This is a genomic window from Rhodococcus sp. KBS0724 (assembly GCF_005938745.2).
Taxonomy (GTDB): Bacteria; Actinomycetota; Actinomycetes; order Mycobacteriales; family Mycobacteriaceae; genus Rhodococcus_F.
Map to the genome: position 1 here is coordinate 5,920,147 of NZ_VCBX02000001.1, position 56,173 is coordinate 5,976,319.

Consider the following 56,173-nt stretch of genomic DNA (forward strand, 5'->3'; position numbering starts at 1 on the left):
CTTCGAGCGCTTCCACACCGTTTTCGGCGACCATCTTCTCGAGTGCCTGCGCCAGATCCGGCTCGTCCTCGACATCCGCCTGCCACACCGTCAGCTCACCGTCTTCGACGGCAACCGCGACCAGATCCCCAGCCGTAAAGTTTGCCAATGCCCCGCGGGGCAAGACAACAACACGGCGACTGAGAACAGCATCAATCCCACGCTCTCGCAACAAGTCTTGTTCGAACTCCGCTTCGAAAACTCGAGCTTCGCCGCCGATGCTCGACGCGAAACGCAGCACCGGTTCGAGGTCGGGCGTCGCCTCGAGCACCTCCGACGCGATCTCGACATCGCTGAGTCGGTGTGTGAACACCAACCCTTCGAGCAGTCCGTCGAGAGCGACGTACTGACCGCCGGGAAGGTACCCGATAATCGGATCATCAAGGTACTCGAGCACTTCCGCGATGTCTGACGGAGAGCCGAACTCACTGACGCACTGCGCCCATTCTTCGAGACCGAGCGGACCGCGCTCACGCAGAGCGGTCATCGCAGCAGTAGCGAGGGCATTGTCGTCGACTTCGTTCACCACCCAATAGTAGGCGAGCGCGGAGGCTCGCCCGCCTGCCCCGACTAGCCGAGGCCGCTGACCCCTTCACCCAGAACCATCGCGCCGAGCAGAGCCAAGATCACCGTCATCATGACGGCGTTGTTGGCAGCCATCCACGACTTTGCCGAGTCCAGCATCGACGCGGCGCGCTCGCCGAATACAAGGTTGACCACAACCGGTGCAGCTACGGCGATGCTCGCAACAATCGTGAACACAACGGCGGCGATGGCTTGCTCTGCCACGACGTAGGTTCCGGCGGCAATGGCCGCGCCTCCCGCGACGGCAAGGGCAGCATTCTTGGGATTGGCCGCTGAGAGCAACGCGATTCCCAGGGATTTCAGCGGGCTGAGCGAGCCGACACTCGTCATCCACTTCGGTTGCGTCGGTTCTTCGCCGTCTCGCGGTCGCGATCGCCATTGCCTGAATGCGAGAGCGAAGAGGACTAACCCCAGCACTATCCGAACGATACTTGCCCATCGTGTGGTCTCTGTTTCGGGCACAGCCGTGTCGACGAAAGCGATAGTCAGCGCCACCACGGTTCCGATGCCCACAACCCAGCCGAGAATGAATGCCGCAACCGAGCGTCGAGCACCCGCAGTGACCAGCATGAGAACCACAACTGCCATCGGCACGGACACAACCGCCAAGCCGACTGCAACGGGCAATGATTGACCTAGCGCATGCAGCACGTGGGTCCTCTCGGTTAGTTAGCGCTCATAGCCCTTGCGCATATCATCTACTATCCGAGGCTGGTCGAGCGTCGACGGTTCCATGTCGCGGCGTGGACGGTCCCGCGGGAAGACGGAAGCCGACGCCAATGTGGGTTCGTCGAGAAAGCGCAATTCCGGAGCGCCGTCAGGCAAACGCAATTCCGGTGGCGCTCCGCCCACTTGGGCGAGTACGTATCCCCAGTCACCAAAACTGGGAACAAACACGTGGTACGGGGAGACCCCGAGACCGACGGCGGACACTGTCGACACTGTTCGCCAGTAGGCATCGGGCGTCGAATACGGACTGCCGGACTGGACGACCATCAATCCGCCCGGATTGAGTACGGCCGCGGCCAGACCGTAGAACTCCATCGAATAGAGCCTGCCCAATGCCGGGGTGTCAGGATCGGGGAGATCGACGATCACGGAGTCGAAGCCGGGTTGATGCGTCTCACGCAACCACCGAAATGCGTCGTCGAGGACAACGTGCACTCGTGAGTCTTCGAGTGCGCCGCCGTTCAACGATCGCAGTCGAGTGTTCGCCAGTTCGATAACGGCAGGATCGAGCTCCACCTGCACAATTTCCGCAACGCTGTGCATCCGCAACACTTCCCGTGCTGCAAGTCCGTCTCCCCCACCCAAGATCAACACCCGTTGTGGGTTGTTCGTGAGCGCCGGATACACCAGGGACTCCGTGTAGCGATGTTCGTCGACACTCGAGAATTGGAGATCTCCGTCGAGGAAGAGCCGGACGTCGTTCTTACGTTCCGTGACAACAATTTCTTGATACTGCGATCGCGATGCCGCAACCACGGGGTCCGTATACAGACGCTGACGGGCCGTGATTTCGATGTCGGAGGCGGCGATCAACAACCATCCGATCAGGCTCGCGGCCAACAGCATTGCCGCAACAGCAATCAGTCGGGCGCGCAGGCTGAGCTGCCACCGCAGCAGAATCAAGGCAACCACAGCCGCGGCGACGCGGTTGATCATTCCGGTAATTGCTGCGCCCCGGATCATCCCGACCCACGGCAACAAGACAAACGGCCAGAGCAACCCGCCGATCAGCGCACCCAAGTAGTCCGCTGCATTCAGATTGGCGAGCACTTTTCCGGCACTTTGTGCGTCGTTGTCGGTGCGTCCGGATTGCAGCAACGTCATCAGCAGTGGCACTTCCGCACCCACGAGAATGCCGATCAGTGCCGTGGCAGCAACAAGAACTGCCCCGCTGGAACCAAAGAACGTGAAGGTGACGTAGAGCGTGACCGCGCTGAATCCACCGATGATGCCGAGCAGAATCTCCACTGTCACAAAGGAAATAGCCGCGTGCCCCAACAACGGTTTGGCGGCAAGGGCCCCGATGCCGAGCGCCGCAACAAATCCGGCCACGATCAGTGACGTCTGCGTGATTCCGCCGCCAGTGAGACTGACGGACAGAGTGAGCAGTGCCAACTCGTAGATCAGTCCGCAGGCAGCACAGGCAGCGACGGCGGCGAGGAGCAGCACCCGCGCCCGGGCAGTGAGCACAGTCCGTGAATCGGTGACAATCATCAGGTGAGAGCAGCGGCGTTCACCAAGCCGATGGACAGCAGGGTCACGCCCACCGCCCAGGCCGCACCGCACATCTTCGGATCCTGCACCAGCGCAACCAACTTACCCGGCAGAAACGCGTTCATCAGTCGCAGTGCAATGGCCTGAAGAACAATTGCGAACAGACCGTACACAGCTGAATCCGCAAGCCCCTGGGCAAATCCGTCGGAACTGGTGAGAATGGCGGTCACGACGATGATGGCAAGCGCAAGATGGTTGGCGCCCAGAAGAATTGCCGCATTCGGATTCTTGTCGACGTACACCTGGTGGCGGAGATTGCCCGGCGTCATGAGATCGAGAACCAGAAATCCGGTGGCCAGAACAGCAACTCCGACTACGAAGTACGCCAGCGTCCCCAGAACACCACCGACCAGCAGAGCTGGGTCAACAGTGCCGATTTCCACAGTTTCAGAAGCAAGGTTGGCGTTCAAGAAGTTCTCCTGAGTTCAGTCCGATTGTCACTCGATATGGTCATTTGGCGCTGCCCGATCCACCGCTGCCGCTGCCGCCACCGGCCGGTGATCCGGGATTGAATCCCGGTCCCAAATAGGCATATCCGCCACTGCGGTATGTGCCGTTGATGTCTTCGACCCTGATGGTGCTTCCCCCGGCGGCCGCGCTGACGGTCACGATATCGTCGTCGTAACGCAGGTACTCATTGCCGCCGTCGGCACTGCGGGCCGCAGGTTCTTCCGCATCGACGATCCGCGACACCGTCGTACCGACAGGATCTTTCGACGAATACACAGCGACGTCGCCGGTTTGCGAACTCTTGGAATAATTGTCCGCAATGAAGTCCTTGACCGCGTTGCCGCACGAGGACAGCACACATGCCATGGCGATCATGACGGGAACAACCCATTTCCTACCGATCACGGATGCCACCTACTTCTGGTCTTCACAATCACTCCAGTCCCCTCCCCTGGGTACAAATGCCAACTCTGCCAAGCCCATCCATGCCCCAGGCTGCTGCCGAACAACACCGTGACAGCGGTGTCGTCGCCGGGAAACGAACCGCAAATCCAACCATCGGCCGCTGCCTGCACTTTCAAGCGGGAGGCCTCGGCAACGAACTCTGTTCGGTCGAGAGTCTGCGTGGAAGATTCGAAACGATACGGTCCGAGAACTTCAGCACCCGGCAGTGGATCGCCACCAGCTGCGACCGCATCGCAGGACACCTGCTCGGTCAATGTTTCACCACCCGAGCGCGCGGTGACTACGTGCGATGCCCCCAGCACCCCCAAAGTCAAAGCACCGTCATCTGTTTCGATAACAAGCTGGGCCAAGGCCGGTGGCGCCGGTGCGTCCACCACAAGGCCGAGCGCAGACGCATCCACATCAGTGGGCTCCACGTCGAGGAGATGAACACTCACTGCGGCGGGCCGGAATGTATGACGGTCAACTCTGCACGGGTGACTGCGCGACCGGTGGAAACCTCCCACGACTGGCCGCGAGCCCACTTCTCGAATGCAATGAGCCCGGTCTTGTCGGCAGTTGCATAGTCGGCGTAGTCCATCACACCCGACGGTGCGGTGCCTGTGGTGCCCTCGGCAGTGAACCGTGCGGTTCCACTTTCGATCCTGCGGTGCACCTTGTCGTCGAGAATGACGTCGCCATTCGGTTCGAGGTTGGTGCCCTCGCGCCGCATCCACAGCGTCATCTCGAGTTCACCCTCGTCATCTTCGACGGTCAGCCAGCGGCGGCCGGTCGAACCGTCGAGAAGGTGCTCGCGCCAGATGTACCCTTCCTCGTCGAGGATGATGGTCCCGCGAACCACGTGGTCGATCCCCGCGTAGGTGATGATGTCTCCGACACCGATCTTGTGGGGGTCGTATACCTCCGGATAGTCCGCAAGCGGGTCTACACGCCCCACCGGAGCGCTCTTACGGCCGCGCAGAACCACGAAGGCCACTGCCGCGATCACAACAAGTATCAGTACAACTATCAGCACGTTCGTCAACGGTCACTCCGTAATCGTCGGGCTCGGCAAGGGCGCCGGGGCAATACCCTACCGATCGCTACTCGCCCGAGCGCCCGTACGTCGCTGCGCCCGATCCCGTTCGATGCCATTTCGGACAAAAGGCCGTGTATACCCGGTCGACATTGCCCTGAAACCCGTTGAACGGATTCACTTTCGATATGGATATCTCGGAATCCTCGAGCGTCCTCGCGCGTTGAACAACTATGGCCAATTACAAAACAGTCAATCCCGCGACAGGTGAAACCGTCAGGGAATTCGATACTTTGGATGACGCCGGAGTGGAAGCCGCACTGGAGAAGGTTCACAACGGCTATCTGAACTGGAGAAAGAGTGCGCCGACACAACGGGCACAGATACTGACCAGAACCGCCGAACTGTACAACGAACGCGCCGACGAACTGGCGCGCATGATCGCCCTGGAAATGGGAAAACCCGTTCGCGAAGCCAAGGGCGAGGTACAACTGTCCGCCGCGATCTACCAGTGGTACGCCGATCACGGACCGTCATTGCTCGCTGAAGAACGACTCGACGTTCCCGGCGCCGAAGAATCGGTGGTGTACCGACGTCCGATCGGCGCGCTCGTCGGCGTGATGCCGTGGAACTATCCCTACTACCAGGTCGCACGGTTTGCGGCGCCCAATCTCATGCTCGGAAACACTGTCATCCTCAAGCACGCGTCCAACTGTCCTCAATCTGCGCTGCTGATGGAAGAGATCCTGCAGCAGGCCGGCCTGCCGGAGGATGCGTACGTGAACGTTTTTGCGACCAACGAGCAGATTGCCGACATGATCGCAGACCCCCGCGTGCAAGGTGTCTCGTTGACCGGAAGCGAACGCGCCGGAACCAGCGTCGCGGAAACTGCGGGGCGCAACCTCAAGAAGGTGGTACTCGAACTCGGCGGCTCGGACGTGTTCATCGTCCTCGACTCCGACGACATGGACGCCACCGTCAAGGCCGCAGCCAAGGCTCGCTTGTCCAACGCCGGTCAGGCGTGCAACGCGGCCAAACGATTCATCGTGGTCGAGGACTTCTACGACGATTTCACGCAGAAACTGACCGCGTCGTTCCAATCTGTCACGGCCGGTGATCCGTTGGAAGCGGATACGGTTCTCGGGCCGCTCTCGTCCCAGAGCGCGGCAGATACATTGCTCGAGCAGATCCAAGACGCCGTCGACAAGGGAGCAACCCTCCTGACGGGCGGCGCGAAGATCGACCGCCCCGGCGCCTACGTTCAACCGACATTGCTCACCGATGTCACCCCGGACATGCGCGCCTACAGCGAGGAACTCTTCGGGCCGGCCGGGGTGGTGTACAAGGTCAAGTCAGCGAATGACGCCGTCGACCTTGCCAATTCGTCGGTCTACGGGCTGAGCGGATCCGTCTGGAGTAGCGACCTGGATGCTGCGCGTGCAGTCGCCGCAGATCTCGACGTCGGAATGGCCTTTGTCAACGAACACGGCACAACGCTGCCCGGTCTTCCCTTCGGCGGAGTCAAGCGCTCGGGAGTCGGACGTGAGCTCGGTCCTTGGGGTATGGACGAATTCGCCAACAAGAAGTTGATCCGCGTGTCCAAGAAATAAGTTCGCTTACGTTCGACCAGACAACCTTTCGACGGCGGCCGGATAGTCGGCCAGAATATGATCGCGCGCGTCGTAGAGATACCGCTGCAGCAATTCGACCGCCGTCGCATTGTCGCCGGCTTTCAACGCACTGTGTATCTCGTGATTGCGAGCGAGGTACGGCGAGTGGAATCGGTGTGCGTCGTCCATGACGTGAAAGACCAGACGCAGTTCGTTCCACACACCGCCCATCAGTTCGTCGATCCTGCTGCTGTTGCTCAAACCCGCGATCGCGCGATGGAAATGAATGTCGGCTGTTCCGACGCCGGTCCAGTCGTCGGCGGCCAGACGTTCTTCGGCGAGATCGAGGGCGGCGGAGACGTCATCGAGATTGCCTGTTTCCGGATCGAAGTCTCGCACTCCCGCCGACTCGACTACCCGACGGCAGATGTACAACTCGGCGATGTCCTCAGCAGACGGGACTCGCACAAATACGCCACGGTTGAGTTCGTGTGAAACCAACCGGTCTTCGATCAGGATCTGGAACGCCTCGCGCACGGTGTTTCGGGAGACGTCCAGTGCTGCGCAGATGTCGGGCTCGGACAGTCGTGCGCCGGGACGGAAGCTTCCGTCGATGATCAGCTCGCGCAGAATCCCGGCGACCCGAGCCGTCCGGCTGGTGCGCTCGAGAAGCCCTCGATGGGCGGCCAACGCGGCGTGTGCATCCTCTTTCGGAGGATTCAGGCTGGTCAAGTGCACTCCTAGTCGTTTGTCGCTGCCCTCATCATAGTGAGAGCGGGGCGTCCGGACCGCTTGCGACTGCCCCCAAAAGTTTCCGTCAGATTAATTATCCCTTCATGGTATTGCAGGATCGTTGAACGATTTTGTACGTTAAGGGTCCTGACATTCCATCTTCACGCGAGGTACCGATGACCGTTCCGATTCAAACCGAAGGTGCCCCTCCGCGCCCGTTCGACTGGTTCCGCACGCTTGGACCGAAGGGCAAGAAGGCATTCGTCGGCGCTTTCGGCGGCTACGGCCTCGACTCGTACGACTTCCAGGTGCTCCCTCTCGGGTTGGCCGCGATTGCCGCGTACTTCTCGATCACGACGGGACAGGCCGGTCTGCTGACCACTGTCACGCTGGTGGTCTCCGCGCTCGGCGGTGTCCTCGCCGGCATCCTGGTGGACCGCATCGGACGCGTCCGCACCTTGCAGGTAACGGTCGCGACCTACACGATCTTCACGGTCCTGTGCGGTTTTGCACCCAACTTCGAGACGCTGCTCATCTTCCGCGCGTTCCAGGGTCTGGGCTTCGGCGGTGAATGGGCTGCCGGCGCAATTCTGGTAGCCGAATACGCAAAGCCCGAGTACCGCGGCCGAGCAGTCGCCTTCGTTCAGAGCGCCTGGGCGGTGGGCTGGGGCTTGTCGGTCATCATCTACACAATCGTCTTCCAGCTCTTCGATCCCGACATCGCGTGGCGCGTTCTGTTCTGGACCGGAGTGATCCCCGCGTTCCTCATCATCTGGGTACGTCGCAACCTCAAGGACCCGGAAGAAATCACCGAGAAGCGTGAGAAGAAATCCGACCGGGGTTCCTTCCTCGCCATCTTCCGTGGCCCGATGCTCAAGACCACCGTCTTTGCCTCACTGCTCGCCACCGGCGTCCAGGGCGGTTACTACACACTCGCGTCGTGGCTTCCGACTTACCTGAAGAACTCACGCGGCCTCGACGTCGTGGGCACCGGCGGCTATCTCGCGATCCTCATCAGCGGCGCATTCCTCGGATACGTCAGCGGCGGAATCCTCACCGACAAGCTCGGCCGTAAGCGAACCATGCAGTTGTTCGCCACCTTGTCTGCCATCTTCATGGTGCTTTACACCCAGGTTCCCGACGGGGCCAACACCCTCATCATGATTCTCGGATTCCCCCTGGGCTTCTGCACGTCGGCGATCTTCAGCGGATTCGGTTCGTTCCTCTCGGAGCTCTACCCGACCGCGCACCGCGGTACGGGACAGGGATTCACGTACAACTTCGGTCGCGCAGTCGGTGCCGTGTTCCCCGCCATCGTCGGGTTCCTCGCAGCCAGCAGCCTGGGCATCGGCGGTGCCATGATCTTCGGCGCCATCGGCTACGGCATCGCTGTCCTGGCACTCTTCGGACTACCCGAAACCCTGGGACGCCAACTCAACTGATCGGTGTCGACGAACTGATCGGCGTTGTCGAACTGATCGGCGTTTGCAGGAAAGAGGATTGGACTTCACCATGATCGAGAATCGCACCAACCCGGATCCACGCTCGGCTCGGGCAGGATTTCGAGCCGGAGCCGTGTTCCCCACGTCCGGAATCGCACCGGGCTTCGCGCAGACCAATCTCATTGCCGTTCCCAAGGACTGGGCATACGACGTTCTGCTCTTCACCCAGCGGAACCCCAAGCCCTGCCCGGTACTCGACGTCACCGATGCCGGAGAATTCACGACGATTCTCGCGCCTGGCGCGGACATCAGGACCGATTTTCCGCTCTACCGCGTCTGGGTCGACGGCAAACTTAGCGACGAGATTCCGGATGCGACGCAGTACTGGCGCGACGATCTGGTGGCATTCCACATCGGCTGCAGCTTCACCTTCGAACATCCTCTGATGGCTGCCGGGATTCCGCTTCGCCACGTCGAGCAGAATCGAAACGTCCCGATGTACATCACGAATCGTGAGTGCCGGCCTGCCGGACGGGTCAGCGGGCCGACAGTGGTGTCGATGCGTCCCGTCCCCGCCGATCAGGTCGAAAGTGCCCGTTCCATCACCGCCCGCATGCCCGCGGTTCACGGTGCACCGATCCACATCGGCGATCCGGCCGAACTCGGCATCGCCGACTTGAGCCGCCCCGACTTCGGCGATGCCGTGGAGCTTGCGCCCGGCGACGTACCGATGTTCTGGGCGTGCGGTGTCACTCCGCAAGCTGCGGTCATGGCGTCGAAACTCCCGTTCGCCATCACCCACGCTCCCGGGCATATGCTGGTGACAGACGCCCCGGACAGCGATTACACCCTGGATCTGGCATGAATATCGACCTCAATTGCGATCTCGGAGAAGGCTTCGGGGATTGGCGCATGGGCGATGACGCTGCGCTCCTCGACATCGTGACGAGCGCCAATATCGCGTGCGGATTCCATGCCGGCGACGCAGCGACCATGCGGCGAACCTGCGAGATGGCGGTCGAACATTCGGTATCCATCGGAGCGCACATCGGTTTTCGCGATCTGGTCGGGTTCGGGCGACGGCACATCGACATCACGCCAGGCGATCTGAAGGACGAAACCCTCTACCAGATCGGCGCACTGGCAGGATTTGCCCACACCGCGGGGTCTTCCGTCACCTACGTCAAGCCCCACGGCGCGCTCTATCACTCCGCATCGAAGAGCCCCGAACTCGCCGACGCTATCGTGATCGCCATGACCGAATTCTCGAATCGCCTTGCGCTGCTGGGACCACCACAGTCTCAGCTGCAGAAAGCTGCCGAGGCACACGGCGTCGACTTTGTTGCCGAAGGATTCGCTGATCGCACGTACACGCGGTTCGGGACACTGACCCCGCGAAGTGAATCCGGTGCGGTCATCTCCGATCCGAACGCCGCGACGGCACAGGCGATCGACTTGGCCAGTAGCGGAACAGTACTCACGTCCGACGGGATCACCATCCCGATGTCGGTGAAAAGTATTTGTGTTCACGGTGATTCGCCCGGCGCAGTTGCCATGGCCACTTCCATCAAGGCTGGGCTGATCAACTCCCGCATTCGGGTGGAGTCGTTCGCATGAGTCACCCGACAATCCTCCCGGCCGGTGAACACGCGCTTCTGGTGGACCTCGACACCGAAGCCGATGTTCTTGCGTTCACCCATGCGCTCACACACAACACTCCGGCCGGAGTGGAGGATTTCCTGCCTGCCGCACGCACGGTTCTCGTGACCTGCCTGCCGACAGCAAATGTGGCACATGTGCTTCATCACCTGAACGAGTTGACGCGCACCATGTCCGCGGCAATCCCGGACGAGCGCGGCGACGAACCACCGTTCACCATCAATGTCCGCTACGACGGTCCCGACCTCGACGACGTGGCAAGGATCCTGAAAATGAGCCGCGCCGAGGTCATTTCAGCTCACACCTCGGCCGTATGGCGATGCGCCTTCATCGGGTTCGCGCCTGGCTTTGCCTATCTGACCTCAGGAGATGCTCGCCTCGACGTCCCGCGCCGAACACAATCGCGGACTGCCGTTCCCGCCGGCGCCGTTGCCCTGGCCGGCGGATACAGCGCGGTGTACCCGCGAGCCTCCCCGGGCGGATGGCAGATCATCGGCAGTACCGACGCCGTGATGTGGGATTTGGATGCCACACCCCCGGCCGCAGTCCAGCCGGGCCGGCGCGTGCGATTCGTGAACGAGGACAAACTGTGACCGGTCTGGAGATACTCGAAACCGGTCCGCTGAGCTTGATCCAGGACCTCGGCCGGACCGGTCATCTACGCTCCGGCGTCGGCGTGTCCGGCGCTGCTGACAGGCGGTCATTGCGGCTCGGCAATCGACTGGTCGGTAACTCCGAAGATGCTGCCGGAGTGGAAATTCTGATGGGTGGTCTGAGTCTTCGCGCGCATCAGCAGATCACCCTCGCATTCACCGGAGCCCCCGCGCAGGCGTACCTCGACGGCATTCCTGTGGGGCATTCGAGCGTCGTCGTCGCGGGGCCCGGCCAGGTGGTCCGCTTGGATTACGCACCCAGCGGACTACGGACGTACCTGAGCATCCGGGGCGGAATCGCAGTACCCGAAATTCTCGGATCACGCAGTACCGACACACTTTCCGGGATCGGGCCGGCACCACTCAAGCCCAACGACGTACTACCGATCGGGCCAACTCCCGTTGTTTTTCCGCTCGTGGACGTGGCGCCTGTTCCGGCGGTTTCGAACGGAACACTCGACATCAAGGTGATCTTCGGGCCGCGCGCGGATCGATTCTCCAATCCGGAAACCTTGATGCAGGGGCGATGGGCGGTCTCGACAGACTCCGATCGCATCGGAGCCAGACTCGATCGCGTCGGCGATGACGCACTCCTGCAGCGGGCCGACGGACTCGAGTTGCCCACAGAAGGCGTTGCACTCGGTTCCATCCAGGTTCCGCCCAGCGGCCAGCCCGTCATTTTCCTGGCAGATCACCCCATCACCGGCGGATATCCCGTGGTCGGCGTGGTGACCGACGCGGATATCGACCGACTAGGCCAAGCCCGTCCGGGTCAGCAGATCAGGTTCACCGGTATCTGAAGGTAATTAACTCAGTCGGACAAGGCATTACCAGTCAATTCCGGGTAGACCTGCTCGACGCAGTCGCGCCGGGTGTACATGTCCCAGTAGCGTTCGGCGATGTCATCCGGGTCGACAATCGGAAATTCGATACCGTCGAAGGCCGTGGCATTGTCCGCCGCGTCCGGTACGACGGGGGCATTCTCGCTGCGGGCGATTCCCGCTGCGATCGCCAGAGTCCCGGCGTAGACGCCGGTATCGGCCAGTTCGGCGTTGAGTGAGTACAGGTAATTGCGGGCGGCGGCCATGACAGGTCCGGGTCCACTGAAGTTCGGACTCGGCACTACAGCGGAAAAGCCCTGCGTCAACAGGAAAGCGCCGTCGCCACGTTCGACCATTTCCGGCAACACTGCTTGGACTATCTCTACCGGGGTGAGCAAGAACAGTGGAATCAGCGCTTGCAGAGCGGTCGCGTCCAGTTCGGTGGCCGGGGTGAACCCGAGGCCAGCGGGGACCGGGCCGTACCCGACTACATCGATCCTGCCGAACCTGGCCCGAATGGCGTCCACGACTGCGGGGACCTGAGATGGCTCGGTCAGATCCGCCGGAAAAGCCGCAGCCTCGATGCCGTCGTCGGCGAGTTGGCTGACGAGTGCGTCCAGCCTTTCCTGTCTCCGGGCTATCAGGGCGACGCGGAAGCCTTCGCGGCCGAAACGGCGAGCCATCGAGATGCCAAGACCGGTACCGGCGCCGAAGACGGCGATCACTTTCGACATGTAAGTCTCCTTGCTATCAGCTTAAGTTGACCAATGGGTCAACTTGTTTTCACAGTAGCATCTAATTTGAACCCATGGTCAACTTAATCGGTTCGAAATGATGCGAGCATGTAGGTAACGAGCCGGGACCAGGAGGAACAACAGGATGCGGGCCGACGCGGAACGAAACGCAAGCAAGCTGCGAGCAGCCGCAGCCGAGCTCTTTCACGAGCGCGGTCTTCAGGTACCACTGAAGGAGATCGCCGGCCGGGCCGGCGTCAGCCACGGCACCCTCTACAACCTCTTCGGCAGCCGCGAAGCCCTCATCGACGACGTTGTGGTCGACCTCGCCGCCGACCGATTCGACGAGGTCGCCGCGCATGCCCTGGCCTGCGAAGATGCGTGGGCGGGGTTCGTCTACTACGTCGAGAAGATCAGCGAGATGCAGGCCACCGATCCCATGCTCGCCGATGTACTGAGCGGGCGCTACCCCGGCGCCGAGCGCCTGATGGCCCTGTGCGACCGGGCACACGGATCCGCTACCGCGATCATGGAACGGGCTCAGCTTGCCGGAATGCTTCGTCCGGATTTCACCGGAGAGGACTTCGCCCTCACTTTCGGCGCCCTTACCCAGCTCGCGCGAGCCGGCTCGGATGTCGCCCCGGACGTCTGGCGCCGCAGCGTCGCATTTCTACTCGACGGATTACGTGTCGAGGCCGCCCGACATCCGCTCCCGGTCGTCCCGCTGTCACCACCTCAGGTGTACGAAGTGCTGGGCAGGCTCAACGGGAAACAATAGGGCCGGCTGCAACTCGCGGTCCGCACACTTTCGCCACATGTCACTTCCGAAACTGACACGGCGATCCGCTTTACGGCGCTGTGAACACGTCGGTGCCGTGACAAATTCAGATGTTATGGTCGGTTCTGAGCAATCGGAGTAAGGAAGATCAGACATGGTTGGTGAACTCGACATCTCCGGGTAAGACCCGGTTTTGACGGCCACCGGTAGGCGCTAAGCGAGCGCCGCCGCCGTGGCCATGTCGTCGTTCACCACATCATTTCTTTTCGCGGAGCAGCTTTGACGTGCCCGCGCGACACCCGAGGTCTCATCATGTCCGATGCATATATCGTCTGTTCACAACTGTCGTTCGCCTGGCCGGACGACACACAGGTTTTCGAAGACCTGTCCTTCAGCGTGCCCGGTGGCCGGACCGGGCTGGTAGCTCCGAACGGCGCCGGAAAGAGCACCCTTCTCCGGTTGATCGCCGGTGAGCTGCCTCTAGGCGGTGGCCGTGTGTCCGTCGACGGCACGCTCGGGTACCTCCCGCAGAGCTTGCCGCTGACCGGAAACCTGACTGTTGCCGAGGTTTTGGGGATTGCACCGGTACTGGCGGCATTGGACTCGGTCGAGTCGGGGGATGCCGCCGAAGAGCACTTCACCACCATCGGCTCCGACTGGGACATCGAGGAACGAACCCGTGCCCAACTGGACCGTCTCGGTTTGGGGGAGTTGCCGTTCGACCGCAGACTGGCCACGCTCAGCGGCGGCCAGGTCGTCTCACTCGGTCTCGCTGCGCAACTGCTGCGCCGCCCCGACGTGCTGTTACTCGACGAGCCGACGAACAACCTCGATCTCGACGCACGGCACAAGCTATACGACGTCCTCGACGAGTGGAACGGGTGCCTGCTACTGGTCAGCCACGATCGTGTCCTGCTGGACCGCATGGACCGCATCGCGGAACTCGACGGCGGTGAGATCCGTTTCTACGGTGGAAATTTTACCGAATACGAAAGTTCCGTGGATGCCGCGCGGGAGGTTGCCGAGAAGAACATCCGCAATGCCGAGCAGGACGTCAAGCGGGAGAAACGGGAATTACAGCAGGCGCGTGAACGTGCCGCCCGCCGTGCAAGCAACGCAGCACGCAATCTGGGCAACGCCGGGCTGCCGAAGATCTTTGCCGGGACGATGAAACGTAATGCCCAGGAGTCTGCCGGTAAGGCGAACGAGACACATTCGGCCCGGGTCGAGTCTGCAAAAGCCCGACTCGACGCCGCCGGGCGCGCGTTGCGCGATGAACAACGAATCGCAGTGGAATTACCTGACACCAACGTTCCTTCCGGCCGTACGGTGTTCTCCGGCGACCGGATTCAATTCCGTTTCGGCGAGCGGGAGGTCTTCGCCGACGGCGGCGCAGACTTGGCGATACGCGGACCTGAGCGAATCGCGGTGACCGGTCCGAACGGTGCGGGCAAATCGACGTTGCTGAAGATCATCCGGGGCGAACTGACTCCGAGCGGCGGCGAGATCACCCGAGCAGAGGGCCGCGTCGCGTATGTGTCGCAGCGACTCGATCTACTCGATCTGAACCTCACCGTCGCGGAGAACTTGGCTGTCTTCGCGCCGGACATGCCGGCACCACAGCGGATGAACCTGTTGGCACGCTTCCTCTTTCGAGGATCGCGCGTGCACCTTCCGGTCGGGTCACTCTCCGGCGGCGAGCGACTGCGGGCGACTCTCGCGTGCGTACTGTTCACCGAGCCAGCACCTCAATTGTTGTTGCTGGACGAACCGACCAACAATCTCGACCTGGTCAGTGTCGCGCAACTGGAAAGCGCACTCAATGCCTATCAGGGCGCCTTCGTGGTGGTCAGCCATGACGAACGGTTCCTGTCCGAGGTGAAGGTCGAGCGCTGGTTGCGGTTGTCGGACGGACGCTTACGCGAAGTCGCCGCACCGGCCGCCCTCACTCCCGGTGGTGCGCATGCCTGAAACAGCTTTGATTGCACAAGGTCTCGTCCGCACACTCGGCGCGCGGCGAGTGCTCGACGGCATCTTCCTCACTGCAGCACCTGGTGATCGGATCGGTCTCATCGGCGAGAACGGTGTCGGAAAGTCGACCCTGCTGAGAGTGCTCGCCGGCGCGGACGAACCCGACGCAGGCAGTGTGGAGCGGCCGGCCGACCTCGGGTTCCTACAGCAGGAAATGGTGTACGGCAACGACACGACTATTGCCGACGTGCTCGACGCCGCCCTTCACCATGCGCGCGCGATAGTCGCCGAAATCGACAGACTTGCACAGGAACTCAGCCGCGCGCCCGAAGATCCGCCCGTGCTCGATGCCTACGCGGAATGCCTCGCACGGGCGCAGCGGCACGAGGTCTGGGACGCGGACCGTCGCGCCGAGATGATTCTCGCCGGTCTCGGGCTCGCGAACACACCACACCACCGCAGCCTTGCGTCGTTGTCGGGTGGACAACGTAGCCGGCTGGCGTTGGCGGCGTTGATGGTTCGGCGGCCGTCGGCGTTGTTGCTCGACGAGCCGACCAACCACCTCGACGACGACGCGGCAAAGTTTCTCGCCGAACATTTGTGCAGCTTGCCCGGGGTCGTCCTCGTGGCCAGCCATGACCGGGCGTTCCTCGACGCCGTCTGCACGGATCTCATCGACCTCGATCCGGCGATGGACGGTCCTACCCGATACGGCGGTAACTACACCACCTACCTGCTGCAGAAACGGGCTGAACGGGAACGCTGGCAACGGCGTTTCGACGAAGAACAGAAGGATGCGGATGCGTTGCGCCACGCGGCCGGAGTGAGCGCATACGAGGTTGCGCCGAATCACGTGAAACGCGACAACGAAAAGATGGGATACGGTCACGCCGGAGGGCGAGTGCAGAACCAGATCGCTCGCCGCGTTCGGAGCGCTACCCGCAGGCTGGAAAAGCTCGAACGAGACCGGATTGCCGAACCCCCGCAAGCTCTTCGGTTCAATCCCCGCCCGTTCGTCACGTCACCGCAGAGCGAATTCCTACTGTCATTGCGGGCGGTTCGAGTTCCGGGCCGAATGACGATGGGCAGTCTCGATATCACCCCCACCGATCGTCTACTCGTCACCGGAGCCAACGGCGCCGGGAAATCCACATTGCTAGCGGTACTCGCGGGTGCACTGGACCACACCGGCACCCTGACCCGAAAACCTGACCTGACGATTGGCCTGTTGGCTCAGGACACCACGTTCGATCGACCCGACCGCACTGCCCGAGAAATCTACGATCTGGCGCTCGGCGCGGAACTTGCCGAGTCGGTACCTCTGAATTCCCTTGGTCTGTTGTCGGTTCGAGATCAGGACGCGATGGTGGGTGAGTTGTCCGTCGGTCAGCGTCGACGACTGGCGCTGGCTCTGTTGGTGGCGCGCCCTCCGGAGTTGCTGCTTCTGGACGAGCCGACCAATCACCTGTCTCCGAGTTTGTGCGATGAGTTGGAGGAGGCTTTGGGGACCGGCTCCGGAGCCGTCGTTCTGGCCAGCCACGACCGGTGGCTACGATCCCGCTGGCACGGCAAGGAGGTCCGAATGCAGGGCCTGGAATCGCAGTAGGGCACTCGGGCCAGTTGTTGTCGGACCCAACCGTCACACTGGACCTGTGAGAGTTGTCCTGGTTCCCGGTAGTACGACGTCCACGGGAGCAGTCACCGCGACGGTTGTTCGCACCGACCCCGACGGGACTCCTGTCGGCGACCGCGTCGAGTATCCCGACGTGGTCGCCGCAGTCCAGGCCATCGAGGATGCCGAGCACCCGCGGTGGGTGTGGCCGAGCACGGCGTCGGTGTATCCGATGTTGTTGCGGGCAGGAGTTCACGTCGGGCGCTGCCACGATATTTCGCTGACCCGCGCGATCCTGAGTATGCGCGCGGGTCAGCCGTCACCCCCGGCCGAAGAGTCCGACGACGACCGTCTCGGCTTGTTCGACACCGCGCCCGTCCTCGATCCTGATGCCGTTGTTGCCGAGTTCGCGGAGCAACGCGCCACCATCGGCGCCGACTCCCGCCTGGATCTGTTGATTGCCGCAGAATCAGCCGGTGCGCTCAGCGCCGCTGAAATGACGCACACCGGTTTGCCGTTCTCGACGCAAAAGCATCGCGAACTCCTCGAGGAGAGACTCGGCCCCCGGCCGTCGGGTTACGACCTCCCCGTTCGGATGCAGGAACTTGCCACCCAGATCAGCGATGCCTTCGGGCGCACCGTGAACCCGGCGTCGTCCGTCGAGATCACCGAAGCATTCGGTCGCCAGGGCATCGAACTGCCGTCGACGCGCAAGTGGTTTCTGCAGGAAGTCGATCATCCAGCGGTTCCGTTGCTTCTGCGTCACCGTGAACTCGCCAAGCTGTACAGCACCAATGGCTGGCAATGGATGGACAGCTGGGTGCGCGGTGATCGCTTCCGCCCCGTCTACGTTCCCGGTGGAGTTGTCTCGGGCCGGTGGGCAAGTCGGGGCGGCGGCGCCCTGCAGATTCCGAAAACCATGCGGTCGAGCGTTGTTGCCGATCCCGGACACGTATTCGTGGTGGCCGACGCCGGTCAGCTGGAACCGCGCATCCTGGCCGCCATGTCACGCGACCGTCGCATGATGGCGGCAGCCGGTGACGACGATCTGTACGCGCTTGTCGGCGCCGAAGCCTTTGGCGGCGACCGCGCCAAAGCCAAAGTTGCCATCCTCGGAGTGCTCTACGGCGCCACCGCCGGTGAAGCCAAAGCACTACTCACGTTGCTGCGGAAGCGTTTCCCCGTAGCTGTCGAGTACGTCGAGCAGGCAGCCAAAGCCGGCGAACGCGGCGAAGTAGTGCACTCTCTGCTCGGTCGAGCTTGTCCCCCACCGTCTGTCGATTTCTATTCGCACGGCGACGCTCACGCGCGCGGACGCTTCACCCGCAACTTCGTCGTGCAGGCGACGGCGTCGGAGTGGGCGTTGTGTCTCCTCGCCGACCTGCGTCGACGCCTCGCCGAGGATCCGGACGGCGAATTGGTGTTCTTCCAGCACGACGAAGTTGTGGTGCACACCCGCAACCCCGAATCCGGGACGGCTCACGTATTGGCCGCAGCAGCGTCGGCCACTCGATTGTTGTTCGGCAACACTGCTGTTCGGTTTCCCATGGAGGTGGGAGTGCGCGAAAGCTACGGAAAAGACATCCTCTAGCGCGCCCGGATGCCGTCGAGTTCGTGAACGTCTGCGCAGCACGCGTCGAGCAGGTCACGATCGTGACTGATGAGCAGTACCCCGATGCCGTGATCGGTTGCCCGGCGCTCGATCAATCTGACGAGGGTGGCGGTGGTCGCGGCGTCGAGCATCGCGGTGGCCTCGTCGCAAATGAGGTAACGAGGTTGCTGCGCCAAGGATCTCGCCAGTGCGGCGCGTTGGAGTTGGCCGTCGCTGACCTGGTGGGGTCGACGCGTCAGCAAGTCGGCAGTGAGACCAACCTCTGCTGCCAGTTCTTCGATGTCGACGGCGCGGCCCGCGATGTCGGCGGGCTGGCCGATGATCCGAGCCAGCGTGTACCGCGGATCGGTTGCAGCGCGGGGCGATTGGAAGAGCATCGACACCGCACCTCTGAGCGCAGCGGGAACGCCGAACTTGGTTCCGCCGACCGGGGAACCGTCGATCTGCACTTCGCCGGACCACGGCGCGTCCAGCGACGCGAGAATCCGTGCCAGCGTCGATTTTCCGGTTCCGGACGGCCCGGTCAACCCGACCACACCCCCGGCCGGGATCTCGAGGGAAACCTTCTCGAGAACGGGACGGCCACGCTCGTAGCCGCCGGTGACATCGACCGCGCGCAAACTCATCGTGCACTCACCGCCCGACGAGTTCGGTACGTGCGCTCTCCGAACGTGACCAGTTCGGTCGGGCCGCCGGATTGCGCCGACTCCGGTCGGCGCAGGTAGTAGACGCACTCGTCCGGGAGATCCGTCAGCTGCGGAGGTGATCCGGGGATCGGCTTGAGCCCGCGGGACGGCAAGGCTCCGAGCAGGTCTCGGGTGTAATCGTGAAGCGGGTCCTGCAGAACCTGCGCTGCCGGCCCCGTCTCCATGATGCGCGAGGCGTACATGACGGCCAACCTGTCGGCGATGGCAACGCGAGTCAACGACGCCAGATCGTGGGTGATGAGCAGGACCGCAGCGCCGGCGTCGGCGCAGTCTCGCAGCAGGCCGAGAACATGATCGGTGAGTGCTCGGTCCAGGTTGGCGGTCGGCTCGTCCGCCACGATCACCGACGGGTCTCCTGCCAGCGCGCCGGCAATCGCGACGCGCTGCGCCATGCCTCCCGACAGTTCATGCGGGTAGCAGTCGAGGGCAGCAGGTTCGAGACCCACACGCTGCGCCAAACCGTCGCAGGTCTGCGCGGTGCCGAGTGCGTCGATCGTCTCCTGCAGCTGTGATCGTGCAGTCCGAACCGGAGTGAGATATGTTGCGGCAGATTGTGGTACCAGCGCCGCGTGCCTGCCACGGAAGGGCGTTCCGGAGAACACGTCGATGCCGTCGACAGTGATGGTGCCGGTGCGATGAGTGCCAGGCGGCAGCATATTCATCACCGAGGTCGCGATGATGGATTTGCCGCAGCCGGATTCGCCGACCAGGGCAGTGACTGTCCCGAGTGGCACCGCAAGGTCGATGTTGCTGGCAGCGTGAACAACCGAGCCGTCGGGCAACGGAATCCGGACGGTGAGGGCGCCGATCCGCAGGCCGGTAGTCACAGTCGGAGCTCCGATGGTCGAGGCGGTGCGAGCGTGGAACGCAATGCCGAACCGGCCACCGCCACTGCGATAGTCGTGATCACCAGGACAGCAGCGGGAAACACCAGCGTCCACCAACCACCGAGTAGAAGAGAGCTGCGAGCTTCTTCCAGAAGTGTTCCCAGACTGGGCTTGTGGGGCGGTAAGCCGAATCCGAGGAACGAGAGGGTCGACTCGTGCCACACGGCGTGCGGCAGCAGCAGGACAACGGCGATCAAAGCCTGCGGCGCAGCTGCCGGAACGAGGTGACGCGTGATCACATGTCGACGGCTGGCACCAGCGAGGACGGCTGCGTCGATGTACGGCCGGTCACGCAAATTCAGGATCTCGCCGCGGATGATGCGAGCCACCTGGGTCCAGTGCGTGAGTGCGATCGAGAGCACGATGGCGAGGATACTGCCGCGGAACATCGCGACGATGACGATGCCGAGCAGCAGATGCGGGAGGGCGTTCACCGCGTCGGTCCCGCGCATGACAAATCGGTCGACCCACCCGCCGAGTAGCCCGGCGGTGGTGCCTACTGCCACACCGATCACCGTGGACAACAGTGCGCAGGCGAGCGCGATCAGCAACGATGTCCGGATACCGGCGGCCACGCGGACGAACAGGTCTCGCCCGGCCGAATCAGTGCCGAAGGGATGCGCGAGCGAAGGCGCCATGCGGGCCTGCGCAAAGTCGGTGACACGGTCGTCGACGCCGGCGATCCACGGAACCAAGCCCGCGTAGAGCGCGATGAGGATCAAGGCACCGACGGCGATTGCGAAGCGGTGCTTAGCCATCGGTGCTCACTCTCGGGTCGAGGACGACAACAATGACGTCAGCGAGAAGTGATCCGAGCATGACGGTCAGAGTTGTTCCGACCGTGAGGAATGCGAGTAGCGCCATGTCGAGGTCTCGGGCAGACGAGACGATGGCACCCGCAATTCCCGGCCAACTGAACACTTCCTCCACGAGTACCGCCCCGACGACAAGTTCAGGCAACCGGACACCGATGATGTTGGCAAACGGCGCAAGTGAGGTCGGCACGATATGACGCTTCGTGATGGTGGAAGCCGGTATTCCGCGCGCCACCGCGCCGGCGACAAATCCTTCACCGGTCGACCCGACGACGGATTCGCGGACTGCGAGGAGAAGCCACGGCATTTGCGAGATCGCGAGAACAGCGACCGGAAGAATCAGGTGACGAATGACTTGTCCCGGTGTGGGATCGGCGCCCCCGTCCGTCAAGCCCGCCACGGGCAGCCACCCGAGTGTCAGCGCGAAGAGCGCGATGGCTCCGAGCGAGAGAACAAACGGCGGAAGTCCTTGAATGACGACACACAGCCCTGACACGGTTCTGTCCAGGAACCCGCCCTTGCGGATTCCGGCGAGAACGCCCAGCGCCAGAGATGAGAGGATCGCGATCACCAGGCTGGTTCCCACCAGGAGCAGTGTCCACGGTAGACGTTCGGAAATAACTTGGGCGACTGGCTGATTGAAGGAACGGGAGATACCAAGATCGCCGGTCACCACTCCCTGTAGCCACGTCCAGTACGTGCTGTACCAGGGGTTGCCGAAACCCATCTGCGCGGCAATCAGCGCCTTGTCCGCATCGCTGGTCGTCACGTACCGAGAGCCCAGATAGCCGACGAGCGGATCGAACGGTGAGATTGCCGCGGCGGCAAACAAACCGGCGGACACGACGATGATCACCGGGACGATGAACAGCATCCGGCGCCCGACCATGACGAAGACGGCGCGTCGACGAGCGTTGTGCGTTCGTGCCGGATCCGACGTCGCGGCGGAGGCCCGTACGTCGACGGCTGTCATTGTTCTTGCGTCCAGGTTTGCAAGGACCACCACGGACCCCAGGTCACTCCATGCGCGTGCGGTTCCAGCACCGGACCGGACATCGCCCAATCGGAGTCCTTGGATACATAGGTGTGGTCGAGGAAGACCAGATACACGTAGCCGGGATCGTCGACGTAGGCCTGCTGGACGTCTCGGTACGCGGCGTCGCGGGTCGCATGGTCGAGACTGCGGCGACCGATGTCGAGGGATGCGTCGACGGCACGATTCGAGTAGTCGCTGGGATTGTCGTAAATACTGCCGACACCGGGAGCGATAGACGCGGAATTGAGTGCGTCGTAGGCCTGGGTATCAGGATCGAACGGTTCGTCGCCGCCGCCGAGCAGTGTGGAGTCCCGATTGATTCGCGGATCGATCCGATCCCACGACAGTGCTTCGAGATCAACTTCGACGCCGATTCCCAGCGCGTCGGATGCAAAGGCCTGCGCCAAGTCTCGACGGACCGTGTCCACGGAGTTGTACATGATCGTGAACTGAGCGCGTTGACCGTCCTTCGAACGAATCCCGTCACGGCCTTCGATCCAGCCGGCGTCGGTGAGGATCTGCTCGGCCTTGGCCGGGTCGTACGTAAACGTGGCATCCGGGTTGTACGACGCACCGTAGACCGCGGGAATCGGTGTGGCGGCGACGCGGCCGTGCCCACCGAGAACGTTGTCGATCATGGACTGCCGGTTGGCTGCCAGATTCAGCGCCATACGCATCGCCCGGTCACCGGCTACCGGATTGTCCGTCGGAAGTGACACTCCACGCCAATCCGCCGACTGATGAGCCGTCACCGACATGCCGTCCCGAGATTCGAACGTATTGGCAAGCAGCGGAGGGAGATTGGTGCCGTCTATTTCGCCCGACGCCATTCGTTGCGCCCGGGTGTTGTCGTCCGGAACATAGAGCAGCGTGAGCTTCTTGATTTCCGGTGCGCCGTCCCAGTAGTTCTCGTTGGCGGTGAACACCGCGCGATCGGGAGACAGATCGACAAGGGTGTATGGACCAGTGCCGATCGGTTCGGTGTTGAGTGTCGACTCGGCCGCCAGAGCGGGTGTCGCCACGGACTCCGACGGCACAATGCCGATCAGCATCTTGGTGAGCAGTGGTGCGTAGGAGTACGCGAGACGGAACTCGACGGTGTTGTCATCCATTGCGACGACATCGGCGATCATGTCGAACGACGACTTCGCCTCGGACGCCGACGCCGGATCGAGGATCGCCTTGTAAGTGGCCACCACGTCCGCGGCGTCAAAGGAGGAGCCGTCGGAAAAGGTGACGCCGTCCCGGAGCGTGACGGTCCAGAGCGACGCGTCCGCGTTGGCGGTGGGGATCGACGTGGCAAGAGCCGGTTCGAAGCCAGGCATTCCGTCACCGCCGGTGAGGCGCACCAAACCGTCGTACATCTTGGCTTCGCCTGCTGCCCCGAAGCCCGCGACGGGGTTGTATCCGCCCAGTTCGTAGCCGTCGGCGAGGACAAGACCGTCGCTCGCGGTCGACGTGCCCGACGGGGTGCTGCACGACGTGACGAGCAGGGTGCCGACGACGGCAGCGCTCACAAGCGTCGGAACTCCGGATCGGATGAGACTCACGAATTGCCCCTTTCCTTCTGAATAAAAATAACATCTGTACAGATATTCAGATAAGAAAAGGGGCAATCCGGACGATTTGACAGATGGCCGCTGTCAGGACAGCGCGTGAACCAACTGCGGCAGCGGCAGGCCGGTGTAGTTCTCGGCGATCAGAGTCAAACCAGCTTCGGAGCTGGTCACGACGTCGAGTTCGGCTTCCTGCCGCTTGATGTCGAACGGCGATGCGTCAGGCGCGGTGTGCAGCATCGTCGACATCCACCACGAGAAATGCTGAGCACGCCACACCCGCGGCAGCACAGCCGCGGAGTAACCGTCGAGGCCTTGCCTATCCCCGGCGGTAAAGAAACCGACCATCGCGTCGGCCAGAACCCACACGTCTGCCAGCGCGAGATTCATGCCCTTTGCGCCGGTCGGCGGAACAGTGTGCGCGGCGTCTCCGGCCAAGAACAAGTTGCCGGACTGCATGGGTTCGCACACAAAACTACGGAACGGCAGGATGCTCTTCGAGAAGATGGCACCCTCCTTGACCTCGACGCCAGGTCCGTCCACGCGCCGATGCAACTCGTCCCAGATTCGATCATCCGACCAGTCGTCGACGGCGTCCTCGACCGATACCTGTAAATAGTGCCGCTGCACGGTTTCGGATCGTGTGCTGCAGAGCGAGAATCCCCGCGGGCTGTGGGCGTAGATGAGTTCGTCCGAGGTTCGCGGCGCTTCGGCAAGAATCCCGAACCAGACGAACGGGTACTGGCGGAAGTAGTCGGTACGGACCTCGGGTTCCGGAATCAGATGACGCGTCCCGGTTCGCGAACCATCGCATCCCGCAACAAGTTCGGAGTCCAGCCGCTGCGGGCGACCGTCGGCGTCGACAAATGTGATGAACGGGTGATCACCAGTGTGCTGGTGCACCTCGACGTCGCTGACACCGAAGCGGATGTCCCCACCGTCCGCCAGCCTGCGTGCAATCAGATCGATGAGCACCTCATGCTGGGGGTACACGGTAACAGCCCGACCCGTGAGCCCCTCGAAGTCGACTCGGCGCCCTTCACCCGCGAACCTGATCTGAGTACCGGTGTGACGATGACCTTCCGCGAGCAACCGATCACCCACGCCAGTTGCGATCATCAGATCCACAGTGTTCTGCTCGAGAATTCCCGCCCGGATCGTTCCTTCGACGTCTTCGCGCGTACGGCACTCCAGGACAACGGAATCGATCCCCTGAAGATGCAGAAGATGGGAGAGCATCAAACCGGCCGGACCGGCCCCGACGATACCGACCTGGGTACGAATGGGCGGCAGACTCATAGAACTCTCCTCGGTAGGGAAAACTTGTGACTAATTGGATGGTCGCGGGACACGAGGGCTGTCAACAAGGTAGTTTTCGATGAGTGAAAGAAGTCGCAACGCCACCCGGGATGCTGGAACGAGCTATGGTCCTGCTCGATCTGTTCACTCCGCAGCACCCCCGCCAGACGATCACCGAACTCTCACTGGGTTCGGAATTGCCCGTGCCGACGGTCTTTCGTATCTGCCGGGAACTCACCAGACTCGGAGCCCTCGAACGCGACGACGACGGCCGGTTTCAGATCGGACTTCGGGTCTGGGAGATTGGATCCCGCGCGCCCCGCGCCCACGGTTTACGCTCCGTAGCAATGCCGTTCATGGAGGACTTGCACGAAATCACCGGCCAGAACGTGCAACTCGTCGTCCGCGACAACCGCGAGGCGGTCTATCTGGAGCGGTTGTCGAGCCACGACGCCGTCGGACTTGTCGGCCGGGCAGGTGGACGATTGCCGCTGCACGCGTCCAGCGGCGGACTGGTGCTTCTGGCTCATGCTCCCCAGAGCGTCTTCGATGACGTCGTAGCATCCGGATTGCGGGCATTGACACCGTTCACGATCACCGACGAACCTACGCTGCGTTCTCTGCTGGCGGAGATCCGCCGCACCGACGTCGTCATAGCTCGCCAGTACCTCAACCTCGGCACTCTGGCGATAGCGTCGCCCATTCGCCGCGCTCGCGACGTTGTCGCGGCACTGTCCGTTGTCGTTCCACTCGACACCGGCAGCGCCTCCCTCGTCCCGGCGCTGCAGGCGACCAGCCGCGCGATCTCCCGCGGAATTTCCTGACCCGAATCAGGTTTCACCACGACGGAAGATCTTGTTGCCCAGCCAGACCAACGGGTCGTAGCGCCGATCCACCACGCGTTCCTTCATCGGGATGATTGCGTTGTCGGTGATCTTGATGTCCTCCGGGCATACCTCGGTGCAGCATTTGGTGATGTTGCACAGGCCGAGTCCGTACTGGTCTTGCGCGGCGTCCCGACGGTCTGCTGTATCGAGCGGGTGCATTTCGAGTTCGGCGATCCGAATGAAGAAGCGGGGACCGGAGAACGCTGCTTTGTTGTCCTCGTGATCGCGCACCACGTGACAGGTGTTCTGGCACAAGAAGCACTCGATGCACTTGCGGAACTCCTGCGAGCGCGCGACGTCGATCTGCTGCATTCGGTACTCACCGGGAGCCAGGCCAGGGGGCGGTGTGAACGACGGAATCTCCCGCGCCTTCCGGTAATTGAAGGAGACATCGGTAACCAGATCACGGATGACGGGGAACGCGCGCATCGGAGTCACAGTCACCACCTCGTCCTCCGCGAAAGTCGACATCCGTGTCATACACATCAGCCGCGGCCGCCCGTTGATCTCCGCCGAGCACGATCCGCATTTGCCGGCCTTGCAGTTCCACCGCACCGCGAGGTCCGGAGTCTGTGTGGCCTGCAACCGGTGAATGATGTCGAGCACCACCTCCCCCTCGTTCACCGGAACCGAATAGTCCTGCAGATCACCACCGTCTGCGTCACCGCGCCACACCCGGAAACTCGCGTCGTAGCCCATGTCAGGTATTCCTTCCCGGATGACCGGCAAGTTCGGCGTCGGTGTAATACTTCGCCAACTCGTCGATATCGAAGAGCGCCAACAGATCCGGACGCATCGGTGATTGCGGTTCGGAGGTGACCTGCACGTCGGGCACTACGACGTCCGGACGCCCGGCCGTCTCGCCGTCCACGGCGCACACCAGCAGGGTGTTGCGCCACTGCGCAGCCATCGCCGGGTGATCATCGCGAGTATGTCCGCCCCGGCTCTCGGTACGCAGGAGGGCAGCCTTTGCGACACATTCGCTGACCAGCACCATGTTTCGCAGATCCACGGCCAGATGCCATCCCGGATTGAACTGCCGGTGCCCCTCCACCACAACCGAATCGATCCGTCGTTTGATGTCGTCGAGCGTGCGCAGCGCACGATCGACTTCCTCAGCGGTGCGGATGATGCCGACCAAGTCGTTCATCGTCTGCTGCAGTTCGGTGTGCAGGGTGTACGGGTTCTCGAGTGCGCCGGCGCCGGGCTGAGTGTCGAACGGAGAAAGCAACATCCGCGACGCGGCATCCACGTCGCCGTCCGCCACGACGGGGCGAGCAGGCAGCGACTTCACATAGGTCGCGGCGCCGAGGCCGGCTCGTCTACCGAATACGAGCAGATCCGACAGTGAATTCCCGCCCAGCCGGTTGGAGCCGTGCATTCCGCCGGAGCACTCCCCTGCCGCAAACAGTCCCGGCACGTTCGAGGAACCGGTGTCGGGATCCACCTCGATCCCGCCCATCACGTAGTGGCAGGTTGGGCCCACTTCCATTTGCTCTTTTGTGATGTCGACGTCTGCCAGTTCCTTGAACTGGTGGTACATCGACGGCAACCGGCGCTTGATTTCCTCGGCAGGCATCCGGGACGCGATGTCGAGATACACACCACCATGCGGAGTTTCGCGCCCTTCCTTCACCTCGGTGTTGATGGCACGGGCCACTTCGTCGCGAGGCAGCAGATCGGGGGTGCGTCTGTTGTTCTCCTGATCCTCGTACCAACGATCGGCTTCTTCTGCCGTCTCGGCGTACTGGCCTTTGAACACCGGCGGAATGTAGGAGAACATGAAGCGATCACCCTCGGAGTTCTTGAGTACACCACCGTCACCGCGCACTCCCTCCGTCACGAGAATGCCTTTGACGCTAGGCGGCCACACCATGCCGGTCGGGTGGAACTGAACGAACTCCATGTTGATCAGGTTGGCGCCCGCACGAAGGGCGAGTGCGTGCCCGTCTCCGGTGTACTCCCACGAATTGGATGTGACCTTGAACGACTTACCAATTCCGCCGGTGGCCATCACTACCGCCGGAGCTTCGAACAGCACACACCGTCCGCTCTCGCGCCAGTATCCGAAGGCACCGGAAATACGGTCGCCGTCCTTGGTCAGTTCCGAGATGGTGCATTCCGCGAAAACCTTGATGCGGGCCTCGTAGTCACCCGTCGCCGCGAAGTCTTCCTGCTGAAGCGAGACGATCTTCTGCTGCATCGTCCGAATGATCTCGAGACCTGTGCGGTCACCGACGTGAGCAAGCCGCGGATAGGTGTGACCACCGAAGTTGCGTTGACTGATTCGCCCGTCTGGCGTCCGATCGAACAGTGCGCCATAAGTTTCGAGTTCCCATACCCGGTCCGGCGCCTCACGTGCGTGCAGTTCCGCCATCCTCCAGTTGTTGAGGAACTTGCCGCCGCGCATGGTGTCCTGAAAGTGCGTCTGCCAGGTGTCCTTCTCGTTGGCGTTGCCCATCGCTGCAGCGCACCCACCCTCCGCCATGACGGTGTGAGCCTTGCCGAACAGCGACTTACAGACCACGGCAACGGAAAGTCCCTGTTCCCTGGCCTCGATCACCGCACGTAGTCCGGCTCCGCCGGCTCCGATCACCACGACGTCGTATGTGTGCCGTTCGACTTCGGTCATTCACTCCCCCTGGAGAATTGGGCGACAGAATTGGGTGGTCAATTGATCAGGCGCAGGTCCTCGATCGTCCCGCTGGCAACGAGCATGATGTAGAAGTCCGTGATCATCAGCGTGCCGAGCGTGGTCCACGCCAGCTGCATGTGCCGCGTGTTGAGTTTGCTGACCTGCGTCCACAACCAGTAGCGGATCGGATGTTTCGAGAAATGGGTGAGCCGTCCACCTGTGACGTGACGGCACGAATGGCACGACACCGTATAGGCCCACAGCAAGCACACGTTGCCCAGAATTATCAGCGTGCCGAGACCGATACCGAAGCCACCGTCCGCCCCGTGGAAGGCTCGAATCGCGTCGTACGTGTTGATCACCGACACGACAAGTGCGACGTAGAAGAAATACCGATGCGAGTTCTGGATGATCAACGGCAGCCGCGTCTCACCCGAGTAGCCGCGATGTGGTTCCGCGACCGCACAGGCAGGCGGCGAGAGCCACACCGACCGGTAGTAGGCCTTGCGGTAGTAGTAGCAGGTCAGCCGGAAGCCCAGCAGAAACGGCAGCACCAGGAAGCCGAGTGGAATCCACATCGGCAACTCACCGATCGGTGTGCCGAAATCGCTGGAACCCGGTACACAAGAGTCGCTCAGGCACGGCGAATAGAACGGGGTCAGGTAGTGATAGTCCGCGACCCAGTACGCGCTGCGGACAAACGACCGGATCGTCGCGTAGACCACGAACACGGACAGCCCCAGCACCGTCAGTAGCGGCGCTCGCCACCACGTGTCCGTTCTCAGCGTGCGTGCCGCAATTCGAGCACGCGACGGCGCACCGACTCCACTCGTGTCGATCGGCGGCGCACTCATCCGTCGTGCTCGGTCGGGTGGCCGCCAATGCCCTCGTCATCGGCGCCCTGCCACATCGACGCGTCGTAGGGTGTGTCGGGCACGGGAATCCGTTCGGCCTGTTCGTGGTGGGTCAGGTGCGGCGGCGATGCGCTCAGATCGCCGGAATCGATCTCGAGCCGCTCCAGGTCATTCGCCAACCGGCGCACCTGCGGTACGTCGCCGTACAAGGACCGCAGCGAACCGACACAGTGACGGAGATGGTCGATGGTGCGCTCGAGCTCGAGCATTTCGGTGGTTGACATAGATCTCTCCAACCGATCGGTAGAAGTGGTGACTCGTATCGGCTACGACCACGGGGCCCTGCGAAGACAATGGGGGCCTGCGAACCTCCTCAACTGTGAAAAGTTGTGTTCTTCACGTGGAGGGGTACCCCAATTGCAGTAGTTCCACCGCGCCCGCTCGCGTGTTCTACTGAAAACGTTGCTTTATCGGTGCCGACCTCATGCGCCCCGAGGAGAACCATGACAAAACTGGATTCCACCGACGCGGAAAAGAACGACAGCGGAGCGATCAGAGCCCACCGCCTACCGATCTTCACGGTGATTGCGCTGGCGATCTTCGCGTTTGTCGCGGGCGGATTCGGTGGTTCTTTCCAGAGCAAACTCGCCGAGGTTCAGAAGAACGACAACTCGTCGTACCTTCCGAGTTCAGCGGAATCCACCGTCGTCGCGAATGAATCCGCGAAATTCCTTCCGGTGGAGACCATCCCTGGCTTTGTTCTGTTCCATCGAGATTCTGCGCTGACCGATACGGACAAGGCCGCTGTCGAATCTGCACGCCAAGCCATTTCCGGAGTGTCCGGCGTCGACGCCGACGGAATGCAGCCAACTCAGTACTCCGCCGACGGCACCACCGCATCCATTTTTGTTCCGCTGATCGCCAAAGACGGTGGCAACGCGGTGTCCGGGGAAGAACTGGCGGCAACCGAACAGAATGTCCTCGACGCTGCCGAGAAGGCCGCAGGCGACATCGAAGTGTTACCCGCCGGGCCTGGCGGGCTCCTGGTGGCATTCATCGACGCGTTTGCCGGCTTGGACAGCGCTCTCCTCGGTGCCGCGTTACTCGTTGTCATCCTGATTCTTCTGGTGGTCTACAGATCGCCTGTGCTGTGGTTCTTTCCGCTGTTCTCGGCGCTCCTCGCCATCGGCTTGTCGTCGATGGCGATCTACGTCCTCGCCAAGGCTGAAATCCTGACCTTGACCGGTCAATCTCAAGGGATCCTGTTCGTACTCGTGATCGGTGCGGGTACCGACTACGCGTTGCTGCTCATTTCGCGATACCGCGAGGAACTGCACAACTACCCCAATCGATTCGACGCGATGATCCGGGCGTGGCGCGAATCAGCACCCGCGATCACGGCATCCGCTGTCACCGTTGTTCTCGGATTACTCTGCCTGACCTTCTCGCAGTTGAACTCCAACAAAAGCCTCGGCCCGGTGGCCGCGATCGGGATTGCCTGCACGTATCTGGTGATGATGACGTTCATGCCGGTTGCGCTGGCCGTGGTCGGCCGTTGGGTGTTCTGGCCCCGAACCCCTCGCGTCGATCACGCCGCAGATCTTGCGACGCACGGCATGTGGGGCAAGATCGCGACAACTGTCGGCAACAAGGATCGCTCGCTGTGGATCGGCACCTCGATTCTGCTCGTCGTGTTGTTCGCTGCCGGAATCGGAAGCCTGAAAACCGATGGACTGACCGCGGCCCAGAATTTCACCAATACTCCGGATGCCGTTGTCGGGCAGGAACTCTACGATTCCGCCTTCGATCCGGGAGCCGGCGCACCGGCTGTCATCACCGCAAACGCGGATCAGTCGGACGCCGTGATCAAAGCGGTCAGCGCTGTCGAGGGCATATCCCGCAGCGCCGGGTCGGTGTGCACCCAAGTTGACGTCGCGAAGGTCAGCGAACTGATCAAGACCAATCCTGCCGCCGTTACTCAGGCAGCGGCAGCAGGTTGCGCCCCACCAGGCTTCACTGCCCCGCCCATCAACGGCCGAACCATGATCAACGCGATGCTTGCCGATTCATACGACTCGCCGCAGGCACTCGAGACGATCAAACGCCTCCGAACCGCCGTACACGCGGTCCCCGGCGCCGATGCTCTGGTGGGCGGCGCCACCGCAACCACACTCGACGTACAAGCAGCGTCTGTGCGCGACCGCAATCTCATCATTCCCATCGTGCTGGCGGTCATCTTCGTGGTTCTTTCCATACTGCTTCGCGCTCTGGTCATTCCCGTGATTCTGATTGCAACGGTGGTCCTTTCGTTTGCAGCTACCTTGGGCGTCAGCGGTTTCTTCTTCACTCACGTCTTCGGTTTTGCCGGCGCAGACCAGTCGTTCCCGCTCTATGCCTTTGTCTTTCTCGTAGCGCTGGGCATCGACTACAACATTTTCCTGATGACCCGCGTCCGTGAAGAGACCGGCGAATTCGGCACTCGCGCCGGTGTACTGCGCGGACTTGCCGTTACCGGTGGTGTCATCACCTCGGCCGGAGTCGTACTAGCCGCGACGTTTGCCGTCCTGGGAATTCTTCCGCTGGTCTTCTTGGCCGAGATCGGGTTTGCCGTCGCGTTCGGCGTGCTGCTGGACACGATCATCGTGCGCAGCATCCTGGTTCCCGCTCTGTCCCATGACATCGGCAAGAAGATCTGGTGGCCTTCGGCCCTGGCGACCTCGAAGGACTGACTAGAGAAATGCTTCTTTGGTCCACAGATGGAACAACGCGTAAGCGCGCCACGGTCTCCATTGCTCCGACAACGCCGCGGCTTCCTTTCCGGACGAGACACCCAATGCACGTTTGAGGACCAGATCGTCCGGCACAAACGCGTCGCGATCGCCGAGGATCCTCACCGTGAGGTAGTCGGCAGTCCACGGCCCGATCCCCGGAAGGGCCAGAAGATCTGCGCGAAATCGCACCGGGTCGGCGTCCCAGCCGACATCAAGATAGTCAGAAACCGCAGTTGCCAAGGCATGCACCGTTCTTGCCCGCGCGCTGGTCAATCCGACAGCCTTCTGTATCGCGTCCGGGGAACTGGCCGCCACCAACTCCGCCGACGGGAAGGCCGAGAACTCGTCGTTCACAGGTTCTCCGAATGCCCCGACGAACCGGCCCCCGAATGTTCGTGCCGCCCCCAGTGAAACCTGCTGCCCCAGAACAGTCAGCACCGCAGTCTCGAAACCGTCGACGCTACCGAGCACACGTAAACCTGGCCGTGCCAAGATCAGCGGTGCCAGCGTCTTGTCCGACGAAAGCGCCGCCTCCCACTCACGATGATCGCCGTCGAGATCGAGCCACCGCCGTACAACCGACTCGAGCCGGGTGACGTCCGTGTCTCTGTCGACGCTCACCGACACACAATTTTCGTGCCACGACACCGACACGATCACGGGACCGGTCGGCAGCGGGACGACACGCACATGGACTCCGTCGTCGTGGCGTTCCAGTCCCGCCACCGCGTGAGCTTTCAACGCGCCGATCAACGGCTCCGTCGCATACGGCGGTGTGAACGGAAGCGTCAGCGTCACAGCCTCGTTCATTGCCTTCATTGCCTTCATTGCCGAGATTCCAGATCCAGCAGCACAGCCTTGAGTTCCGGCCCGCCCGCATACTGACCCAGACTTCCGTCACTTCGGACCACTCTGTGACATGGCACCACCAACGGCAATGGGTTCTTGGCACACGCCGTGCCTACCGCCCGCACTGCACGCGGACTACCCGACGCCGTGGCAACCGCCGAATAGCTTGCGGTGTGGCCGTATTCGATCTCCGGAAGGTGGCGTAGCACTTCACGCCGAAATCCCTTGGCCAGCTGGAAATCCAGATTCAGATCGAATTCCTTTCGGGTGCCGGCAAAATACTCGTCCAACTCCCGGGCAACGGTGTCGAGCCTGCGCGGATGGTGCAAGACACGAGGGCTGACGGTTTCGGCCAGCCGTCCCAGCACGACGTCATGCCCCTCGACGGCAAACGCCACCCGCACCAAACCGGCTTCCGTTGCGGCGATGAGCAATTTTCCGATCGGCGAATCGACGATCCGGTAGGCAACGTCGATCAACTGCGCCGCCGCAGCCGCGTCAGCCAACCGTGAATGCAGCCGCGCCAGCGCATCCGGGTCGGACGCGGGGAGTGCGCCGAACACATCGGCATCGGTACTCATGAACGGCTCCCTTCCGGAACGGTGTCGGGTAAGTATGTTTTTCGCAGGGACGCAATACCGTCGGATCCTGCTTTCCTCGCGGCGGTTGGGGTACTGCCCAGAATTTCCGCGATCTCGGCATACGGCAGCCCGCCGAGAAAGTGGTACGCCACCGACGCTCGTTGCTTGAAAGGCAACTGTTCGAGTGCATCCCAGAGTTCGTGATTCCATGTTCCCGGAAGGCCGACACGCGTCGGCAATTCCGGAAGGTCGTCGGTGGGAACCGCGACGCGACCTCGCACTCGCACGATGTCGATGGCTTTGCGGTGCGCAATGGTCACAAGCCAGGCCTCGACATTCGCGCCGGGATCCAAGTCCGGATAGGCGCGCATCGCCGCCAGGAAGGTCTCGGACCACGCGTCCTCGGCGTCAACCGGACCGACAACCGCGCGGCATACCCGAAGCACCACCGCCCCGTGCTCGGTCACGACCTTCTCGAATGGTTTCAGTGCCACGATCGGTAAACGCTCGCGCCACGAGTTATGTGAGTTCGTTCCATCAGAACAGCACGTCCGAGATTCCGCCGGACTCTTGTTCGAGCAGAAAACGCTTACGGTCGAGACCGCCGGCAAAGCCCGTCAGGCTCCCGTCGCTACCGACAACGCGATGACAGGGCACGATGATGCTGATCGGATTCTTTCCGTTTGCGGCCGCGACCGCACGAATCGCGAGGGGATTGCCCAGGGTTTGCGCAAGCTCCATATAGCTCCACGTCTGCCCGTAGGGAATTGTCCGCAGCGCATCCCAAACTCGTTGCTGAAACTCCGTGCCCGATGGGTCCAGCGGCAACGAGAACTCGGTTCGCTCTCCGGAGAAATACTCGTCCAACTGTTCGCGGACAGCACCGAATTTCGAGGGTGAACTCTCCCCGAACGTCGACTCGTCCGGCTTGTGTCGATGCTCTGCCATGTAGAGACCACAGAGGCCATTTGCCGTCGCGACCAGCGTCAACGGCCCGATCGGTGACTCGATCACTGTGTGGGTACGGTTAACCGCCATGTCTCGATCCTTCCAGGTATCGAGTAACGATGGCCGAGATGTGGGAACGGCCGCGCCTGAGCTACTCATATCTCGAAGACGACCCGACTCACAGGAATGTGAGAAATACCTGCACTTCCGACCACTATCAGGCAGGATCGAGTGATGGCTCTAGTTTTGCCGGGGCGTTCCAGCCTTGTCCGCTCCGTCAGCGACGTGGTGCACTGGTCGCTGTCAGCGGTCGTTTTTGCAGTCACGCTCCCGTCCCGTCTCGAGGCACTGTTGGTGAGCGTCGAGAGGCTGGTTGCGCGAATCAGCCAGATAGCCGAGAACGCAGACCGCGTCGTAGTCGGCGCAGCCTCCGTCACTGTTCGCGCCGAGACATTGATCGAAGCCGTCGAGCAAACATCGGATATCGCGCAGCAACTTCTCGAACTGTACGAGCCCCTCGCGGTTCAACTGGCTCCGTTAGCTGCCAGGTTTGCGGATGATCTCAGCGAGGCTGAAGTTACGGCCGCCATCACGCTGATCGACAAGCTCCCGGAGCTCACCGAACGGGTCACTGCCGTCCTGCCGATTCTCGCCACCCTGGACTCTGTCTCCCCCGAAGTCCACGAACTCCTCGGGGTGGTCAAAGACCTGAAACAGGCGATCGTCGGTGTACCCGGATTCCACTTCTTCCGCAAACGTGGCGAGAACCGAGAGAGTTGATCAGGCTCCGTAGCCGTCGGTGCCCGCCCGGGTCATGACAACCTTGGGGATCACCGCAGCGGCCGACAGACGCAGCAGACCATCCACGATTTCGACGACATCGTCGACCTTGATCATCGACTCCGGCGTGATCCGATCGTGCGTCCACGCAGACATGTCGGTATCGACATATCCTGGAGCAATTGCCGTGCCGCTGATGCCGTTTCCGGATTCCTCGGCGTTGAGCGCCTCGATCATCGAAATCAACGCGGCTTTGGTCGCACCGTAAACACCCAAGCCGCTTTCGGCGTACACACCAGCTATCGACGCCAGCGCAACCACTTTTGCTCCCCTGCCCGGATTTGCGTCCGCGGCCAGGCGCAGGAACGGCAACGACGCCTGAAGCAGTGCCAACGGCGTCCGCAGATTCACTGCGAGCGTCTTGTCGAAGCGCTTCATGGGGTAATCCGCAATCCGCCCGCTTGTTCCCACACCCGCGTTGAGGATGAGTGCACGCATCGAACCGAAGCGCTCACCGTGGGCGGCAACCAATTCCGTCGCAAAGTTCTCATCCGCCATATCACCGGACAGAACGAGAACGTCGGGCGAACCGGCGCGGCGCAGTTCCTCGGCAACTGCGCCGAGTTTCTCCGCGTCTCGCGCCGTGATGGTCAACCCGTACCCGAGCGTCGCGAGACGCGTCGCGATGCCCAGTCCAATGCCTTTGGACGCGCCCGTGACGAGCGCCGACGCACTCACGCGAACTTTCCGTTCAACGCGTTCAGTCCCGCCGAGATCAGCTCAGGCACAGCAGTTCCCGCACTGTCGAAACCGCCGCCCACCGTCGCGCCGGCCCGGAAACGATGATCGATTCCCTGGGCGACAACGGCAAGCTTGAAGAATCCGAGGGCCATGTAGAAGTTCCAGTTGCCGAGGTCACGACCTGAGACGTGCGAGTAGCGCTGGGCCAGATCGACTACGGACGGCAACGACGCACTCGTCCAGGCTGCCGGCTCCCCGAGAACCAGGTCCAACGCGGGATGGCGGTACACGCACATCATCGCGATGTCGGCCAAAGGGTCACCGAGAGTGGACAGTTCCCAGTCCACCACTGCCGCAACCTTCGTGACATCGTCAGCAGCGAGGATGGTGTTGTCGATCCGGTAGTCGCCATGGACGATCGACGACTCGGATTTTGCCGGAATCAGTTCCGAGAGCGCAGAAGCCAAGCGGTCGACGTCCGCGGAATCGTCGACTTTCACCCGCGACCACTGACCGGCCCACAATTTCACCTGCCGCGCGACGTACCCTTCCGGTCGCCCCAACTCACCGAGGCCGACGGCGTTGTAGTCGACGTCGTGCAGCGCCGCAAGAACACGCACCAGTTCGTCGACACAAGCCGTGACTTGTTCTGCGGGAAGAGCATCCAGTTCCGATTTCGTCCGGATCACTTGGCCGTCGATGAACTCGACGACGGTGAACGTCGCTCCCATCACCGACGCGTCCTCACACAGAGTGACGGTAGGAGCCACCGGCACCGCAGTATTCTGCAGTGCCGACGTGATGCGGAATTCCCGCGCCACATCATGCGCCGACGGAGTCAATCCCGCGGTCGGAGGTCGACGCACAATCCAACTCGACGCGTCGTCGTAGATCCCGTACGTGAGATTGGACTTGCCGCCGGAGATCAACTTCGCACGGAGATCGCCGGTTACCGCGACATCCGAATCGAGCAGGTACTTGCGCAGTGCAACCAGGTCGAGACCGGGAAACTCGCTCATCATGCACCGTCTCGAGCAGCTCGACGCGCTGCGCCCACAACGCGCTTCGCGATTGCCCACCGATGAACCTCGGACGGTCCGTCGTACACGCGGAACGGACGGACCTCGCGAGAGAGACGCGCGAGAGGCAAGTCGTCCGATACACCGATACCACCGCACATCTGGATGGACCGATCGACGATCCGGAAGATGGCCTCGGCCGCATACGTTTTTGCGATCGACGTGGAATTGCTTGCATGGCCACCCTGATCGAGCTCCCAGCAAGCCTGAACCAGCAGCGCACGAGTGGCCGCGACGTCGATTTCGTTGTCCGCGATCATCTTCTGGATCATTCCGAGATCACCGAGCTTGGAACCGAATCCTTCGCGCTCCGCCACGCGAGCGACGGCGATGTCGTGACCACGACGCGCGGCGCCCAGCCATCGCATCACGTGCGTCATGCGGGCGGGGCCGAGACGCACCTGCGCATACGCGAAGCCCTGGTCGACCTCGCCCAGAACAGCGTCGTCGGGAACAAAGAGATCCTCGAAAGTGACCTCGCAGTGGCCACCGATCATGGACTTGTCGAGGGTGCCGATATGGCGACCGACGATCAATCCCGGGGACTCGGCCGGCGCGAGAAACATTGTGGCACCGCCACGTTGGCCCGGTTCACCCGAGGTGCGGGCCATGATGATGAAGAAGCCCGCGCCGTCTGCGCCGGTGATGAACCACTTCTTGCCGTTGATCTTCCAGCCGCCCGGCGCCTTCTCGGCGCGGGTATTGAGGGCCGACGGGTCGGACCCGGCGCCGGGCGCCGGTTCTGTCATGGCGAACGCCGAACGCTGGTCGCCGCGGGCGAGCGGAGCGAGGAACTGTTCCTTCTGCGCCGTACTCGCGACGTGGGCGAGCATGTGGACGTTGCCCTCGTCCGGAGCTGCGATGTTCAGTGCGGTGGGGCCGAAGAGTGAGTAGCCGGCTTCCTCGAATACCGGCGCACGGTCACTCATGTCGAGCCCGTGTCCGCCGTATTCGATCGGCGCATGGGGAGCGAAAACACCAGCGGCTTTTGCCGCGTCCTGCATCTCGATACGAGTTGCGTCGCCGCCGGCAACGGCAATGTCGCCGCCGTGCTTGTCTTCGATCGGGAGAATTATCTCCCGAGTGAAGGCGCGCGTCTTCTCGATCAGCGCGGTCACCTCCGGCGCATACGTCAGATCGATTGCCACCATCCACCTCCAAGTTAGACCGACCGATCGATCGTTCGGTACCAGCACTCTCGCACATGCCGACTCACCGGGTCAACAATCCTCGAGCAAAGCCTCGGAATGATCGAGCCGACCGGCAACCACCATGTCCCGGTACAGATCGTCCTTGTTCATCAGTTCGTCGTGGTTGCCGATGTTCCGGATCCGACCGTCTTCCATGACCACGATCCAGTCGGCGTCGCGCACGGTCGAGAGCCGGTGAGCGATGGTGACCACAGCTCCGGTGCGTGCGCGTTCCTTGATCGCGTCGACAATCGCAGCCTCGGTGAGCGTGTCGACCTGGGCAGTGGCTTCGTCGAGCAGGAGCAGCGCACTAGGCCGCAGAACAGCGCGCGCCATCGCTATCCGCTGCCGTTGACCACCGGACAGCGACGTGGCGGTCAGCGCGGTGTCGAGTCCGTTCGGCAGAGCCTCGATCGCGTCGTCGAGTCGGAGCAGACGCAGAACAGCCTGCACCTCTCCGTCAGTCGCGTCGGGATGACTGAAGACAACGTTCTCTCGGATCGTTCCCGGCACCACGGGAGTCTCCTGCTCGACATACGCCAGACTTTCACGTACCGCTCGGTGATCGAGCGCGTTATATCCGACTCCGTGCAGAAGAACCTCACCCCTCCCAGGTTCGACAAATCGCAGCACGGTCGAGAGCAGCGTGGTTTTTCCGGCACCCGACGGCCCGACGATCGCCATGTGTCCTCGCTGCGGAATGACCAACGAGACGTCGCTGAGCGCGGGCTCGGTCGAGCCGTGGTAGTTGACCGTGACATTGCGCAATTCGATCAGCGGCGCGACCGGGTCGGTTTTCTCGACAACGTCGACGGCCACGTCATGTGTCTCCGTTGGCAACGACTGCATCTCGCGAATCCTGATGGCTGCCGCGATTCCCGACTGAACGGAGGTCACGTTCTGCGCAAGCTCCGAGACCGGACCCATCAAGGTGAAGGCGTAGAGCAGAAAAGCGATGAGCGTCGAGACTGCCATTTCCCCGTCGGCGACTCGCCAGGCACCGAATCCCAGGATCGCAATGATCGATCCTTGAATGGCGGTCCACGCAACAGTCCACGCAGTCGCCGAGACTCGAACTGCCGTGATTGCATGCTTTTTCGCATCGGCTGCATTGTTCGTCACGAGAGCGCCGACTCGATCCTCGGCGAGTGACACCTTGACCGTCCGGATTGCTCGCAAGCCACCTTCGAGAACTCCACCTAGCTTGCCGAGCGATTCCTGGGTTCGAGCCTCCGCTGCGGAAATCCGAGGCATCAGAACGGCAAAGAGGATGGAGGCGAAGACGATTGCCACCATGGTCACGCCCAACAACGGCAGATCCAGAACGCCCATGAGAACAATGGTTCCGATGGTCAGCGCGGCTGCGTTCAGAATATTCACCGCCGCCGACGACGCCGCCTCACGCAGCAGCAAGGTGTCCGACGTGACTCGGGTGACCAACTCGCCCACCGACCGCGATTGCAGCGACGGCACAGTCGCGGCCAGAAATCGCCTCACCAGCGAGGACCTGGCGTCGAACACAACCTTCTCGGCGGCCGTGCCGAGCACGATCCATTGAGCACAACCAAGGACTGCGCCAACGATCAGAAGGACGACCAACGTCAGGATCGGCCCTTTCAGCGATGCGCCGGTGTCCAGGGTGTCGAGAACCCACTTGGTGACCATCGGCGTTGCCAGCGTCGCCGCGGAGCCACCTAAGGCCAAGACCAACCCGAGCAGGAGCGACGGCAGGTGCGGGCGAGCGAACTCGGCGAGAACGCGGAGATTGCTCCATTTCGGTGCGGATTGACGAGTGTCGGATTCGAGCATGAATTTATGGAACACGAATGTTCCAAAAAGGGCAAGGGAATTCCGATACGGAAAGACTGGATACCGAAACCGGACACGGCTACGCTTCGAATTCGTGACAACGATCCACAGCGCACCAGAACAAAGCGCGACCCGCGAGCGCACCCGCAAGGCCATTCTCGACGCCGCAATTTCGGTGTTCGCATCCAAGCCCGCTGCGACGCTCAGCGAGATCGCTTCGGCCGCACGGGTCGGCCGGACCACCTTGCACCGCTACTTTCCCGAACGCTCGGACCTGGTCGAAGCCGTCGCAGCCGAGGCCACCCGCGCCGTCGGCGAGGCCGCGGCGGCGGCGCGACTCAGCGAGGGCACCGGAGCCGAAGCACTGGTTCGCCTGTGTCACGAGTACTTCGAACTAGCCGACCTTCTGACGGTCCTGTTTTTCACACCCGGTGTATACCAAGAAGATTCGTTCGCCGAGTCCGCGTCGACCGACGACCAAGTCACCAACGCCATCGAGCGTGGGCACTCCGACGGTTCCATCGATCCCGACATGAGGTCGGACTGGGTGCAGAACCTGCTGTGGTCACTGCTGTACACATCGATGGACTACGTCAACCGCGGCTCCGGCACGCGGCTGCAGGCGCTGGACCTGACGGTTCGCAGCCTCCGCCGCGGAATCGCGCCAGATCCCGCAGCCTAGGTCTGCAACACACAAACCAGCGTGTGCGGCGATCCCGTTATCTGTTGTCGGCTGCTTGAACAGCAGCACGCCGTTTGGTCACGCCCAGTTTGCGGTAGATCGAGCTGATGTGTGTCTTCACAGTGGGATAGGCGATACCGAGGTGCGCAGCGATCTCGTCTGCCGTCATCGTGGTTCGCAGATAGGTGAGTATCTCCTTCTCGCGTTCCGTCAGGACTCCCGCGAGCCGAGCAGAGAGCTTGTTCCGTCTTTCCAGGATCGTGCACAGGAACCAGTGATGACTCGACCCCCGTATCGCGTGTGCGTTCAAGAGATCGACAATTACCGGATCGCCGGTGAGAAATGGGGCAAGAACCCGTTCGGGGATGGCCTCGGCCAGCGCACGATCGAGCTGCTCATGCGCTTGGGGTCCACGCCCGGCAACAGAGCTCAGTGCGGCTGAGGTGACAAGTGTGCTCACCAGCGCATATCGCGGCAACGCGGCCGAGGTTGCCAAGTGAAGCGCTCGAGCTGACGGTTCCGGATCCCCGACAACCCGATACAGCTCCGCGAGAAGCGCGTGAGCGACCGCAGCACCTGTTCGGGTAAGCGTCGGCCTGGCGATCTGGCGAGCTTGCTCGTCCTGCCCTTGTGCGTGGGCGAGCCAGGCCGTGGTGACGCGCCGCAGCGTATCCCAGGGAATGCCGTGCTTGTCCGCAGTACTCACGCCTCGCAACAGACGCGCAGCGGCGTGGTACCGCTCTTCCCGGTTCAGCGCGATGAGGCTCATCACCAAATACAGACGGGCGAGCGCCTCGAAGTTCGTTCCGGGACTGCCCTCTACGATGATGGAGTCGAACTGAGCGATCGCCTCCTCGAAGTCGCCACGCCAGTATGCGATGCACCCGCGATTCGACTGTGGGAGACCGCCTTCGAAGCGTTCCCAGTCGGACGCCACTTCTCGGGAAGGTAGCCCGTCGAGGATCTGTTCGGCTTCGGTGAATGCTCCCGCGTGGGTGAGTGCAAAAGCCAAATTGGATTGCGCGAGACGCAACGTCTCCGAACGCGACTGCAACTGCGCCTCATCGCTGGCGGAACGCAGTAGCGCGATGGCACGAGGAAGATCACGACGAAGCCTGACCTCGGTCCATCCGAGGAGGAAGAGCGCGGACGGGTAATCGTCCTCGGGCTCGCACTGGGTGAGCGCGTGACGCGCGCGATCGGCGATGACGGCCTTCGTCGAGGTGTCCGGAGCAAGCAGCAGGTCGGTGAAGCAGACGACAAAATCGTCGGACGCAACCCGCAGACCCTGCCCGCGGAGAAACTCCGCGCCGTAGGGGTCGCCGCTGAGATCGCGGCAGCACGCCCGAATCAAGAGGACATGCGGATCGTGCGGATCAGGATGAGCAAGGCAGAGTTGCTCCAGTTCCCTGGTGTGAGATTCGAGAATCAAACGGAGCCAGTTCTTCCGCAGGACGGTTCGAGCCTGCTCCGCCTCACCGGAGGCGAGTGCAAGACGCACGGCTTCGATCATGTCTTGAAGATACTCGAGAGGTTCAAAGGTCGTAGATGTCCGGTCTCATCCGCTGCGGATGAGAGCGCGAGTGTAGCCCCCGGGAAACGGTGAGAATTGCCGGAATAAACCGAATTGCGCGAGTCGGCGGAGTACCGGGTGCGCAGGCCTGACACGAAACGGACAAGACACATGAACTTCTGGGAAAGCCTCGGCTGGATGCTGTCGGCGACCGTCTTCATCGGATATCTCTTCGCGCTGTTCGCGATCATCGCCGACCTGTTCCGCGACCACAAGCTGAACGGTGGACTGAAGGCCCTCTGGGTGTTCTTCCTGCTCTTCCTGCCCTTCGTGACAGTGCTCGTCTATCTCGTCGCCCACGGCGAAGGGATGACGGAACGCAGCAGCAAGGCCGCTCGCGACGCTGAGAACGCTGCCGAATCGTATATCCGCGAGGTCGCAGGGAAGAGCCCCAGCGAGGAGATCGCCACGGCCGCAGCACTCCTCGAATCCGGAACGATCAGCGAAGAAGAGTTCGCCGCACTGAAGCTGAAGGTCCTGTCGTGAGCGCCCGCTTCGGACCTGTCGACTTCTATCTGCTCGGCCTGCCTGGGGCTGGCCTCGACCCGGCCGCACTCTCCGCGCTCACCGACCTGACGGCTACCGGCCTGGTGCGATTGCTCGATCTGATCGTCATCTCCAAGTCCGAGGACGGTGAACTCACCCTCGTCGAGGTCGAGGAGTTGCCGAACGGCTTCGAGATCGACGTCGAGATGCTCGGTGCGTCCGGCCTGGTCGGGCATGAAGACATCACCGAACTCGCAGCGGCGATCCCCGCCGGCGCTGCTGCGCTGCTGGTCGCGCTCGAACTGGTCTATCAGCGTGAGCTCGCCGCCCGAACCGCCGAGTCCGGCGCGGTGTTACTCGGTTACGAGCGGATTCCCGCCCCGATCGTCAACGCCCTCATGGACACGATCATCCCGAAACTGGAGGTCTGACATGCCGTACATCCCGAGAAGAGGACGCCCCGGACTGCTGGGCCTCGCCGCGCGCACCGCGGTCGTGACCGGTACCGCGACCGCCGTCAGCAACGGCATGGCCACCCGCAGGCAAAGTCGGGCCCAGGCCGAATACGAGCAGGCGCAGTACGAATTCGCCCAGCAGCAGGCGGTACGGGCGATGCCCGTACCCGCACCCGCCGCCCCGGTCGATCTTGTCGCCGAGTTGCAGAAACTCGGCGATCTCAAATCACAAGGGCTGCTGAGCGATGCCGAGTTCCAAGCCGCGAAAGCGCGACTGCTCGGCTAAATTCTCCGACGGGGCGAGACATTCCTGCTCCCGCTTCCGTACCCGACACCGATTGGAACCCGCTATGTCCGCGATCGCCGTCAACGTCCTGAACTTCACTCGAGCAGAATCTGATCTCATGTTCGCTCGCCTGGCCGCGGGCGTCGGCCTGGGCACGTGGAACCACACTCGTGAGCTCGGGTCACTCGAAGACCAGCCGATCATCCGCCAGAACCGCGACACCCTGTACAGCAGCGCGATCATCGACGTGCGCGAAGACGTCACGATCACGGTGCCTGATACCGGCAAGCGCTACATCTCCGTGTGGGTGGTCAGTCAAGATCACTTCGGTCCCGTCATCCTTCGTGATCCGGGAGAGCACCGGCTCACGCGCGAACTGGTCGGGACCGACTACGCCGCACTGATCGTGCGTATCCTCGTCGATCCGAACAGCCCCGAAGACGTCGCCGAGGTGAACCGGCTGCAGGACGTCCTCACCATCGACGGCGGCGGAACAGGCGAGTTCCCGTTGCCCGACTACGACGAAGGGTCACAGACCGAGACCCGCGACGCACTCCTCGCCCTCGCTCGTGGCATCACCACGTACGACGGTTCATTCGGCACCGCTGCGGAAGTCGACCCCATCAGGCACCTGCTCGGTACCGCCTCCGGCTGGGGTGGCCTTCCCGAGCACGAGGCCACCTACGTCAACTTCGACGAACGTCTCCCCGTCGGGGAATACCGCCTCCGCCTGAATGATGTTCCCGTGGATGCATTCTGGTCGGTCTCGCTGTACAACGCGGCAGGATACTTCGAGGAAAACGCTCTGGGCGTCAACAGCATCAACAGCCTCACCGCCACCCCCGACGCCGACGGCAGCACCACCATCCGCTTCGGCGTCCATCTCGACGGCGTCGCGAACGCCCTGCCCATCATGCCGGGCTGGAACTACGTACTGCGCCTGTACCGCCCCCAGCCCATCGTGCTCGACGGCACCTGGACGGCGCCTCGCCCCGAAGCGCTCTAGCGAAGCGTTTCCCCCCACGCACACACCACTCTCGGATGACTCGACCTGATTACGGAGGTACAAGCTATGCGTCTGCTATTTCAGCTCATTTCGCAATGCGTACTCGGCGCGATCGCGCTGATCGTCGTGCATTTCGCTCTACCCGGGGTCAGTCTGAGCGTGAACGGCTTCTTGGCCGCTATCGGCGTATTCACCCTCGCCCACATGATTCTCGGCCCATTCGTGCTCAGCGTGGCAATGCACTACGCGGCTCCGCTCGCGGGCGGTGTCGGCCTCGTCGCCACGCTGCTCGCGCTCTGGGTCGCATCCATGGTTCACGATGGCATTGCGATCAGCGGCGTCGCGTCCTGGATCCTCGCACCGATCATCGTGTGGGTGATCACCGCATTGGGAGGGTGGATCTTCATGGCGCTTGTCATCGACAAGTGGATCAAGAGGCGCAATGCCGAAAAGCTCGTGCGCAGTGTGCAGAAGGCATGATGATCAGTGCGGAACCGGAACCCAAGGAGTCAGCCATGCCAACTCACTCGCTCGATCGTCGCGTTCTTCTCGAGACTGCCCCGAACTTCCGTGACCTCGGCGGAATTCCCGTTGCCGGTGGCACCGTCCGTCCAGGCGCGCTCTACCGATCGGCGACGCTCGCGAAACTCGCCGGCGACGACGTTGCCGCGGTCGCCGGCTTGGACGTCCGGACTGTGTATGACCTGAGGACAGCCGCGGAGCGCGACGGCGCACTCGATAATCTCCCCGCCTCGACCCGGACGGTCTGGCTCGACGTTCTCGCCGACAATGCCCAGAATGCCGCTGCCACCGGACTACTCATGACGGACCCGGCCGCGTACGCCGAGACCATCAGCGACGGGCGTGGGATCGCGCAGATGGAGGAAGCGAACCGCAACTTCGTGAGCCTGCCCTCCGCTCTCGACGCCTACCGCACGTTCTACCTCGACCTCATAGACGAAAAACGCACCGGGGCAGCCCTTTTCCACTGCACCACCGGCAAGGATCGCACGGGGTGGGCCGCAACCTCCTTCCTGCTCCTCCTCGGCGCCGACGAAGCCGACGTCCGCGACGACTACCTGCAGACGAATACCGATCTGGCACCCATGACGGAACCGATACTCGCCTTCGCCGCCGGCAAAGGCGTTGACGCAGAACTGCTCCGGCCCCTACTCGGAGTCCGTGACAGCTACTTCGACGCCGCCCTCGACGAGATGCGCACACACTTCGGCACCGTCGAGGACTACGCGATCAACGGGCTCAAGCTCACCGCGGAGCAACTCACCATGCTCCGCGAGCGGTTCACATCCCGATCGAGCTTCATCCGCGCGACGTGATCGGGGCTCTGACAGGACAGGCATTTTCGCGCTCCTCCCGCTTCTTTCGACGATTGTCCGCGCCGGTGACCACTACGACAGCGAGGATGCCCACCGCCAAGCCGAGCGCGGTGTACGGAGTGAAGGATTCTCCGAACATCAGCGCACCCCAGACCGCGGTGACGGGAGCGATCAGGAACATCAACGTGTTGACGGACGTGATTCCGATGCGTCGGAGCAACAACCAGTACAGTCCGTAACCGCCGAAGGTGGACAGCACGATCAACCAGAGCAATGCGATCCAGAATGTGTTGACACTCGGCGGGACGGCATTGCCGGAAGCTACTGCTAAAGCCGTGAAAACTATTGCGCTGGTTGAGCAGTGGCTCGCCAGAGCGTGCAGTGGCGGCGTGGACGTGGGAGCGCGTTGTTCGACGAAGGTCGATGCAACCAGGCCGAGCATCCCCAGGAACGGGATCACGTACGACCACCACGGCGCCGCTGTTCCGGCTCCGGCGTCGGCCGCGGTAACCATCGCGACGCCACCGAGTCCGATCGCCAACCCGACCCACTGCATCCGTGGGACGGCAACACCGAGGACCGGACCGAGCAGCGCGGCTGCCACCAGCGGCTGAATACCGTCGATCAACGCAGTGGTTCCGGTGTTCACGCCAAGATCGATTGCCCAGTACACCGACAACAGGTAACCACTCTGGGAGAGCATCCCGATCACCACTTGTCTGCCGAGAGTCTGCGGCGTCGGCATCATGTTCCGGCGCCGGGCAGACAACCAGGCAATCGGGACGAGCACTACAGCGAGCGGGAGAAACCGCCACATCAGCACCGTGGGGATCTCGGCACTACCTGCGCCGAGTTTGGCTCCGATAAATCCCGAACTCCAGCACGCGACGAACAGAACCGACAAGGTAGCCGTCACGGCAGCTCTCGGGATGACAATCCGAGGTATACCGATCTGTTTACTCATGCAATCGACTATACAGATCGGTATACTTTTGTCCATGGCAGAGGAATTTGTACCCGTACTGACTCCGAAAGCGCGTCGCATCCTGGAGTCGGCGTCGAAGTTGTTCTACGAAAAGGGGATTCACGCCGTAGGGGTGGATGCCGTCGCACTGGACGCCGGGGTCACGAAGAAGACCCTGTACGACAGGTTCGGCTCGAAAGACGGTCTCGTCGTGGAGTATCTGAAGGACCGCGACCGGCGGTGGCGAGCCTTTCGGGATACGAAGCTCGCGTCCGCCGGCGAGAGCCGCGCCGAACAGGTGAGTGCGGTATTCGACGCTTCCGCCTCGTGGTCCAAGGCGAGCGGAGGCAAGGGGTGCAGCATGATCAACGCACACGCCGAGTTCAGTGATCGTTCGCATCCGGTGTTCGCGGTTATCGCCGAACAGAAGCAGGAGATGCTGGACCTTTTCCGACGGATCCTGTCGACGAAAGGGCACGCCGACGAAAGCCTCGTCGAGGCGATCATGCTGCTACACGAAGGGGCCCTCGTCGCAGACGGAATCGGCATCGGCACCGACCCCTTCGGTATCGGCCGGGACACGGCGCTCGCATTACTGAAGAACTCCGGGTAATCCGCGAAGTCCAGCAGCGTCACCCAAACATCACTCCGCTACCCCAACTCCCCCGCCCGCTTCGCCCCCACTGCTACCTCCCCACCCGCTTCGCCCCCACTCCTACCTCCCCACCCGCTTCGCCCCCACCGTGCACCTCGCTATCCCCAAATACCGCTCCACCAACTCGTCCGGCGACAATTCACCATCCGGTCGGTACCAATTCGCGACCGCCACACACATCGTCACCACAGCGCGACTCGCGTCCACCGGATACTCGGCGTCGAACTCACCTGCCCGAACTCCGTCGAGAATGATTCGGTCGACCTGCTTCTGCTGTTCGTCGCGCTGAGCGATATAGCTTGCCCGCCCATCCGGTTCCATACTCCGAAGCTCGGAAGACGCGATGAACGACTGCTCACGTCGAAACATGTGGAATCGCAACAATGATTCGATCACCGCATCGAAGCGATCCGACGGATCTGGACCGGCTTCGATCTCGGCGGCGCGACTTCGTTCGAGCAACTCGCCCATCACCACCGTGGTCAAACCGACGAGCAAGGCCTGCTTCGACGGATAGTGATGGTAGAGGCCCGGCACTGAGAGTCCCGCTCGCGCTGCAATGTCGCGAATCGAGGCCCCGTGGTACCCCTGCTCGACAAACGCTTCCAACGCCGCCGCGAGAGGCTTGGACAGACCCAGGTCTTCGTAGTGTCGCCAGGATTCGGGCATAGCAGGCTCGTTTGTCATAACCGTTACCGTAGATCCACTTGCGCCGACACCGAACATGTCACCGCCATTGGTTACAGTCGGTGTCCACCGATAAACAAGGGACCAGTCATGATCCACGTTCGCCATTCCGCGGTTGCCGCCGTACCCGTTGACGTCGCGTTTGCCTACATAGACGACTACCGGAATGTCCTGAACTGGATGTATGGCGTATCCGAGTTCTACCCAGACGGAGAGTTCGATCAAGGTTTGGGAGCCACGTTCGACGCTGCCATCCAAATTGGTCCGAGCACCGTGCGCTCGAAGCTCGAAATCACCGAGTGGGAGAAAGACCGCATCATCACGCTGTCGTCACTCGGAGACGTCGCCAACTCGTCTACCTGGGAATTCACGCGGATAGATGACACAAAAACCGAGTTGGCGGTCGATTTTGCCTACAAGCTCCCCGACGGTCTGACGGGTAAAGCGCTGGGCCTCGTAGTGGGGCCGTTCGTCGAAAACGCGGTCCGCAACAGCGAGGAAACCCTGCGCCGGAATCTCGAAGTGGAGTTTGCCCGCGGAACCCGCTGAGCTATCGCTGCAACCGGAGCGCGTTGGCCCAAATCTGGGTAGCGGTCTGGACTACGTCCTCGAATGGCACGGGCTTGCCGTCGGCGCCTGGTTCCTCGGCGACGAACACGCTGTAGGCAAACCGACTCACCATCGATGAGAGTGCCCGCGAAGCCAACAACGGATCCAGTGACGTGTCGGCCTTCCCTTCCGCTTGCAAGCGCTCGATGGCTTTTGCATTGCGGGTGATGAAGGTTGCGCCGCGGTCGCGTCGTAGTTTCGCGAAGGCCGGATCGATCTGCGACACCTGTTCGAGCAGACCCATCAATTTTGCGTTGCGCTGGAACGCCGTCAGGTACGCGCGGTTACTCGACTCGAGCACCGCGTAAGGGTTGTCTGCGTCGCGGACACGACCCATGCCGGGATGCAGCATGTCTTCCTGTGCAACTTCGAGGACAGCGGCAAAGATCTGCTCTTTGTTGTCGAAGTACGTGTAGAACGTGCCCGTGGAGCAGTTCGCTTCCTTCGTGATGTCGGTCAACCGGGCGTCGAGATACCCGGCGCGTTCGAACACAGTCCGAGCCGCTGCAACCAGAGAAGCCCTGGTCCGAACCCCGCGCGCCGTCACCGGGAGGTCACGTAGAAGCTCCGTCGCGGCCATGGACGGCGGCGGACGGTCTTCCCAGTTCTCCGAGGTGTCGGCGTTAGAAGTCACCTGCTACTTATACGGCAAAGTGGATGACCTCCCGTCATCGACGTCAGGTGATGGTGATTCCTCCGTCGACGGCAATGGTCTGGCCGGTGACATATCCACCCGCCGGGGAGGCCAGCCACACCATGGTTGCCGCAAGTTCTTCCGGATCGCCCATTCGGCCGAGGATCAGGCGCGGAGCCATCGCATCCAAGTAGCCGTCGTTGTATTGGTCGGTCATTTCCGACTTGAAGAATCCCGGCGCGATGGCGTTGACGCGGATGCCCTTGCGGGTTCCCCACTGCTGAGCCAGGTCGCGGGTCAAGCCGACGATGCCGGCCTTGCTGGCTGCGTAGGCGGCCTGCGGCAGTCCGGCCGTGGTCAACCCGAGGATGCTGGAGATATTGACGATGGAACTGCCCGGCAGCATCACGCGGCCACACGCCTGCGCCGCCCAGTACGAACCGTTGAGATTGATGTCGATGACGGAACGAAACTCGTCCGGAGTTTCGCGGGTTGCCGGAACCGCGGTTCCGACGCCCGCATTGTTGACGAGAACGTCCACGCGACCGAACTTCTCCATCGCCGCGTCGACCATGTTCTGGGCCTGCGCCGGATCGACGATGTCGGTAGCCACGCACAACGCTTCACGACCCGCATCACGCACGAGCTTGGCGGTGTCTTCAAGCTTGTCGACGCGCCTGGCCGCCAGCACGACGTCGGCTCCCGCTTCGGCTGCGGCTTTCGCAAATGCCACCCCGAGGCCCGACGACGCACCGGTCACGATGACAACTCGATCTGTCAGGGAGAACTTGTCGAGAACAGACATACGCGGTGATGCTCCTGTGGTCGAAGGGCTCGGGAGGAAGTAGCGCTTGCGGTCGAAACTACAGGCCGAGGTCGCGGCCGATGAGTTCCTTCATGATTTCGTTGGATCCGGCCCAGATCTTGGTGACGCGGGCGTCCATCCACGCGCGGGCGGCGCGGTACTCGGTCATGTAGCCGTAGCCACCGTGCAACTGAACGCAGTGGTCGAGGACCTCGTTCTGGACCTGCGCGGTCCACCACTTGGCCTTGGCTGCGTCGATGGCGGTCAGTTCACCGGCGGCATGCGCTGCGACGCAGTTGTCGACGTAAGCCTGGGTGACCTCGACGCGGGTAACCAGATCTGCGAGAAGGAACTTGTTCCACTGCAGCGATCCGATGGGCTGACCAAAAGCCTTGCGATCCTTGGCATATTGAATGGTCTCTTCGAGAATCGGGGCGGCGTGCGCAATGTTGGACACAGCAGCGCCGACGCGTTCCTGCGGCAGCATTTCCATCATGTGGATGAAGCCGCGGTCGATCTCGCCGATGATGTTGTTCGCAGGAACGCGGACGTTCTCGAAAAACAGTTCAGCGGTGTCGGATTCGTGCTGGCCGACCTTGTCGAGTTTGCGTCCGCGCTCGAAACCTTCCATGCCGGTTTCGACGGCGAAGAGGGTAATGCCCTTGGACTTCTTCTCGGGACTGGTGCGGGCAGCGACAATCACGAGATCGGCGTTGTAGCCGTTCGTGATGAAGGTCTTGGAGCCGTTGATGATCCAGTCGTCGCCGTCCTTGACCGCAGTGGTCTTGAGTGAGGCGAGGTCGGATCCACCGGAAGGCTCGGTCATACCGATTGCGGTCAGCATTTCACCGGTGCAGAACTTAGGCAGCCAACGCTGCTTCTGCTCCTCTGTGGTGAGCTGAACGAGGTAGGGAGCAACAACGTCGGCATGGATACCGAAGCTCGAAGCAACAGCTGCACTCGCACGCGAGAGCTCCTCTGCCAGAACCGCATTGAAGCGATAGTCGCCGGCTTCGCTTCCGCCGTACGCCTCCGGGACCTCGAGGCCGAGGAATCCGTTGCGTCCCGCTTCGAGCCAGATCTCGCGGTCGATGAAGCGCTGGTCGATCAGCTTCTCTGCGACCGGAAGGATGTTCCGGTTGACGAATTCGCGAGCAGATTCGCGAAACGCCTCGTGATCGGGTCCGTACAGAGTGCGACGCATGAGGAGCTGCTTCCTTTCGGTGCGGCGTTCCCGCACATGACGACTAATCTAAGCGCGTGCTTAGAATCTAAGCACCTGCTTATAGTGGTTCGAGAGCGCGATATTGTCAACATCGACATCCGTGACACCTGGAGGAACTTGTGAGCGATTCACCTGACGTGGTGATCAGCCCCTCCAAAGCTGCTGCCCGCATCCGTGCGGCCGCCGTCGACGCGTTTGCCTCCGCCGGGTACGGCGGCACCACCACCCGTGACATCGCCGCACGCCTCGACATGAGTCCGGCCGCGATGTACCCGCACTACCGCTCGAAAGAAGAGCTGCTGTTCGCGATCAGCTACGAAGGCCACACCGAAGCACTGAAGGTCGTCGAGAGCGCCGACCGGCCACGAGAAGAACCGTCCGTTCGCCTACAGGAGCTGATCAGCACCTTCGCCAGCTGGCAGGCCGGGCACCATTCACTCGCCCGCGTCGTCCAGTACGAACTCACCGCACTGACCCCCGAGCACTACCGAACCGTCGTCGCTCTGCGTCGAAGCACGACGCGAGTTTTCCGGGAGGTCGTCGACGCCGGCGTCCAATCGGGTGATTTCACGATCCCGGACGCGGAAGGTGTCACCCTTGCCTTGATGTCTCTGTGTGTCGACGTGTGCCGCTGGTTCCCGGCGGGCAACTACACGGAGCCGGAAGACATCGGAAAGCTTTACGGAGACTTGGCTTTACGCATGGTAGGAGCGAGCTAACTAGTCCATCAGCTCGCCGATCCGCCGCTCGAGAAACGCCTGTTCCGGCTGCGTACCAACCAGTTTCAGAGCACGCTGGTACGCAGACACTGCTTCTGCGGTTCGGCCGAGTCGCGCCAGAAGTTCACCACGCGCGAGGTGATACGGATGGTAGTCGGCAAGTTTGGGCTCCGTCGAAAGTTCCTCCAGCGCAGTCAGCCCGGCTTCTTCGCCGTCGCGCATCGCCAGCGCCACTGCCCGATTGACGGCGACGACAGGCGAAGGAGTCAGTGTGAGCAGCACTCCGTAGAGCGCACAGATCTGCGGCCAGTCGGTGCTCTCCATATCTTCTGCCTCGTCGTGCAGTGCGGCGATAGCGGCCTGCACCCCGTACGGCCCCGGCGCTCCCCCGGTCAACGCAATCACAACGAGGTCGCTGCCTTCCTCGATCATCGGCCGATCCCAGCGCGCGCGATCCTGATCTTCGAGGAGCACGATCCCGCCACTGGCGTCGGTACGGGCCTCTCGACGCGCATGGACGAGAAGCATCAGCGCAAGCAACCCGGCGATCTCGCGCTGTTCGGGAAGCAACCCGCGCAGGATCCTCGCCAGCCTGATTGCCTCTACCGCCAAGTCGATACGTTGCAGATCCGGACCCGAACTGGCGGCATAGCCCTCGGTGAACACCGAATAGATCACCTGCAGAACACCAGGAAGGCGCTCCGGAAGTTCTTCGGCGCTGGGAGTTCGGAAGGGAATCCGAGCCTGACGGATCTTCTTCTTCGCGCGCACGATCCGCTGCGCCATCGTCGCGGAAGGCACGAGGAAAGCGCGAGCGACCTCGGGCGTCGTCAATCCGCCCAGGCAACGCAAGGTGAGTGCGATTCGGTCGTCCTCGGCGAGCGCTGGGTGCGAGCAGGTGAAGAACAGCTGCAACCGCTCGTCGGGAAGTTCTCCGTCGACCACTGGGGGCGCCGGGTCGGCTCGATCGGCGTCCACCTGCATCACAGCCAAACGAGCCGCATAGACCTGATCGCGCCGAAGCCTGTCGACGGCTTTACGACGCGCTGTGGTCAGCAGCCACGCACCGGGTTTGGCTGGTACGCCGTCCACCGGCCAATGCACCAACGCAGCCTCGACGGCTTCGGAGGTGACTTCCTCGGCAAGATCCAGGTCACCGAAACGGCGGACGAGCGAGGCCAAGAGTCGTCCACGTTCCTCGCGGAACACTGACTCGATGGAGTTCTCGGCCTCGACGGAGTTCTCGGCCTGCTCGTCCACGGCGAATCAGTCCCCGAACCCGGCGAGAGGACGCACCTCGACGCTGCCACCGTCGCGCGCGCCGGGGCACCGCGCGGCCCACGCGAGCGCCGCATCCAGATCAGGAACGTCGATGACGTCATAGCCGCCGAGGATCTCACGGGTTTCTGCGAAGGGTCCGTCAGTGACGGTCTTTTCCCCGGACTGCGAGACCCGAACCGTCGTCGTGGTGGTCAGGTCGGCTAGGGCATCGCCGGACACCCAGATGCCGGCATCCTTCATTTCCTTGTCGTACTGCTGCCAGTCCTCGAACGTGCACTGGGATTCGGTGTCTCCGCCGGGTGCGGTATAGATGAGCAACATGTACTTCATAGTCGACTCCTTGGTCTGTTGTTTCTCTTCTGGCTTTCTTGCCTTACAACATGACGACGAACGGTTCTCCCTCAAATCGACAGACGACTCGAAAAACTTTTCACGCGGCCGCTCGGGATGCGGAAGATAGGCCGAGTTTATGTCCGAATGCGACCGGAGTGCCGGCGAGATCACTGTTGCGAAGCGCCTCATCGCGCGCGAGATGCCATTGACGCTCCTCGCCAGTCGATGTCGCCGGAATCCAAAATGTCGCGATTATCGCACTGACACAATACAATCCACCATCCTCAGGTACTACGCACAGCAGGGGAGGCAGTACTGCAGGAGGAGATCGAGCGGTACTACGGGCATGAATATCTGGACTACAGAGGGACGCGAAGATGGGGCCTCTGTTGATGTGATGGACCTATGAAAAATCCGAACACCCGGAGGACACGTCGACCGCTCGCACTGGTCGCGCTTGCCTCGGCGGCAGTATTCGCGCTCGCCGCCTGCACCTCCGGATCTGATTCCGCGAAAACTTCGGAAAGCAGCACGAAGCTCCCCGCCACCGAGGCACCCGCAACGGTCACAGTTCCCGATACCACCGTCGGCAAACAGATCACGTGGCTTCTCGACGTGGTCAACACGAGCACGCCATTGAACCAGGAAGAGATCGCCGGGCACTTCGGTCCCGGTGCACCGATCGTGTTGGTGCCTTCGGACTTCGACTCGATTCGCGCCGGGCAACCCTGGACCACAGTCGATTACACGGGCGGCGACACCGACGGCACCGTTTCCATCACCAGCGCAACCGGCGGCTCGATCGACATGAACGTCGTCGTCGACGGCAGCGGACTGATCCTGGGGATGGCGATTACGCCGACACCGACGCCACACATACCGGCCGCGTCGTGGCAGGAACTTGAGACTGCCGTCAAAGCACTCCCGGCACCGACCAATCTGACCGTCACCGAGGTGACCGGAGGCAAGAACGCTGAAGTATTCAGCGTCGGTGACACGTCGGCGCAGCCCACGGGATCGACCATCAAGCTGTACGTCCTGGGCGCCGTTGCGACAGCGGTCAAGAACGGAACGCTCAGCTGGGATCAGAAGCTCACCGTCACCGACGACCTCAAGTCGATGCCCGGCGGCACCATGCAGGACCTGCCGGCAGGAACCGAAGTCACGGTCCGGGAAACTGCCGGCAAAATGATCTCGATCAGCGACAACACCGCCACCGACATGCTGATCGCCGCACTTGGGAGTGAACAGGTCGAGGCTGAATTCGTTGCGATGGGTATGGCGGATCCATCACTGAACATTCCATTCAAGCCGACCCGTGCACTGTTCCAACTCGGATGGGGCGACGAAGGCGCACAACGCATCGCCTGGCGCGACGGAACTCCCGATGAGCGACGCACGATACTCGCTGCGCTCCCGACCGGCCTGGTAGACATCCCGCCGACCGCGTTCACCACCCCGGCATGGCCGTTCGATATCGACTGGTTCGCCACTCCGGCCGACCTGCGTGCTGCGCTGGTCTCACTGCAAGCGATGGCGAAAACCGAAAGCGGTGCACCGGTGCGGGACATCCTCGCTGAGGATCCGGCACTGAGTGCCGAGTCCGCACAGTGGTTCACCTACGGCGGGTTCAAGGGCGGGAGTTCCATCGGAGTTCTTGCCGGGGCCTGGTACCTCGAACACGACGACCGCGCGTGGGTGGTCACGATGCAAACCCATGGCGAGGATGCCGCACTTGTCGCGGATCCGACGCTATATTTCGATCCGGCCGACGACGCGATGCTCCTCATCCGCAAGGACGTCACCGGCTGATCAGCGGCCGAACTGTCGGGCCATGCCTATCGAATCCGTCTTGCATTTCGCTTGGCCCGACAAGCTGCCGCTAGGCTGAAGTCTATGTCCGAACGCGACCGCGATGTCGGCGGAAAGCCACTCAACGCACGCCCACGCGACGGTCTCGGGCGCCCACTGCCTCGCGACGCGACGGACGGCGTCCCGCGTATTCCGGACGACGTGCGGCTGCCGCCGGACGAGTCGATCACCGAGGCACAACGCCTGCTCGATCACGGCATGCCCTTCCATGCACACGAGATCCTCGAAGGAACCTGGAAGAACGCTCCAGCCGAGGAGCGCGACCTGTGGCAGGGACTGGCTCAACTGGCCGTCGGACTCACACACTTGCTGCGCGGAAACACCACCGGCGCGGTGTCGCTGCTGACCCAGGGACACGATCGAATCAGGCACTACGAGATCGAAAGTCCCCACGACCTCGACATTGCAGGTTTACTGACATGGTCCGAGCATCTGATTGCCGAGATCGAGCGTCCCGGTGATTTCCCCGCCCCTCCGATTCCGAGGTTGAGAATTCCCTGATGCCTATCTTCCCGATGTTCCCGCTCGGCTCCGCATTGCTCCCAGGTGAACTGTTGCCGCTGAACATCTTCGAGCCTCGGTACCGGGCGCTCGTCGAGAACGTTCTCCAGGCAGCTGACGGTCCGCTGTTCGGAGTTGTCCTTATCGCTCGCGGTCACGAGGTAGGTGGCGGGGAATC

General features: G+C 62.3%; 61 protein-coding genes (2 of these 61 running past the window's edge). 26 read left to right on the forward strand and 35 right to left on the reverse strand.

Features of this window, described 5'->3' with window-relative positions; translation table 11 throughout:
• The 7 genes in view from FFI94_RS34395 to FFI94_RS27200 are tightly spaced (at most 44 nt apart) and all read right to left on the reverse strand, a layout consistent with a single transcriptional unit that may run on beyond the window.
• Positions 1-565, reverse strand: partial view of a hypothetical protein gene (locus FFI94_RS34395; RefSeq protein ID WP_260684370.1) — the 5' portion only. The gene continues 101 nt to the left of window position 1, outside the view; only the first 565 of its 666 coding nucleotides appear in the window; its start codon is at positions 563-565; its stop codon lies beyond the left edge, outside the window.
• A gap of 44 nt (positions 566-609) precedes the next feature.
• Positions 610-1,251 (reverse strand): GAP family protein, encoded by a 642-nt coding sequence (locus FFI94_RS27175; protein WP_260684371.1) that lies wholly within the window; start codon positions 1,249-1,251, stop codon positions 610-612.
• Positions 1,252-1,293: 42 nt separating this feature from the next.
• Positions 1,294-2,847 carry a polyamine aminopropyltransferase gene (locus tag FFI94_RS27180; RefSeq protein ID WP_138870549.1) on the reverse strand — a complete coding sequence of 518 codons (1,554 nt, stop codon included), beginning with the start codon at positions 2,845-2,847 and terminating at the stop codon, positions 1,294-1,296.
• Positions 2,847-3,317 carry a DUF350 domain-containing protein gene (locus FFI94_RS27185; RefSeq protein ID WP_138870550.1) on the reverse strand — a complete coding sequence of 157 codons (471 nt, stop codon included), beginning with the start codon at positions 3,315-3,317 and terminating at the stop codon, positions 2,847-2,849. Before FFI94_RS27185 ends, FFI94_RS27180 begins: the two co-directional genes overlap by 1 nt.
• Before the next feature lie 40 nt (positions 3,318-3,357).
• Positions 3,358-3,723 (reverse strand): DUF4247 domain-containing protein, encoded by a 366-nt coding sequence (locus FFI94_RS27190; RefSeq protein ID WP_397495585.1) that lies wholly within the window; start codon positions 3,721-3,723, stop codon positions 3,358-3,360.
• A gap of 35 nt (positions 3,724-3,758) precedes the next feature.
• Entirely contained in the window at positions 3,759-4,259 is a 501-nt protein-coding gene (locus FFI94_RS27195) for a DUF2617 family protein (protein WP_138870551.1), read from the reverse strand.
• The gene (locus FFI94_RS27200; RefSeq protein ID WP_138870552.1) at positions 4,256-4,846 is read right to left on the reverse strand and encodes a DUF4178 domain-containing protein; all 591 of its coding nucleotides are present in this window, start codon (positions 4,844-4,846) and stop codon (positions 4,256-4,258) included. Before FFI94_RS27200 ends, FFI94_RS27195 begins: the two co-directional genes overlap by 4 nt.
• A 224-nt stretch (positions 4,847-5,070) precedes the next feature.
• Here FFI94_RS27200 and FFI94_RS27205 point away from each other — a divergent pair, with 224 nt between their 5' ends.
• Positions 5,071-6,447 (forward strand): NAD-dependent succinate-semialdehyde dehydrogenase, encoded by a 1,377-nt coding sequence (locus FFI94_RS27205; protein ID WP_138870553.1) that lies wholly within the window; start codon positions 5,071-5,073, stop codon positions 6,445-6,447.
• Positions 6,448-6,453: 6 nt separating this feature from the next.
• Here the strand turns inward: FFI94_RS27205 and FFI94_RS27210 are convergent, their stop codons facing one another.
• Positions 6,454-7,185: a GntR family transcriptional regulator gene (locus FFI94_RS27210; protein ID WP_138870554.1), complete on the reverse strand. Its 732-nt coding sequence runs from the start codon at positions 7,183-7,185 to the stop codon at positions 6,454-6,456.
• 170 nt (positions 7,186-7,355) lie between these two features.
• Between FFI94_RS27210 and FFI94_RS27215 the strand changes: the two genes are divergently transcribed.
• The 5 genes from FFI94_RS27215 (at position 7,356) to FFI94_RS27235 (ending at position 11,733) form a co-directional block, all read left to right on the forward strand.
• Positions 7,356-8,621 carry an MFS transporter gene (locus tag FFI94_RS27215; protein ID WP_138870555.1) on the forward strand — a complete coding sequence of 422 codons (1,266 nt, stop codon included), beginning with the start codon at positions 7,356-7,358 and terminating at the stop codon, positions 8,619-8,621.
• Between the two features lie 70 nt (positions 8,622-8,691).
• Entirely contained in the window at positions 8,692-9,486 is a 795-nt protein-coding gene (locus tag FFI94_RS27220) for a putative hydro-lyase (RefSeq protein WP_138870556.1), read from the forward strand.
• Entirely contained in the window at positions 9,483-10,238 is a 756-nt protein-coding gene (locus tag FFI94_RS27225) for a LamB/YcsF family protein (RefSeq protein WP_138870557.1), read from the forward strand. Before FFI94_RS27220 ends, FFI94_RS27225 begins: the two co-directional genes overlap by 4 nt.
• Positions 10,235-10,873: an allophanate hydrolase subunit 1 gene (locus tag FFI94_RS27230; protein ID WP_138870558.1), complete on the forward strand. Its 639-nt coding sequence runs from the start codon at positions 10,235-10,237 to the stop codon at positions 10,871-10,873. Before FFI94_RS27225 ends, FFI94_RS27230 begins: the two co-directional genes overlap by 4 nt.
• Complete coding sequence (locus FFI94_RS27235) at positions 10,870-11,733, forward strand: biotin-dependent carboxyltransferase family protein (protein ID WP_138870559.1); 864 nt, start codon at positions 10,870-10,872, stop codon at positions 11,731-11,733. The genes FFI94_RS27230 and FFI94_RS27235 overlap by 4 nt, the downstream gene beginning before the upstream one ends.
• A gap of 11 nt (positions 11,734-11,744) precedes the next feature.
• Here the strand turns inward: FFI94_RS27235 and FFI94_RS27240 are convergent, their stop codons facing one another.
• On the reverse strand, positions 11,745-12,488 hold the full coding sequence (locus FFI94_RS27240; RefSeq protein ID WP_138870560.1) for an SDR family oxidoreductase: 744 nt from the start codon (positions 12,486-12,488) through the stop codon (positions 11,745-11,747).
• Between the two features lie 145 nt (positions 12,489-12,633).
• Here FFI94_RS27240 and FFI94_RS27245 point away from each other — a divergent pair, with 145 nt between their 5' ends.
• From FFI94_RS27245 to FFI94_RS27260, 4 genes are all read left to right on the forward strand, one after another.
• The gene (locus tag FFI94_RS27245) at positions 12,634-13,266 is read left to right on the forward strand and encodes a TetR/AcrR family transcriptional regulator (protein WP_138870561.1); all 633 of its coding nucleotides are present in this window, start codon (positions 12,634-12,636) and stop codon (positions 13,264-13,266) included.
• A gap of 312 nt (positions 13,267-13,578) precedes the next feature.
• Positions 13,579-15,237 carry a ribosomal protection-like ABC-F family protein gene (gene abc-f / locus FFI94_RS27250; protein WP_138870562.1) on the forward strand — a complete coding sequence of 553 codons (1,659 nt, stop codon included), beginning with the start codon at positions 13,579-13,581 and terminating at the stop codon, positions 15,235-15,237.
• Entirely contained in the window at positions 15,230-16,843 is a 1,614-nt protein-coding gene (locus tag FFI94_RS27255; RefSeq protein ID WP_138870563.1) for an ABC-F family ATP-binding cassette domain-containing protein, read from the forward strand. Before abc-f ends, FFI94_RS27255 begins: the two co-directional genes overlap by 8 nt.
• Positions 16,844-16,889: 46 nt before the next feature.
• A complete protein-coding gene (locus FFI94_RS27260) occupies positions 16,890-18,440 on the forward strand; it encodes a bifunctional 3'-5' exonuclease/DNA polymerase (RefSeq protein ID WP_138870564.1) in 1,551 nt (516 codons plus the stop codon).
• On the opposite strand, the gene FFI94_RS27265 is transcribed toward FFI94_RS27260, so the two are convergent.
• The 6 genes from FFI94_RS27265 to FFI94_RS27290 all read right to left on the reverse strand — a co-directional run bounded on the left by FFI94_RS27265 (position 18,437) and on the right by FFI94_RS27290 (position 24,761).
• Positions 18,437-19,087 (reverse strand): ABC transporter ATP-binding protein, encoded by a 651-nt coding sequence (locus FFI94_RS27265; RefSeq protein WP_138870565.1) that lies wholly within the window; start codon positions 19,085-19,087, stop codon positions 18,437-18,439. The genes FFI94_RS27260 and FFI94_RS27265 overlap by 4 nt on opposite strands.
• Positions 19,084-19,995 carry an ABC transporter ATP-binding protein gene (locus FFI94_RS27270; protein ID WP_138870566.1) on the reverse strand — a complete coding sequence of 304 codons (912 nt, stop codon included), beginning with the start codon at positions 19,993-19,995 and terminating at the stop codon, positions 19,084-19,086. The genes FFI94_RS27265 and FFI94_RS27270 overlap by 4 nt, the downstream gene beginning before the upstream one ends.
• Positions 19,992-20,813: an ABC transporter permease gene (locus tag FFI94_RS27275; protein ID WP_138870567.1), complete on the reverse strand. Its 822-nt coding sequence runs from the start codon at positions 20,811-20,813 to the stop codon at positions 19,992-19,994. The genes FFI94_RS27270 and FFI94_RS27275 overlap by 4 nt, the downstream gene beginning before the upstream one ends.
• Positions 20,806-21,843, reverse strand: coding sequence for an ABC transporter permease (locus FFI94_RS27280; protein ID WP_138870568.1), 1,038 nt, complete (start codon positions 21,841-21,843; stop codon positions 20,806-20,808). The genes FFI94_RS27275 and FFI94_RS27280 overlap by 8 nt, the downstream gene beginning before the upstream one ends.
• The gene (locus FFI94_RS27285) at positions 21,840-23,447 is read right to left on the reverse strand and encodes an ABC transporter substrate-binding protein (RefSeq protein WP_397495586.1); all 1,608 of its coding nucleotides are present in this window, start codon (positions 23,445-23,447) and stop codon (positions 21,840-21,842) included. Before FFI94_RS27285 ends, FFI94_RS27280 begins: the two co-directional genes overlap by 4 nt.
• A 102-nt stretch (positions 23,448-23,549) precedes the next feature.
• Complete coding sequence (locus FFI94_RS27290) at positions 23,550-24,761, reverse strand: 4-hydroxybenzoate 3-monooxygenase (protein WP_138870570.1); 1,212 nt, start codon at positions 24,759-24,761, stop codon at positions 23,550-23,552.
• A 110-nt stretch (positions 24,762-24,871) separates the two neighbouring features.
• Here FFI94_RS27290 and FFI94_RS27295 point away from each other — a divergent pair, with 110 nt between their 5' ends.
• Positions 24,872-25,585, forward strand: a complete 714-nt coding sequence (locus tag FFI94_RS27295) for an IclR family transcriptional regulator (RefSeq protein ID WP_138873451.1) — start codon at positions 24,872-24,874, stop codon at positions 25,583-25,585.
• A 6-nt stretch (positions 25,586-25,591) separates the two neighbouring features.
• Here FFI94_RS27295 and FFI94_RS27300 read toward each other — a convergent pair whose 3' ends face one another.
• The 4 genes from FFI94_RS27300 to FFI94_RS27315 are packed head-to-tail and all read right to left on the reverse strand — an operon-like array spanning position 25,592 to position 29,421.
• The gene (locus tag FFI94_RS27300) at positions 25,592-26,347 is read right to left on the reverse strand and encodes a succinate dehydrogenase/fumarate reductase iron-sulfur subunit (protein ID WP_138870571.1); all 756 of its coding nucleotides are present in this window, start codon (positions 26,345-26,347) and stop codon (positions 25,592-25,594) included.
• Position 26,348: 1 nt separating this feature from the next.
• Positions 26,349-28,280: a fumarate reductase/succinate dehydrogenase flavoprotein subunit gene (locus FFI94_RS27305; RefSeq protein WP_138870572.1), complete on the reverse strand. Its 1,932-nt coding sequence runs from the start codon at positions 28,278-28,280 to the stop codon at positions 26,349-26,351.
• A 38-nt stretch (positions 28,281-28,318) separates the two neighbouring features.
• Complete coding sequence (locus tag FFI94_RS27310; RefSeq protein WP_138870573.1) at positions 28,319-29,137, reverse strand: hypothetical protein; 819 nt, start codon at positions 29,135-29,137, stop codon at positions 28,319-28,321.
• Entirely contained in the window at positions 29,134-29,421 is a 288-nt protein-coding gene (locus tag FFI94_RS27315) for a hypothetical protein (RefSeq protein WP_138870574.1), read from the reverse strand. Before FFI94_RS27315 ends, FFI94_RS27310 begins: the two co-directional genes overlap by 4 nt.
• Positions 29,422-29,640: 219 nt before the next feature.
• On the opposite strand from FFI94_RS27315, the gene FFI94_RS27320 reads away from it, so the two are divergent.
• Entirely contained in the window at positions 29,641-31,866 is a 2,226-nt protein-coding gene (locus FFI94_RS27320) for an MMPL family transporter (protein WP_138870575.1), read from the forward strand.
• Here FFI94_RS27320 and FFI94_RS27325 read toward each other — a convergent pair whose 3' ends face one another.
• The 4 genes from FFI94_RS27325 to FFI94_RS27340 are packed head-to-tail and all read right to left on the reverse strand — an operon-like array spanning position 31,867 to position 34,376.
• Positions 31,867-32,736, reverse strand: a complete 870-nt coding sequence (locus tag FFI94_RS27325) for a DNA-3-methyladenine glycosylase (RefSeq protein ID WP_260684376.1) — start codon at positions 32,734-32,736, stop codon at positions 31,867-31,869.
• On the reverse strand, positions 32,733-33,338 hold the full coding sequence (locus FFI94_RS27330) for a methylated-DNA--[protein]-cysteine S-methyltransferase (protein WP_138870576.1): 606 nt from the start codon (positions 33,336-33,338) through the stop codon (positions 32,733-32,735). The genes FFI94_RS27325 and FFI94_RS27330 overlap by 4 nt, the downstream gene beginning before the upstream one ends.
• Positions 33,335-33,832, reverse strand: a complete 498-nt coding sequence (locus FFI94_RS27335) for an RNA polymerase sigma factor (RefSeq protein WP_138870577.1) — start codon at positions 33,830-33,832, stop codon at positions 33,335-33,337. Before FFI94_RS27335 ends, FFI94_RS27330 begins: the two co-directional genes overlap by 4 nt.
• 43 nt (positions 33,833-33,875) lie before the next feature.
• Complete coding sequence (locus FFI94_RS27340; protein ID WP_138870578.1) at positions 33,876-34,376, reverse strand: methylated-DNA--[protein]-cysteine S-methyltransferase; 501 nt, start codon at positions 34,374-34,376, stop codon at positions 33,876-33,878.
• 144 nt (positions 34,377-34,520) lie between these two features.
• On the opposite strand from FFI94_RS27340, the gene FFI94_RS27345 reads away from it, so the two are divergent.
• The gene (locus FFI94_RS27345) at positions 34,521-35,066 is read left to right on the forward strand and encodes a ribulose 1,5-bisphosphate carboxylase large subunit (protein ID WP_138870579.1); all 546 of its coding nucleotides are present in this window, start codon (positions 34,521-34,523) and stop codon (positions 35,064-35,066) included.
• On the opposite strand, the gene FFI94_RS27350 is transcribed toward FFI94_RS27345, so the two are convergent.
• From FFI94_RS27350 to FFI94_RS27365, 4 genes are all read right to left on the reverse strand, one after another.
• Positions 35,067-35,804 (reverse strand): SDR family oxidoreductase, encoded by a 738-nt coding sequence (locus FFI94_RS27350; protein ID WP_138870580.1) that lies wholly within the window; start codon positions 35,802-35,804, stop codon positions 35,067-35,069.
• Complete coding sequence (locus tag FFI94_RS27355) at positions 35,801-36,826, reverse strand: phosphotransferase family protein (RefSeq protein WP_138870581.1); 1,026 nt, start codon at positions 36,824-36,826, stop codon at positions 35,801-35,803. Before FFI94_RS27355 ends, FFI94_RS27350 begins: the two co-directional genes overlap by 4 nt.
• Positions 36,826-38,034, reverse strand: coding sequence for an acyl-CoA dehydrogenase family protein (locus FFI94_RS27360; RefSeq protein WP_138870582.1), 1,209 nt, complete (start codon positions 38,032-38,034; stop codon positions 36,826-36,828). The genes FFI94_RS27355 and FFI94_RS27360 overlap by 1 nt, the downstream gene beginning before the upstream one ends.
• Before the next feature lie 72 nt (positions 38,035-38,106).
• Positions 38,107-39,885: an ABC transporter ATP-binding protein gene (locus FFI94_RS27365; protein ID WP_185993331.1), complete on the reverse strand. Its 1,779-nt coding sequence runs from the start codon at positions 39,883-39,885 to the stop codon at positions 38,107-38,109.
• Positions 39,886-39,979: 94 nt separating this feature from the next.
• On the opposite strand from FFI94_RS27365, the gene FFI94_RS27370 reads away from it, so the two are divergent.
• Positions 39,980-40,567, forward strand: coding sequence for a TetR/AcrR family transcriptional regulator (locus FFI94_RS27370; RefSeq protein ID WP_138870583.1), 588 nt, complete (start codon positions 39,980-39,982; stop codon positions 40,565-40,567).
• Between the two features lie 37 nt (positions 40,568-40,604).
• Here FFI94_RS27370 and FFI94_RS27375 read toward each other — a convergent pair whose 3' ends face one another.
• Complete coding sequence (locus FFI94_RS27375; RefSeq protein WP_260684377.1) at positions 40,605-42,080, reverse strand: LuxR family transcriptional regulator; 1,476 nt, start codon at positions 42,078-42,080, stop codon at positions 40,605-40,607.
• Positions 42,081-42,251: 171 nt separating this feature from the next.
• On the opposite strand from FFI94_RS27375, the gene FFI94_RS27380 reads away from it, so the two are divergent.
• The 6 genes from FFI94_RS27380 (at position 42,252) to FFI94_RS27405 (ending at position 45,710) form a co-directional block, all read left to right on the forward strand.
• Positions 42,252-42,626, forward strand: a complete 375-nt coding sequence (locus FFI94_RS27380; protein WP_138870584.1) for a PLDc N-terminal domain-containing protein — start codon at positions 42,252-42,254, stop codon at positions 42,624-42,626.
• Positions 42,623-43,057 carry a DUF6325 family protein gene (locus tag FFI94_RS27385; RefSeq protein WP_260684378.1) on the forward strand — a complete coding sequence of 145 codons (435 nt, stop codon included), beginning with the start codon at positions 42,623-42,625 and terminating at the stop codon, positions 43,055-43,057. The genes FFI94_RS27380 and FFI94_RS27385 overlap by 4 nt, the downstream gene beginning before the upstream one ends.
• A 1-nt stretch (position 43,058) precedes the next feature.
• On the forward strand, positions 43,059-43,367 hold the full coding sequence (locus tag FFI94_RS27390) for an SHOCT domain-containing protein (RefSeq protein ID WP_138870586.1): 309 nt from the start codon (positions 43,059-43,061) through the stop codon (positions 43,365-43,367).
• A 64-nt stretch (positions 43,368-43,431) separates the two neighbouring features.
• Complete coding sequence (locus tag FFI94_RS27395; RefSeq protein WP_138870587.1) at positions 43,432-44,373, forward strand: DUF1214 domain-containing protein; 942 nt, start codon at positions 43,432-43,434, stop codon at positions 44,371-44,373.
• A gap of 66 nt (positions 44,374-44,439) precedes the next feature.
• Positions 44,440-44,853 (forward strand): phage holin family protein, encoded by a 414-nt coding sequence (locus tag FFI94_RS27400; protein WP_138870588.1) that lies wholly within the window; start codon positions 44,440-44,442, stop codon positions 44,851-44,853.
• 35 nt (positions 44,854-44,888) lie between these two features.
• Entirely contained in the window at positions 44,889-45,710 is an 822-nt protein-coding gene (locus FFI94_RS27405; RefSeq protein WP_138870589.1) for a tyrosine-protein phosphatase, read from the forward strand.
• Here the strand turns inward: FFI94_RS27405 and FFI94_RS27410 are convergent.
• Entirely contained in the window at positions 45,694-46,626 is a 933-nt protein-coding gene (locus tag FFI94_RS27410; RefSeq protein ID WP_138873453.1) for a DMT family transporter, read from the reverse strand. The two genes, FFI94_RS27405 and FFI94_RS27410, sit on opposite strands and share 17 nt — an antisense overlap.
• Positions 46,627-46,708: 82 nt before the next feature.
• Here FFI94_RS27410 and FFI94_RS27415 point away from each other — a divergent pair, with 82 nt between their 5' ends.
• Positions 46,709-47,287, forward strand: coding sequence for a TetR/AcrR family transcriptional regulator (locus FFI94_RS27415; protein ID WP_138870590.1), 579 nt, complete (start codon positions 46,709-46,711; stop codon positions 47,285-47,287).
• A gap of 102 nt (positions 47,288-47,389) precedes the next feature.
• On the opposite strand, the gene FFI94_RS27420 is transcribed toward FFI94_RS27415, so the two are convergent.
• Complete coding sequence (locus tag FFI94_RS27420) at positions 47,390-48,016, reverse strand: TetR/AcrR family transcriptional regulator (protein ID WP_138870591.1); 627 nt, start codon at positions 48,014-48,016, stop codon at positions 47,390-47,392.
• 90 nt (positions 48,017-48,106) lie between these two features.
• On the opposite strand from FFI94_RS27420, the gene FFI94_RS27425 reads away from it, so the two are divergent.
• The gene (locus FFI94_RS27425; protein ID WP_138870592.1) at positions 48,107-48,565 is read left to right on the forward strand and encodes an SRPBCC family protein; all 459 of its coding nucleotides are present in this window, start codon (positions 48,107-48,109) and stop codon (positions 48,563-48,565) included.
• A 1-nt stretch (position 48,566) separates the two neighbouring features.
• Here FFI94_RS27425 and FFI94_RS27430 read toward each other — a convergent pair whose 3' ends face one another.
• The 3 genes from FFI94_RS27430 to FFI94_RS27440 form a co-directional block, all read right to left on the reverse strand.
• Positions 48,567-49,205 (reverse strand): TetR/AcrR family transcriptional regulator, encoded by a 639-nt coding sequence (locus FFI94_RS27430; protein ID WP_138873454.1) that lies wholly within the window; start codon positions 49,203-49,205, stop codon positions 48,567-48,569.
• Between the two features lie 97 nt (positions 49,206-49,302).
• On the reverse strand, positions 49,303-50,064 hold the full coding sequence (locus FFI94_RS27435) for an SDR family NAD(P)-dependent oxidoreductase (RefSeq protein ID WP_138870593.1): 762 nt from the start codon (positions 50,062-50,064) through the stop codon (positions 49,303-49,305).
• A gap of 58 nt (positions 50,065-50,122) precedes the next feature.
• Positions 50,123-51,268: an acyl-CoA dehydrogenase family protein gene (locus FFI94_RS27440; RefSeq protein ID WP_138870594.1), complete on the reverse strand. Its 1,146-nt coding sequence runs from the start codon at positions 51,266-51,268 to the stop codon at positions 50,123-50,125.
• Between the two features lie 140 nt (positions 51,269-51,408).
• Between FFI94_RS27440 and FFI94_RS27445 the strand changes: the two genes are divergently transcribed.
• Positions 51,409-52,008 carry a TetR/AcrR family transcriptional regulator gene (locus tag FFI94_RS27445; RefSeq protein WP_138870595.1) on the forward strand — a complete coding sequence of 200 codons (600 nt, stop codon included), beginning with the start codon at positions 51,409-51,411 and terminating at the stop codon, positions 52,006-52,008.
• Here the strand turns inward: FFI94_RS27445 and FFI94_RS27450 are convergent, their stop codons facing one another.
• Entirely contained in the window at positions 52,009-53,268 is a 1,260-nt protein-coding gene (locus FFI94_RS27450) for an RNA polymerase sigma factor (protein WP_138870596.1), read from the reverse strand. It abuts the gene before it with no gap.
• A 6-nt stretch (positions 53,269-53,274) separates the two neighbouring features.
• A complete protein-coding gene (locus tag FFI94_RS27455) occupies positions 53,275-53,619 on the reverse strand; it encodes a YciI family protein (RefSeq protein WP_138870597.1) in 345 nt (114 codons plus the stop codon).
• Positions 53,620-54,027: 408 nt separating this feature from the next.
• Between FFI94_RS27455 and FFI94_RS27460 the strand changes: the two genes are divergently transcribed.
• The 3 genes from FFI94_RS27460 to FFI94_RS27470 all read left to right on the forward strand — a co-directional run.
• Positions 54,028-55,434: a serine hydrolase gene (locus tag FFI94_RS27460; protein WP_138870598.1), complete on the forward strand. Its 1,407-nt coding sequence runs from the start codon at positions 54,028-54,030 to the stop codon at positions 55,432-55,434.
• 84 nt (positions 55,435-55,518) lie between these two features.
• Positions 55,519-55,995, forward strand: coding sequence for a DUF309 domain-containing protein (locus FFI94_RS27465; protein ID WP_138870599.1), 477 nt, complete (start codon positions 55,519-55,521; stop codon positions 55,993-55,995).
• Positions 55,995-56,173, forward strand: the 5' end (the start) of a protein-coding gene (locus FFI94_RS27470) for an LON peptidase substrate-binding domain-containing protein (RefSeq protein ID WP_138870600.1). It continues 460 nt past the right edge of the window; the window shows 179 of its 639 coding nt (coding positions 1-179); its start codon is at positions 55,995-55,997; the stop codon falls past the right edge of the window. The genes FFI94_RS27465 and FFI94_RS27470 overlap by 1 nt, the downstream gene beginning before the upstream one ends.

Coding starts and splice junctions, on each gene's coding strand:
- FFI94_RS27430 (WP_138873454.1), bottom strand. CDS start 49,205: ATGGCCGCGACGGAGCTTCTACGTGACCTCCCGGTGACGGCGCGCGGG.
- FFI94_RS27425 (WP_138870592.1), top strand. CDS start 48,107: ATGATCCACGTTCGCCATTCCGCGGTTGCCGCCGTACCCGTTGACGTC.
- FFI94_RS27265 (WP_138870565.1), bottom strand. CDS start 19,087: ATGAGTTTGCGCGCGGTCGATGTCACCGGCGGCTACGAGCGTGGCCGT.
- FFI94_RS27305 (WP_138870572.1), bottom strand. CDS start 28,280: ATGACCGAAGTCGAACGGCACACATACGACGTCGTGGTGATCGGAGCC.
- FFI94_RS27355 (WP_138870581.1), bottom strand. CDS start 36,826: ATGAGCGAGTTTCCCGGTCTCGACCTGGTTGCACTGCGCAAGTACCTG.
- FFI94_RS27365 (WP_185993331.1), bottom strand. CDS start 39,885: ATGCTCGAATCCGACACTCGTCAATCCGCACCGAAATGGAGCAATCTC.
- abc-f (WP_138870562.1), top strand. CDS start 13,579: ATGTCCGATGCATATATCGTCTGTTCACAACTGTCGTTCGCCTGGCCG.
- FFI94_RS27395 (WP_138870587.1), top strand. CDS start 43,432: ATGTCCGCGATCGCCGTCAACGTCCTGAACTTCACTCGAGCAGAATCT.
- FFI94_RS27180 (WP_138870549.1), bottom strand. CDS start 2,847: ATGATTGTCACCGATTCACGGACTGTGCTCACTGCCCGGGCGCGGGTG.
- FFI94_RS27390 (WP_138870586.1), top strand. CDS start 43,059: ATGCCGTACATCCCGAGAAGAGGACGCCCCGGACTGCTGGGCCTCGCC.
- FFI94_RS27405 (WP_138870589.1), top strand. CDS start 44,889: ATGCCAACTCACTCGCTCGATCGTCGCGTTCTTCTCGAGACTGCCCCG.
- FFI94_RS27245 (WP_138870561.1), top strand. CDS start 12,634: ATGCGGGCCGACGCGGAACGAAACGCAAGCAAGCTGCGAGCAGCCGCA.
- FFI94_RS27310 (WP_138870573.1), bottom strand. CDS start 29,137: ATGAGTGCGCCGCCGATCGACACGAGTGGAGTCGGTGCGCCGTCGCGT.
- FFI94_RS27375 (WP_260684377.1), bottom strand. CDS start 42,080: ATGATCGAAGCCGTGCGTCTTGCACTCGCCTCCGGTGAGGCGGAGCAG.
- FFI94_RS27290 (WP_138870570.1), bottom strand. CDS start 24,761: ATGAGTCTGCCGCCCATTCGTACCCAGGTCGGTATCGTCGGGGCCGGT.
- FFI94_RS27325 (WP_260684376.1), bottom strand. CDS start 32,736: ATGAAGGCAATGAAGGCAATGAACGAGGCTGTGACGCTGACGCTTCCG.
- FFI94_RS27240 (WP_138870560.1), bottom strand. CDS start 12,488: ATGTCGAAAGTGATCGCCGTCTTCGGCGCCGGTACCGGTCTTGGCATC.
- FFI94_RS27320 (WP_138870575.1), top strand. CDS start 29,641: ATGACAAAACTGGATTCCACCGACGCGGAAAAGAACGACAGCGGAGCG.
- FFI94_RS27380 (WP_138870584.1), top strand. CDS start 42,252: ATGAACTTCTGGGAAAGCCTCGGCTGGATGCTGTCGGCGACCGTCTTC.
- FFI94_RS27440 (WP_138870594.1), bottom strand. CDS start 51,268: ATGCGTCGCACTCTGTACGGACCCGATCACGAGGCGTTTCGCGAATCT.
- FFI94_RS27330 (WP_138870576.1), bottom strand. CDS start 33,338: ATGAGTACCGATGCCGATGTGTTCGGCGCACTCCCCGCGTCCGACCCG.
- FFI94_RS27415 (WP_138870590.1), top strand. CDS start 46,709: ATGGCAGAGGAATTTGTACCCGTACTGACTCCGAAAGCGCGTCGCATC.
- FFI94_RS27230 (WP_138870558.1), top strand. CDS start 10,235: ATGAGTCACCCGACAATCCTCCCGGCCGGTGAACACGCGCTTCTGGTG.
- FFI94_RS27255 (WP_138870563.1), top strand. CDS start 15,230: ATGCCTGAAACAGCTTTGATTGCACAAGGTCTCGTCCGCACACTCGGC.
- FFI94_RS27275 (WP_138870567.1), bottom strand. CDS start 20,813: ATGGCTAAGCACCGCTTCGCAATCGCCGTCGGTGCCTTGATCCTCATC.
- FFI94_RS27190 (WP_397495585.1), bottom strand. CDS start 3,723: ATGGCATGTGTGCTGTCCTCGTGCGGCAACGCGGTCAAGGACTTCATT.
- FFI94_RS27280 (WP_138870568.1), bottom strand. CDS start 21,843: ATGACAGCCGTCGACGTACGGGCCTCCGCCGCGACGTCGGATCCGGCA.
- FFI94_RS27460 (WP_138870598.1), top strand. CDS start 54,028: ATGAAAAATCCGAACACCCGGAGGACACGTCGACCGCTCGCACTGGTC.
- FFI94_RS27400 (WP_138870588.1), top strand. CDS start 44,440: ATGCGTCTGCTATTTCAGCTCATTTCGCAATGCGTACTCGGCGCGATC.
- FFI94_RS27435 (WP_138870593.1), bottom strand. CDS start 50,064: ATGTCTGTTCTCGACAAGTTCTCCCTGACAGATCGAGTTGTCATCGTG.
- FFI94_RS27455 (WP_138870597.1), bottom strand. CDS start 53,619: ATGAAGTACATGTTGCTCATCTATACCGCACCCGGCGGAGACACCGAA.
- FFI94_RS27205 (WP_138870553.1), top strand. CDS start 5,071: ATGGCCAATTACAAAACAGTCAATCCCGCGACAGGTGAAACCGTCAGG.
- FFI94_RS27220 (WP_138870556.1), top strand. CDS start 8,692: ATGATCGAGAATCGCACCAACCCGGATCCACGCTCGGCTCGGGCAGGA.
- FFI94_RS27345 (WP_138870579.1), top strand. CDS start 34,521: ATGGCTCTAGTTTTGCCGGGGCGTTCCAGCCTTGTCCGCTCCGTCAGC.
- FFI94_RS27295 (WP_138873451.1), top strand. CDS start 24,872: ATGCTGGAACGAGCTATGGTCCTGCTCGATCTGTTCACTCCGCAGCAC.
- FFI94_RS27215 (WP_138870555.1), top strand. CDS start 7,356: ATGACCGTTCCGATTCAAACCGAAGGTGCCCCTCCGCGCCCGTTCGAC.
- FFI94_RS27340 (WP_138870578.1), bottom strand. CDS start 34,376: ATGGCGGTTAACCGTACCCACACAGTGATCGAGTCACCGATCGGGCCG.
- FFI94_RS27315 (WP_138870574.1), bottom strand. CDS start 29,421: ATGTCAACCACCGAAATGCTCGAGCTCGAGCGCACCATCGACCATCTC.
- FFI94_RS27225 (WP_138870557.1), top strand. CDS start 9,483: ATGAATATCGACCTCAATTGCGATCTCGGAGAAGGCTTCGGGGATTGG.
- FFI94_RS27465 (WP_138870599.1), top strand. CDS start 55,519: ATGTCCGAACGCGACCGCGATGTCGGCGGAAAGCCACTCAACGCACGC.
- FFI94_RS27420 (WP_138870591.1), bottom strand. CDS start 48,016: ATGACAAACGAGCCTGCTATGCCCGAATCCTGGCGACACTACGAAGAC.
- FFI94_RS27300 (WP_138870571.1), bottom strand. CDS start 26,347: ATGGGCTACGACGCGAGTTTCCGGGTGTGGCGCGGTGACGCAGACGGT.